Here is a 56603-nt window from a genome sequence, read left to right on the forward strand (position 1 = left end):
CGAAGCGAGCTTCATATGCATTTTCTCCCTGAGTGAAAAACCTCGACGCTAACAAATCCCTGTGACAGTTACCGCCCGAGCACGACCGCTTGCGTCGTGATCGCGCCAACCGCATACGCCTGAGCGCCAAAGCCTTATTCCAAAAACGACAGTTGCCATTCCATCTTGTTATTAATTCATTAGATATCAAGCTGTTAGGCTTTCCGGTTCGCAATCGCAGGCTCACGCGATTGGCAGCCTCTTACGGAGCTTCAATGAATCTGCCCCTGATTCTCAACTTACTGGTGTTCGTGGCCCTTTTACTGGGCCTGGCACAAACCCGCCGCACAAATTGGAGCCTGGCCAAAAAGGTGCTGTTCGCCTTGGCCTTGGGCGTGGCCTTTGGTGTCGCTTTGCACAGCATCTACGGCGCCGGTAATCCGGTGCTCAAGGCCTCCATCGGTTGGTTCGACCTGGTAGGCAACGGTTATGTGCAATTGCTGCAAATGATCGTGATCCCGCTGGTATTTGCCTCGATCCTCAGCGCTGTGGCACGCCTGCACAACGCTGCATCACTGGGCAAGATCAGCTTTCTGACCATTGGCACCCTGCTGTTCACTACCGCCATTGCGGCATTGATCGGTATCGGCCTGACGAACCTGTTTGGCCTCACCGCCGAGGGTCTGGTGGCCGGCACCCAGGAAATGGCGCGCCTGCAAGTGATCCAGAGCGATTACGCAGGTAAGGTCGCCGACCTGAATATCCCGCAGTTGCTACTGTCGTTCGTGCCGTCCAACCCGTTCGCCGACCTGGCGCGGGCAAAGCCGACGTCAATCATCAGCGTGGTGATCTTCGCCGCATTCCTGGGGGTTGCCGCGCTGCAACTGCTCAAGGATGACGTGGAAAAAGGCCAGAAAGTGCTCAACGCCATCGACACCCTGCAAGCCTGGGTGATGCGTCTGGTGCGCCTGGTGATGAAGCTCACGCCTTACGGTGTGCTGGCGCTGATGACCAAGGTGGTCGCCGGCTCCAACCTGCAAGACATCATCAAGCTCGGCAGTTTTGTGGTGGTGTCGTACCTGGCCCTGGGCCTGATGTTTGTGGTGCACGGGCTGCTGCTGTCGCTGGCCGGGATCAACCCGCTGCGGTTCTTCCGCAAGGTGTGGCCGGTGCTGACGTTTGCGTTTACCAGCCGCTCCAGCGCGGCGGCGATCCCACTGAGCATCGAAGCGCAGACGCGCCGCTTGGGCATCCCGCAATCCATCGCCGGTTTCGCCGCCTCGTTTGGTGCGACCATCGGCCAGAACGGTTGCGCCGGGCTCTACCCTGCGATGTTGGCCGTGATGGTAGCGCCAACCGTGGGCATCAACCCGCTGGACCCGCTGTGGATCGCGACCCTGGTGGCGATTGTGACCTTGAGTTCGGCCGGTGTTGCCGGCGTGGGCGGCGGTGCGACCTTTGCGGCGCTGATCGTGCTGCCGGCCATGGGTTTGCCGGTGTCACTGGTGGCGCTGCTGATTTCGGTGGAGCCGCTGATCGACATGGGCCGTACGGCGCTGAACGTGAACGGTTCGATGACGGCCGGGGCGATTACCAGCCAGATCATGGGGCAGACGGATAAGGCGTTGTTGGAGGCCGATGAGCATGCTGAGTTAGCGCAGGCCTGATGGACCGCTATCGGGGGCAAGCCCCCTCCCACACTTGATCGGGTTCACACGGTCAAAATGTGGGAGGGGGCTTGCTCCCGATGCTTTTAAGCCTTTTCCCAAACTTCAAAGTTGTACGCCGGCTTGTCGCCCTCAGCCGCGTTCTCGACATTCGACACCAGCTTCCACTGGTTCAAATCAAACTCCGGAAACCACGCATCCCCGTCCGGGCTCAACGCCACCCGCGTCAAATACAGGCGATTCGCCTGCTCCAGCCCCTGCGCATACAACTGCGCGCCGCCGATCAGCATCAGCTCATCCACGCCCTGTTCCAGCGCCCATTCCTCAGCGCGCTCGACCGCAGCCTCCAGCGACGGAAAAACTTCCGCACCTTCAAGCACCAGATCGGTCTGACGGCTGACCACCAGATTCAAGCGCCCCGGCAATGGTCGGCCCAGGGAATCCCAGGTCTTGCGCCCCATGATGATCGGCTTGCCGAGGGTGGTGGCCTTGAAATATTTGAAATCCCCCGGCAAATGCCAGGGCATGCTGTTGTCGACGCCGATCACGCGGTTTTCACCGAGGGCTGCGATCAGGCTTAAAGGGAGAGTTTTTTTCATGGCGACGAGAATACCAGAGCCCCCTGCCACGCGCAGCGTGCACTAAACAGCCTCACAGGGGTTATGCTCCAGGCTCACAAACACAACAGGACAACGCGTGACTCCTCTGCACACACTCTGGCTGACAGAAACCGTGCGCCTGCGCGAAGAACACGCAGGCCCGCTGGAAGACCTGGAAGCCAACCGCCTGGCCCGCACGGCCGGGGGCGACTTGCCGACGCGCATTCAACGGCGCGCCTTGCACCTGGCCGAGCGTGACGGGCTGACCGGCGCCCTCACCCGCTGGCTGCAAGGTGCACGCCTTGCGCTGGTGCTGTTGGCAATCGTCGCGGTGATCAGCGGCGCTGGCCTGGCCTTTGCCGCGCTAGGTAACGGCCAGGCCCCGGTGAATGTGTTCTGGGCGCTCGGCAGCTTGCTCGGGTTGAATCTGATTCTGCTGATCAGTTGGGCACTTGGTTTGCTGTTTGCCGGCGAACACGGCGCCAGCCTGGGCCGCTTGTGGTTGTGGCTCAGTGAAAAACTCGCCCGTGATGCCAAGGCTGCACAGCTGGCCCCGGCGCTTTTACTGCTGCTGCAACGGCAAAAACTCAACCGCTGGGCCGTGGGTGTGCTGGTTAACAGCCTGTGGTTGCTGGCGTTGCTCAGCGCCATGGTGATTCTGCTTACGCTACTCGCCACCCGTCGCTACGGCTTTGTGTGGGAAACCACCATTCTTGGCGCCGATACCTTTGTTGCCGCGACTCAAGCGCTGGGCACCCTGCCCGCCCTGCTGGGGTTCAACGTGCCGACCGTCGAGATGATCCGCGCCAGCGGCGATACTGCCCTGAATATCGAAAGTGCCCGCCAGGCCTGGGCTGCCTGGTTGGTGGGCGTGCTGCTGGTGTATGGCGTGCTGCCTCGCTTGATCCTCGCCCTGTTGTGCCTGTGGCGCTGGAAACGCGGGCGCGCCGCCCTGCGCCTGGACCTCAACCTGCCCGGCTACAGCCAATTGCGCGAACGCCTGATGCCGAGCAGCGAGCGTCTCGGGGTCAACGATGCCGCGCCCGAGCAGTTGCACCACGTCAGCGGCGGCGTCAGTGAATTGGAAAGCGACGGCGCCCTGTTGGTGGCCATCGAACTGGACGACCAGCACGCCTGGCCGCCCAAGCTGCCCGCCAGCGTGAAGAACGCGGGCATCCTCGACAGCCGTGAGTCGCGCAACAAACTGCTGGAACAACTCACGCGCTTCCCGCCCGCCCGCCTGGCTATCGCCTGCGACCCACGTCGCTCGCCGGATCGCGGCAGCCTGGCGCTGATCGCCGAACTCGCCCGCAGCGCCAGCGAAACCCGCGTGTGGCTGCTGCAAGCGCCAACCGGCCAGGCGCTGGACGCCGAACGCCTGGGCGACTGGCACGCCGCCCTGCAACAGCTGGAGCTGCCCTACGCCGACTGCGCGCCGCTGAACTGGCTGGAGACCGGACATGACTAAACCGCTGAAACTCGCCGTGGTCGGCCATACCAATGTCGGCAAGACCTCGCTGCTGCGCACCCTGACCCGTGACGTAGGCTTCGGTGAAGTCTCCCACCGCCCCAGCACCACGCGGCATGTCGAAGGTGCGCGCTTGTCGGTGGACGGCGAAGCCTTGCTGGAGCTGTACGACACCCCCGGCCTGGAAGATGCCATCGCCCTGCTCGATTACCTCGAACGCCTGGATCGCCCCGGCGAACGTCTCGATGGCCCGGCCCGCCTGGCTCGCTTTCTCGAAGGCAGCGAGGCCCGCCAGCGTTTCGAGCAGGAAGCCAAGGTGCTGCGCCAACTGCTGGCCTCGGACGCCGGCCTGTATGTGATCGACGCCCGCGAGCCGGTGCTGGCCAAATATCGCGACGAGTTGCAAGTGCTGGCCAGCTGCGGCAAGCCGTTGCTGCCGGTGCTCAACTTCGTCAGTAGCAGCGACCACCGCGAACCGGACTGGCGCGAAGCCCTGGCCCGCCTCGGCCTGCATGCGCTGGTGCGTTTTGACAGCGTTGCACCGCCGCAAGACGGCGAGCGGCGGCTGTATGAAAGCCTGGCCCTGCTGCTGGAAACCGCCCGACCGCAGTTGGAGCGTTTGATACTTGACCAAGAGGCCCAGCGCCAGACGCGCCAGCAAAGCGCCGCACGCTTGATCGCCGAGCTGTTGATCGACTGCGCCGCGTGCCGTCGTAGTGTGGTCACCGAAGATGAGCAGCAAGCCATCGGCGATTTGCGCAAGGCGGTGCGCCAGCGCGAACAAAAGTGTGTAGAAGCGTTGCTCAAACTGTACGGCTTCCGCCCCCAAGATGCCGCCGCCAGCGACTTGCCGCTACTGGACGGCCGCTGGGGCGACGACCTGTTCAACCCCGAAACCCTCAAGCAACTCGGTGTGCGCGTCGGCGGAGGAATCGCCGCAGGCGCAGCCGCCGGTGCCGGAGTGGATCTATTGGTGGGCGGCTTGACCCTCGGCGCCGCCGCCCTGGCTGGCGCGATTGCCGGTGGCGCCCTGCAAACCGCCCGCAGCTATGGCAGCCGCCTGCTGGGCAAGATCAAAGGTCACCGCGAGCTGACCGTCGACGACAGCGTGCTGCGCCTGCTCGCCCTGCGCCAACGTCAGTTGCTCAAGGCTCTGAGCCTGCGCGGCCACGCGGCGATGCACAGCATCAAGGTCGACACACCCCAGGACAAAACCTGGCGCGAGGGCAAATTGCCGGGCGCGCTGCACAAAGCCCGCGCTCATCCGCAATGGTCGTCCCTCAATTTCACGCCCAAACTGAATCAAGCTGAGCGCCAGGAGCAAGTTGAACAGCTGGCTGAAGCCCTCTGGGAGTTGGCGGATTAATGCCCATTTGAATATCAGTAATAACGTGGCTGACGACTCAACGATTATCCGGTCAGCAACGAACCTACGCGCGCCGAAAATTACTGCCAGTTAAACCTCAAATAGAAGCTGATCATGTTCTGTAGGGCATTTCGATCCTCTGTGTCGAACTCATCAAGGGCGATCACCTCCTCGCCCAGCTCCATATTCCCCTTCGTGACAGTTTCACTCGCGGTAAAGCTAAACATCAGTGTGTCTTTCCCGTTCATGGGTTTCTCATTCTGATAAAAATCCAATCGGACTTCGATAGGCTTTGTGGCCGTGTCGAAGCGGCTGACATACATATTTATCGAGCGAAACGGTGCAGAGGGCCGGCCAAGCCAGTTGACTTTCAATACATTGTTAGCAAATTGCTTCAACAGTGACCTGTCCTGCTCGCCCGAGACGCCATTGCCATTTATGTCTCCGGTGATTTGATAGTCGACCAGGCCATTAGCGGTGACATCAACGGCTGTCGCAGTGCGCACAAGCTCATCGGGTAGCGACGGGCTGCGCTGAATAAAAAACAGGTTCACGGTATCCGCTTGAGCATTCCCGCTCTGATCCTTCACAACAACTTTCAAATAACGCATCAGCTCTTTCTCTGTAAAAACCCAGACATTTAGACAGCTCTACCGTAGGCCAGTCATTGCCGTTTAAGACGCTGGAATATCGACGACCTTGACCTCAAAGGTTTCAGGCTCGTGCCAGTTGAACTGCAGGTAGAGTTCGGCGAGTTGCTGGACCAATTGCTGGTCAACGTCATTGATCAAACCATCATGGTTTATATCGAAATGGATGTTCCACTCCAGCGTCCCATCATTGTCGAAGTCATACGCGGCGTGCCACGCGACCTGGGTGTTCGACTTGCCGCCCCCTGCCTCTTTATGTAGATGCAGCCGCACAGTGTCGGGCGTGCCGTCTTTATAAAAATCTTCGGAAAAAATCTTCATGTAGCGCGTCAAAGCGGGCCCGCGGTTATACCAATTCAGCTTCAAATACGTATTGGCGAACCGGTCGAGTACCCTTTTATCGAGAAGGTTTTCCTTACCGTCATGGGTGACATCACCGCGACTGTAATCAACTCTGCCGTCTGCGGTGAAATCATAGGCCACGGCCTCATCGACCAATTTGTCCGTTTCGCTCGGGCTGCCCTGATAAAACTGAAGCCGTACCAGGTTGGCGCGACCAATGCCCACCAGGTCATGTGCAGTGACTTTTAAATAACGCATGGAACCTCCTGCCTTGACCAAGAGCGACAGGTATTCAGATCAAACCACGCTAACTTCAAGAACGCGGTGCAGAGCGAGCGGATCAGTTCTTTATCTGCATTGTCGGCCACCCCATTGCGGTCGACATCACCGTTAGTAAACGACTCCAATACCCCATCGCTGTCACCGTCATAACCGGCCGCCGTGTAGACCAGCGACGCTTTGCCACCCGCTACCGTGCTCTCGTGGAAATCCAGCTTGAGCGCATTCGGGCGCCCGGTTTTACCGAAATGATCGGCATAAAGGGTCAGCGTGCGCTGCCGATGGTTAGCCGCGTTGAACCAGTTGAGCTTCAAAAAGCTGGTGGCGAGTGCCTCGATCTGGTGTTTATCCATGTCCAGCGCTTCAGGTGCGACATCACCCAGTTGCAATTCAACAAAGGCACCATCCGTGCCGGTAACCACACCGATGACTTCGTACATCAGCTCATCGGGGCAGTCGGAATGATGTTGGTAAAACTGCAAAATGACGGTATCAGCGGAGCCCTTGCAGTCCTTGCCCTGGGCGGAGGCTTTCAAGTAGCGCATCAGTGTTGCTCCTTAAAGTAAGAAGCAAGCACCTTAATGACGCGCGCCCCTCGCCTCCAGATGGCGAATCTGCGTTGGTCGTAGGGTGTGTCTACACCGCCAGTAGCCGCGCAGCCTTGGCCTTGAGCAGCTGCAAATCCAAAACGGGCACGTGCATTTGCTTGGCCTGCTCATCCCAATGACGCATGCGCAAACTCACGGCGCACAGCGGGTCTTGTTCGAAAGCCCGGGCCTGCTCGGCGCTCATCACGCCGCCCTGGTAAGCCAGGGTACGGCGGCTGGCTTCGCTCAGGCGCGCGTAGTAGTCAGGCTGGCTGAAGGTCAGGTAGCGCTTGGCTTGTACGTGATATTCCACCAGTTTGGCCATGCGTTCACTGAAGCCTGCGCGACGCAAATAATCCGCCCCCAACCGTTCATGGCTGACCACGCCAAAGCCGCCCATGTTTTCGCCGCCCTCGCCGCAAAGGTGCCCGATATCGTGGAAAAACGCCGCCAACACCACTTCATCATCAAAGCCTTCAGCCATCGCCAGTTGCGCGGCTTGGGACATATGCTCAATCTGCGACACCGGCTCGCCGATGTAATCCGCCGCGCCGTGCTGCTCGTACAAGCCGAACACTTGGGCAATCGCCTGTTCCGGGCTCATCACGCTACGCCCCACAATGCAGTGATATTTCGCTCCGCCATCGCCGGGCCCACGCTCATGCCCACGCCGGTATGCATCAACGCGGCGCTCACCCCAGGTGCCACACGCAGGAACGAAAACGGCGCTGGCCCACGCGAGCCATACACACCCTGCCAGCGTTCCACCACCTGGATCTTGCAACCCAGGGTCTGTTCGGCCAGCTCGATCATCCAGTCATCGATCTGCTCGGCGTTGAACGGCGAAGCATCGCTGCCGTAATCGTGGGAATCGCCGATGATCAGGTCGCCATGGGGCGTCGGGCTGATCAGCAGGTGAATGCCGTGCTCATGCAAATGCGGTGCTTCACGCAGGATTTGTGCTTGCACGGGCACAGCTTCCGGTAGGTCGGCGAAGGCACCGTAGTGCACACAGCTCAGGCCGGTCAGCAAGGCGTGTTGCAGGTTGAGATTGAGCGCTGGCCGAGCACGCAGCATTTGCAGGCGACAAATACTCGGGTTGAGTTTGGCCATCGCATCGGCCAGCAGGGTTTGGTAATCGTGGCCGGAGCAGACGATGATTTGTTCGCCGCGAAAGGTGCCTGCCGTGGTGTTTACAAGGCCCGGCTCGACGTCGCGCACCAAGGTGGAAAAGTGAAACTCCACGTTCAGTTCATTACGAAGGTAGTGGACCAGCGCCGGGATCGCTTCGCGTGAATACAGTTGCTGATCGTCGTGGCCATGCAGCGCGGCGCGATGATGACGGAACTGGCCGGCGTACAAATCCTTCATCGCCGCGCCTTGCAGCAGCTCGACGTTGTAGCCGTGCTCGATGGCGCGCCCGGCGCAGAAAGCTTCCAGCAGATGCTCTTCGGCTTCGGTGCGGGCGAACAGGTATGAACCGTTGCGCTTGAGTTGCAGGCCGGCGACCTGGGCCCAGTGGCTCCAGATGCCGCGGCTTTCCCTGGCCAGGTCGAGCATCGGGCCAGGGGGTTGGCCGGTAACCAGGGCCTGGCCGAAATTGCGCACCGAAGCGCCCAGCGGTGTGGCGCTGCGTTCGAAGACCTTGACCTTGAGGCCGCGTTTGGCGGCGGCATAGGCGTGGGAGAGGCCGAGGATGCCGGCGCCGACAATGAGTAGGTCGCAGTGTTGTGTCATGGAGTGATGTCCTGTACTCGAGACCGCTATCGCAGGCAAGCCAGCTCCCACAGGGAAACGCATTCCAATGTGGGAGCTGGCTTGCCTGCGATGAGGCCAGTAGCCCTAACGAAAAACTTACTGACCGGCCACCTTCTCGGACTTGCCGTCATACCGCTTACGCCACTCAGCCAAAATGCTGTCGCGGTTCTTCGACGCCCAGGCAAAGTCGTTCTTGATCAAGCGCTGCTCATAATCGGCCGGCAATTCAGTCTGTGGCTTGGCAATACCCGGCTGCGCCAGCACCGCGAAGTTGTCTTTGTACAAGTCCATCGCAGCGGGGCTTGCCGAGAAGTCGGCGAGTTTTTTCGCCGCATCGGCATGGGCCGTGCCCTTGATGATGGCAGTCGCTTCAATATCCCAACCCAGGCCTTCCTTGGGCAGGATGATGTCCAGTGGCGCGCCCTGGCGCTTCAACTGCACGGCGGGGTATTCAAACGAAATCCCGATCGGGAACTCACCCGAGGCCGCCAACTTGCACGGCTTGGAGCCGGAGTGAACGTACTGGCCGATGTTTTGGTGCAGGTCGTCCATGTACTGCCAGCCTTGCTTCTCGCCGTAGGTCTGCAACCAGGCGCTTACATCCAGAAAGCCCGTGCCTGAAGACGCGGGGTTGGGCATGACGATCTTGCCCTTGTACTCAGGCTTGGTGAGGTCTTGCCAGCTCACCGGCTTGGTCAGCCCCTGTTTTTCGGCCTCGACGGTGTTGAAGCAGATGGTGGCGGCCCAGATATCCATGCCGACCCAAGCCGGTGGGTTGGCCGGGTCACGGTAGTTTTTGCCGATCTTGTCCAAATCCTTCGGTGCGTAGGTATCCAACATGCCCTGCTGATCGAGAATCGCCAGGCTGGACGCCGCCAGGCCCCACACGGCGTCGGCTTGCGGGCGGTCTTTCTCGGCCAACAGCTTGGCGGTAATGATGCCGGTGGAGTCGCGCACCCACTTGATCTCGATGTCTGGGTTGGCCTTTTCGAACGCCTGCTTGTAGGTCTTCAATTGCTCGGCTTCGAGGGCCGTGTACACGGTGAGGTCGGTCTTGGCGAAGGCATTCAGGCTGAATGCAGACAGTACGGCAGCGACCAGCGCCAGGGGCTTGAACATGGAACACCTCCTATCGGGATTATTGGCCGGGCGCGCTTTGGCGCCAGGCTTGGGAGCGGCGCAACGCGCCACGTGAAGCCCACGCCAGCAGCAGCGAGACGCCGGCTGAAGTGAACAGGATCAGGGTGGACATGGCCGCCGCGCCGCCCACGTTGCCGGCGTCGTCCATGTTCAACACGGCGACGGCGGCGAGGATGGTGTCGGGGCTGTAGAGGAAGATCGCGGCAGAGACGGTGGTCATCGCCGACACAAACAGATAGCGCACGATGTCCAGCAGCGCCGGCAGGCAAATTGGCACCGTCACTTTCAGGTAATGGCGGTAGAGCGGCGCCTTGAGCGACAGCGCAGCGGCTTCGAACTCGGCGTCCAATTGACGAAGTGCCGTGGTGGCGGTCATCTGGGCGGTGGTCAAATAGTGCGCAATGGTGCACACCACCAGCAAGGTCATGGTCCCGTAAAACACATGCAGCGGGTTGCCGTTGAGGTTGAAAAAGAACACGTAGCCCAGGCCCAGCACCAACCCCGGCACGGCCATCGGCACGAAGCTGAGCATGCGCAGGGCCAGGTTCAGGCCTTTTTGGCCCTTGGTCTTTTCCATCAGATAGGCACCGGTGAAGATCAGCACGCTGCCGATCAACGCCGTACACAGGGCCATGGTCAAGCTGTTGCGATAGGCCAACCAGCCGCCGCCAGCCGTGTCTTCGAACTGGTAATGGTTGAGGGACAGCGACAGGTTGTACGGCCAGAATTTCACCAGCGATGAGTACACCGCCATGCCGAACACCAGCAGCAATATGGCGCAGATCAGTAGGACGATGGCCAGGTAGCAACCATCCCTTAAGCGCGATGGCACCGGCTGGAATACCTGGGCGCGGCCGCTCATGGAGTCGCCATGACGGCGACGCAGCCAGGCATCCACACCAAAGCTGAACAGCGCCGGCAGCAGCAACACCATGCCGATCAACGCACCGCGACCGAACTGTTGTTGACCGACCACCGCCTTGTAGGCTTCCAGCGCCAGCACCTGATAATCCCCGCCGACCACTACAGGCACACCGAAGTCAGTAATGGTCAGGGTGAACACCAAACAAAATGCCGCGAACACCGCCTGGCGCGTGGCCGGCCAGGTGATGCTGCGAAACGCCCGGGCGGGGCTGGCGCCCATGCTCGATGCAGCGTCGAACAAGCGCGCATCCGCCAGGGACAGGGCCGACAGCAGAATCATCAGGGCGTGTGGGAAGGTGTAGATCACTTCGCCCAACACGATGCCCCAGAAACCGTAGATATTCTCCGAGAGCAAACCGCGCAACAGGCCCTGGTTGCCAAACAGGTACACCAATGCAATGCCCGGCAACATCGACGGCGCCATCAGCGGCAGCAGCGACAGCCCGCGCCAAATCGCCTTGCCAGGGATCAGCGTGCGTTGCAGGGCGTAGGCAAACAGATAGGCCAGCGGTACGACGATGGCGGCAACGCTGAGGGAAACCTTCAGGCTATTGCCCAGCAGCCAGTGAAAGTTGGCGCTGGCCAGCAGCTCCCGTGCAGCGACCAGGCCGCCACCCTGCCCGGCATCACTGCTGAACCCGCGCCAGAAGATCGCCAGCAGCGGCAGCAGTACGGCGATGCCCAGCAGGCACAGCCAGAGCAGTTTGCCGCCGACCACAAAGAGTCGGTCACCCAGCTCGGCGCGGGACACCTGACGCGCTGCGGGCAATGTCATGACAGCGGCCATCTCAGGCAAACACCTGCAGGCTGCGCGGCGGCAAGGCGACCCAGATGTCTTGGGCACCCAGGCGCGGCATGGCCTCCGGGGCCACCTCGGCCAGCAGCGGATGACCGGGCAGTTGCTCAAGCTCAAAGCTCATGCGGCAGCGGTTGCCGAGAAAGGTGATCTCACGCACCTTGGCCGGGAACAGGTTTTCTTCATGCACCGGCGGGTTAATGCTGATGGCTTCCGGGCGGCAGAACAGGCGACCTGATTTAGCCACCCCGGCATCATCGGCCAAACGCATGTTCATCCCGCCGACCTGGGCGTGGCTGGCGCTGTTGCGGCTGAACGGCAACCAGTTGCCCTGGCCGACAAACTCCGCCACGAACGGGGTGGCCGGGCGGTCGTAGATCTCCTGGGGCGTGGCGTATTGCTCGACCTTGCCGTTGTTCATCACGGCAATTCGGTCAGCCATCAACATGGCTTCGTCCTGGTTGTGCGTCACCATTAATGTGGTGATGCCCAGGCGCCGTTGCAGTTGGCGCAACTCGGTGCACAGATGCTCACGTACGCGGGCGTCGAGGGCCGACATGGGTTCGTCCAGCAGCAGTAACGAAGGCGCAGGGGCCAGGGCTCGGGCCAGAGCGACGCGTTGTTGTTGGCCGCCGGAGAGTTGACCGGGGTATTTCTTTTCACTGCCCACCAAGCCCACCAGCTCCAGCATCTGGCCGACACGCTTGCGCACTTCATCGCGGCCACTGCCGGTGAGGCCGTAGCCGATGTTGGCTTCTACCGTGAGGTTGGGGAACAGCGCGTAGGACTGGAACAAAATGCCGTAGTCCCGCGCCTGTGGCGGCAGCCGGGAAACATCGCGATCGCCCAGGTAAAGTTCGCCGCTGTCCTGACGTTCAAGGCCGGCGATGCAGCGCAACAAGGTGGTCTTGCCGCAGCCGGACGGGCCCAGCAGGCACACCAACTCGCCGGCGGCGACGTCCAGGGAGACGTTGTCCAGCGCGGTAAAGGCGCCGAAGCGTTTCTGCACATTGCGCACCTTCATCGGCGCACCGGGTTGGGTCAGGGTAGTGTTCATGGGGGCACCTCATCGAACTGATGAAGGCCATGCTAGGGAGGGAATGCGTCGCGGGTGTGGCAGGAAGGCAAAAGGGCGTGATAGTGGTATTGGTGGATTTTGGTTGGGGCCTTAGAGGTGTGGTGTCTAGGCCGTTGCTATCGGGGGCAAGCCCCCTCCCACACTGGATTGGGTTCACACGGTCAAAATGTGGGAGGGGGCTTGCCCCCGATGAGGCCAGAAAAGCCACCCACCCCTTCAGATCGGCGACATTTCCTGCGCCAACCCCAGAAACGCCGCCGGCAACCGAGCGCCCTTTCTTTCCTTGAGGCAATAAAGATACTCCGCAATCTGCGGCGCATTCTCGATGGTCAACACCCTTAACTGCGGGTCATGGGGCACTTCCTGACGCGCAATAATACTGATACCGATATTGCGCAACACCGCCTCACGAATCGACTCGCGGCTACCGATTTCCAGCAGCGGCCCATAACTCACATTGGCGCCCTGCAACATCTCTTCGGTCAGCCGCCGCGTGGTCGAGCCGGCTTCGCGCATCAACAAGGTATGCCCAGCCAACGCACTGAGCGGCACGTGGTCGAGCTTGGCCAAGGGATGGTTGCGATGCACCGCCAGCACCAGCGGGTCGGTGCCCAGCACGCGGCGGATCAGGCGCGGGTCTTCCAGCAGTTGGGAGGATGCAGCAACGTCGACGCGGTAATCATCCAGCGCTTCGAGCACCTGCTGGGAGTTCCCGATTTCTACCGAGACGTCCACCTGCGGCAACCGCTCACGAAACGCTTTGACCAGATCGAGGATGTAATACGGCGCCGTCGCGGCAATCCTCAATGCGCCCTGGACCTGGCCGTTGTTGCGCAAGAAAAACTCGATATCCGCTTCCTGCTGCAACAGCGCCTTGACCATCGGCAGCAGGCGCGCGCCCTCGTCACTGACGGTGAGGCGGCGCCCGCCACGGTAGAACAGCTCAACGCCGTATTGGCTTTCAAGATTACGAATCTGGGTGGTCACCGTGGGCTGGCTCAGGCCGAGTTTCTTCGCCGCCTGGGTGATGCTGCCCAGGCGGGCGACCATGAAAAAAGCTTTCAACTCGGCACTCAGCACACCCGTCTCTCTTCGTCTATTTGCGCAACAGGCGCAGGCCATTGAACACCACCAGCAGGCTCACGCCCATGTCGGCAAACACCGCCATCCACATAGTGGCCATACCCAGGAAGGTGATAGCAAGGAAGACCGCTTTGGTCACCAACGCCAGGGCGATGTTCTGCTTGAGGATACTCGACGTTTGTCGCGACAACCGAATGAATGCCGGAATCTTGCGCAAATCATCGTCCATCAACGCCACGTCGGCGGTCTCGATGGCGGTGTCGGTGCCGGCAGCGGCCATGGCAAAGCCGATCTCGGCGCGGGCCAGGGCGGGGGCGTCGTTGATGCCGTCGCCGACCATGCCGACGCGGTGGCCTTGGCTGTAGAGGCCCTCGATGGCTTGCAGCTTGTCGGTGGGCAGTAGGTCACCCCGAGCCTGATCGATGCCAACCTGAGCCGCAATCGCCTGGGCGGTGTGGGTATTGTCGCCGGTAAGCATCAGCGTCTTGATGCCCAGCTCGTGCAGTTGTGAGATGGCTTCGCGGCTGCTGTCCTTGACGGTATCGGCCACGGCGAACAACGCCAGTGGGCCGGATGTGTCGAGCAGCAACACCACAGACTTGCCTTGTTTCTCCAGGGCGAAGAGTTTTTCTTCCAGTTCCGGCGAGCACAGGCCCAGGTCTTCCACCAGGCGGTGGTTGCCCAGGTGATAGGTTTGGCCGTTGATATCACCACGCACCCCGCGACCGGCCAGGGCTTCGAAGTTATCCACAACATGGGTTGGCAGGTTTTTATCCACAGCCGCATTGGCGATGGCCAAGGACACCGGGTGATCGGAACGCGCGGCCAAACTGGCAGCCAACGCCGCTGCACTGTCTTCGACGTTGGGGAACAGTGCCAGGTAATCGGTTTGCACCGGCTTGCCGTGGGTGATGGTGCCGGTCTTGTCCAGGGCCAGGTAGTCGAGCTTGTAGCCGCCCTCCAGGTACACACCGCCCTTGATCAGGATGCCTTTGCGCGCCGCTGCCGCCAGGCCGCTGACGATGGTGACCGGGGTAGAAATCACCAGCGCGCAAGGGCAGGCCACAACCAGCAACACCAGGGCGCGATAGATCCAGTCGAACCACACGCCAGCCATGAACAGCGGCGGGATCAACGCCACGCCCAAGGCAAACAGGAATACAGCAGGGGTGTAGATTTTTGAAAAGCTATCGACAAATCGCTGGGTCGGCGCTCGGGAACCTTGGGCCTGCTCCACCGCATGAATGATGCGCGCCAGAGTTGAGTTGTTTGCCGCTGCGGTGACTTTGTACTCCAGCGAGCCGGCCTGATTGATGGTCCCGGCGAAGACTTTATCACCCACGGTCTTTTCAATCGGCAGGCTCTCGCCCGTGATGGGCGCCTGGTCGATGGTGGATTGCCCAGCGGTGACTTCACCGTCCAGGCCGATGCGCTCACCGGGCTTTACCCGCACGATGGCGCCAAGTTCGATGTTTTTAACCTCTGTTTCAACCCACGAACCATCAGCCTGCCTGACGGTCGCCTGCTCGGGCGCCATCTGCATCAGGCCGCTGATAGCGTTGCGCGCACGGTCCAGAGATTTGGCCTCGATCAATTCGGCCAACGTAAACAGGAACATCACCATCGCCGCTTCCGGCCACTGACCAATCAGCACCGCGCCAGTGACCGCGATGCTCATCAAGGCGTTGATGTTCAAGTTGAGGTTTTTCAGGGCAATCCAGCCCTTTTTATAGGTGGTCAGACCGCCACTGAAAATCGAGATGAGCGCCACCACGGCAATCACCCAGGTTGGTGCTACGCCACTGAAATGCAGCACTTCGGCACCCAAGGCGCCCACACCGGACAACGCCAGTGGCCACCAATGCTTCTTGGCGGGTGGCGCTGCGGCCGGGGAACCTTCTTCGATGGGATCGGCCTGCATGCCGATGGATTTAATCGCCTCGATGATCGGCGCGGTGCTTGGCAAGTCGTGAGTGACGCCAAGGATGCGGTTGATCAGGTTGAATTCCAGTTGCTGCACGCCAGCAAGCTTGCCCAGTTTGTTCTGGATCAGGGTTTGCTCGGTGGGGCAGTCCATGGCTTCGATGCGAAAGGTGCTCAAGCGCGCGCCGGCGGTGGGCGCCTCGCTCAGTATCACCACCGCCGGGGACGGGGTGCCGGAACAGCACGCGCCGGCATGATCGTGATTATGCACAGGCTTCAGTTTTTGCTGGGTATGAATGGAGTCGTTCATAGTGTCGCGTCCGTAAAGGTGCCTGTTGCCAAGTAAAGACCCTGTAGCCACTATAGGGTCAAGCACCCATTTGGAGATTGCTGCGATGAAGATCGGCGAACTGGCCAAACTGACTGACTGCGCGGTGGAAACCATCCGGTATTACGAGAAGGAAGGCCTGCTGCCACCCCCGGCACGCACCGAGGCCAATTACCGCGTGTATACCCAGGCGCATACCGAGCGGCTGATCTTTATCCGCAACTGCCGCAGTTTGGACATGACACTGGAGGAAATCCGCAGCCTGCTGGGGTTGCGCGACAGCCCGCAAGATCAGTGCGAAAGCGTGAATGCGTTGATCGACGAGCATATCCACCATGTGAAAGCGCGGATCGATGGCCTGTTGGCGTTGCAGGAGCAATTGATTGACCTGCGCCAGCTCTGTGGTGGTGGGCCGGAATGCGGGATTTTGCAGCGGTTGGAGGTTAGCGGCAGTGTGGCGGCCAGTGAGGCAGAGCCGTCGCATGTGGGCAGGAGCCACGGCCACTAATCTTGGGTGAAAACCGAATCAAACTGTGGGAGCTGGCTTGCCTGCGATGGCGGTGGGTCAGCTGGATATATATCAACTGACAGACCGCTATCGGGGGCAAGCCCCCTCCCACATTTTGATCGAGGTGGCCTCTAGATCGCCACGTCAGCCTTGATGCTCGGATCAGCGTCATAGCCGACGATTTCGAAATCTTCGAACTTGTAGTCATAGATCGACGCAGGCTTACGCTTTATCACCAACTCCGGCAGCTTCTTCGGCGTGCGCGCCAGCTGGGTCTGGATCTGTTCCATATGGTTGCTATACGCATGGGTATCGCCAGTGGTAACGATGATCTCGTGAGGGATCAGGTCGCACTGCTGCGCCAGCATATGGGTAAGCAACGCAAGCGCCGCGGTGTTATACGGCAGGCCCAAAAACACATCAGAGCTGCGGATATACAACTGCATCGACAGGTGACCGTCATGCACGAACGCCTGGTACAGCAGGTGGCACGGCGGCAGGGCTTGCTTGCCGTTGCGGGCGTTTTCCTGGGGGCTCTTGGTTTCGTCGGGCAGGTACTCGACGTTCCAGCCGTGGAACAGGATGCGGCGGCTGTTGGGGTTGGTCTTCAACGTCTCGACCATGTAGTCGATCTGGTTGATCTTGCCGCCGTCCTTGGTCGGCCAGGCGGTCCACTGCTCGCCGTACACCGGGCCCAGGTCACCGTCTTCGGTGGCCCATTCGTCCCAGATTTTTACGCCGTTTTCATTCAGCCACTTGATGTTGGTGTTGCCGCTCAACATCCAGATCAGCTCGTTGGCGATGCTTTTGAAGTGAAGCTTCTTGGTGGTCAGCAGCGGGAAGCCGTCGGCCAAGTTATGCCGATACTGACGGGCAAACACGGCCTTGGTGCCGGTGCCGGTGCGATCGCCCTTGGTCAAGCCATTGGTCACGACGTCGTTCAGTAGTTCGAGATATTGCTTCATTGGTTTACCCGTATCGTTTGAAGCCGAGATCCGCAGACCTCGGCATTCGAATTTAAAGCGCGGTGTTCTTCAAAGGTTGCGGGCGATTGTACGCCCACCACAGCAAGCCCAAGCCACCGAGGATCATCGGCAGGCTGAGGATCTGCCCCATCGTCACCCAACCAAACGCCAGGTAGCCCAGCTGCGCATCCGGCACGCGCACGAACTCGACGATAAAGCGGAAGATGCCGTAGAACAGCGCGAACATGCCCGACACCGCCATGGTGGGGCGTGGCTTGCGCGAGAAGATGTAGAGGATAAGGAACAGCGCCACGCCTTCCAACGCGAATTGGTAGAGCTGCGACGGATGGCGCGGCAATTGCGCCGGGTCGCTGAACGGCGGGAAGATCATGGCCCACGGCACGTCGGTCGGCTTGCCCCACAACTCGGCGTTGATGAAGTTGCCGATACGCCCGGCGCCCAGGCCGATTGGCACCATGGGTGCAATAAAGTCCATCAGTTGGAAGAACGACTTGCCATTGCGACGGCCGAACCACCAGGCGGCGATCATCACGCCGATAAACCCGCCGTGGAACGCCATGCCGCCCTTCCAGACTTCGAAGATCAGCGTTGGGTTGGCGATGTACGCCGACAGATCGTAGAACAACACATACCCCAGGCGCCCGCCGACGATCACCCCCATCGACAACCAGAAAATCAGGTCGGAGAGTTTCTCTTTGGTCCAGGTCGGGTCGAAACGGTTCAAGCGACGGGACGCCAGGAACCAGGCACCGCCGATGCCAATCAGGTACATCAACCCGTACCAGTGGATTTTCAGCGGACCGATGGCCAGGGCCACCGGGTCGATCTGCGGGTAAGGCAGCATTGCGACTCCTCGTTAAATCATTCGTGATAGCGACCGGACCATGCCCGGCCGTGATTAAGCCTGCATTACAACAAAAAGTTTATGCCGACACAGAACAGCAGCCCGGCGAACAAGCGCTTGAGCAACCGCGGCGACAACCGATGCGCCAGGCGCGCGCCGAAGCGGGCGAACACCATGCTGGTCAGGGCAATGCCCAGCAGCGCCGGCAAATACACGAACCCTAGACTATGAGCGGGCAGCAGCGGGTCATGCCAGCCCAGAATCATGAAACTTAATGTACTGGCCACGGCAATCGGCAAGCCACAGGCCGAAGACGTAGCGACCGCCTGCTGCATCGGCACACTGCGCCAGGTCAGGAACGGCACCGTCAGCGAGCCGCCGCCAATGCCGAAAATCGCCGAGGCCCAGCCAATCACCGTACCCGCCAGGGTCAACCCGACCTTGCCCGGCACTGTGCGACTGGCCTTGGGCTTGACCTCCAGGGCCAGTTGCACGGCGATCACCAGGGCAAACACACCGATGATTTTCTGCAAGTTGGGGCCAGAAATCGCCTCAGCGGTCAGCGCGCCGAAGCCTGCGCCGATCAGGATACCCACGGTCATCCACACAAAAATCGGCCAACGCACCGCGCCACGCCGATGGTGCTCGCGCACGGCATTGACGGAGGTAAAAATGATGGTCGCCAGGGACGTGCCCACAGCCAGGTGAGTCAGCACCTGCGGGTCGAAGCCCTGCAAGGTGAAGCTGAACACCAGCACCGGCACGATGATGATCCCGCCGCCCACGCCGAATAGCCCGGCGAGCACGCCTGCACAGGCGCCCAGCGCCAAATACAGCAGAAATTCCATGGGAGCCCCCGATTCAAGTCCGGCATGTTAACGGATGGAAGGCATGCGACCCAACTGGATACTGTGCAAGGCCTGCCGGTAGAGTGGGCAAAACCACAAAAGGGAATCGCCTGATGTGCCTGATTGTTTTTGCCTGGCGGCCGGGCCATGCCCAACCGCTGATCGTCGCGGCCAACCGTGATGAGTTCTACGCTCGCCCCAGCCTGCCGCTGGCCCAGTGGCTGGATGCGCCCGAGGTCTATGCCGGTCGCGATCAGGAAGCGGGCGGCACCTGGTTGGGGGTGAACGCCGACGGGCGCTTCGCCGCCTTGACCAATATCCGCGACCCGCACCAGCCACCGGCACGCAAGTCACGCGGTGAACTGGTGGCGCGTTTTCTCAATGGAACCCTGCCGATTGACGACTATTTGGCCGACGTTAATGGCCGTTCGATTGAATATGCCGGGTTTAATCTGCTGGTGGGCACAAGAGATGAGTTGTGGCACTACAACGCTAACCACACGGAGCCGACACGCCTGAAGGCTGGGGTGTATGGGTTGTCGAATGCCGGGCTGGATACGCCGTGGCCCAAGTTGCTCAAGGCTAAGGCGGCGTTGGATGCGGTGTTGAATGATCCACAGCCCGAGGCATTGCTGGAGATCTTGAGTGACCCGCAGACCGCGCCGTTTGCAGAGCTTCCCGATACCGGCGTGGGTTTGGCGACGGAGAGCCTGTTATCCAGCGTGTTTATCGCCAGCCCCAGTTATGGGACGCGGGCGAGTACGGCGCTGATTGTGAATGCCGACGGGTCGCGCAGGATGGTGGAGCGTAGTTTTGGGCCGCATGGTGGGCGGCTTGGCGAAGTGGAACTGACGATTTAGCGGTGCCTGATCGACCGCTATCGTGGGCAAGCCCGGCTCCCACAGGGGAATGCATTCCAAGTGTGGGAACTGGCTTGCCTGCGATGAAGGCGACGCGGTCTAAAGGGTTTTGGCAGAGGCCGGGTTGATCATCCGCGTCAGCCCCAGATTCTTCAGCGCCAATTGCAACGAGCTGTGGATAACTTGCGGGTTGTCGATGGTCATCAACTGCGCCAGCAAATCCTTGGCCATGCCCAGGTTTACCTGACGCAGCATCCACTTCACTTTTGGCAAGTTGGTAGCGTTCATCGACAGACTGTCAAAGCCCATCGCCATCAACAGCACCGCCGCTGCCGGGTCGCCGGCCATTTCGCCGCAGATACTTACCGGCTTGCCTTCGGCATGGGCGTCACGCACCACGTGTTGCAAGGCTTGCAGCACCGCCGGGTGCAGGTAGTCATAGAGGTCGGCCACCCGTGGGTTGTTGCGGTCCACGGCCAGCAGGTATTGGGTCAGGTCGTTGGAGCCCACCGACAGGAAGTCCACCTGCCGTGCCAGCTCTTTGGCCTGGTACACCGCCGCCGGGATTTCGATCATCACGCCAATCGGCGGCATCGGTACGTCGGCGCCTTCGTCGCGCACTTCGCCCCAGGCGCGGTGGATCAAATGCAGCGCTTCTTCCAGCTCATGGGTGCCCGAGATCATCGGCAGCAGGATGCGCAGGTTGTTCAGACCCTCGCTGGCCTTGAGCATGGCACGGGTCTGCACCAGGAAAATTTCGGGATGGTCGAGCGTCACGCGAATGCCGCGCCAGCCCAGGAAGGGGTTGTCTTCCTTGATCGGGAAATACGACAGTGACTTGTCGCCGCCGATATCCAGGCTGCGCATGGTCACCGGTAACGGGTGGAAGGCCTGCAGTTGCTCGCGATAAATCGCCAGCTGCTCCTTCTCGCTCGGGAAACGCTGGTTGATCATGAACGGCACTTCGGTACGGTACAGCCCCACGCCTTCGGCGCCACGCTGTTGCGCACGGGCCACGTCGGCCAGCAGGCCGGTGTTGACCAGCAGCGGCACGCGGTGGCCGTCGGTGGTCACGCACGGCAGTTCACGCAGTGAATCCAGGCCCAGCGCCAGTTGCTTCTCTTCTTCAACCACTTCGGCGTATTGCTTGCGCAACACGTCGCTTGGGTTGGTGAACACTTCACCGCGATGGCCATCGACGATCATGTCGATGCCATCGACCTTGGCGTACGGCAGGTCCACCAGGCCCATCACCGTCGGGATGCCCATGGCACGGGCCAGGATCGCAACGTGGGAGTTACCCGAACCGAGCACCGAGACCAGGCCCACCAGCTTGCCTTCTGGCACTTCGCCAAGCTGGGTAGCCGTCAGCTCTTCACTGACCAGAATGGTGTTGTCGGGGAAGACCATGTTGGTGGTGCGGTCTTCCTGCAAGTAGGCCAACAGACGGCGACCCAGGTCGCGCACATCCGAGGCGCGCTCGCGCAGGTAGTCGTCGTCCATCATTTCGAAGCGGTTGACGTGATCGGTGACCACTTGGCGCAATGCGCCCTGTGCCCACTGGCCGGTCTTGATCACGGTCTTGACTTCGTTACCCAGGGACGCGTCGTCGAGCATCATCTGGTACACGTCGAACAGCGCACGCTCTTCGGGGCGCAGTTGCGTGGCCAGCTTGTTCGACAGGTTGCGCATGTCGGCGCGCACGCCTTCCAGGGCGGTCTTGAACAGTTTGATTTCAGCGTCAATGTCTTTGACGGTTTTGTCCGGCACCACGTCCAGGTCTGCCGGGGGCAGCATGACCACCGCCGTACCGACCGCCGCACCTGGCGAACCCGGCACGCCGACGAACTTGGCTTCCTGGATGCCCTTGCCCTCGCGACCCAGGCCGCGAATCGAGCCGGTGGCTTCGGCGTGGGCGATAACGCCCGCGAGCTGCGCGCTCATGGTCACGAGGAACGCTTCTTCACCCTCGTCGAACTGGCGGCGCTCTTTCTGCTGGATGACCAACACGCCGACGACGCGGCGGTGGTGAATGATCGGCGCACCGAGGAACGAGGCGTAGCGCTCTTCGCCGGTTTCGGCAAAGTAGCGATAACGCGGGTGATCGGCCGCGTTTTCAAGGTTGAGGGGTTCTTCACGCGTCCCCACCAGGCCCACCAGACCTTCATTGGGCGCCATGCTGACCTTGCCGATCGAGCGCTTGTTCAAGCCCTCGGTGGCCATCAGCACAAAACGGTTGGTCTCGGGGTCCAGCAGGTAAACCGAGCAGACCTGACTGCCCATGGCTTCCTTGACGCGCAACACAATAATCCCCAACGCCGCCTTGAGATCCTTGGCGGAGTTAACTTCCTGGACGATCTTGCGCAGCGTATTGAGCATGGCTCGGGGTCGAACTCCGTCGTCAGTCGCGCGCTAAAAGGCGCGGGGCAAGCTCTTTGAGCGCGCGACGATACACTTCGCGCTTGAATGTCACCACCTGGCCCAACGGGTACCAATAGCTGACCCAGCGCCAGCCATCGAACTCCGGTTTACCGGTCAAATCCATCCGCACCCGCTGCTCGTTGGAGATCAGGCGCAGGAGAAACCATTTCTGCTTCTGGCCGATACACAGCGGTTGGCTGTGGGTACGCACCAGGCGTTGCGGCAAACGATAGCGCAACCAGCCACGGGTACAGGCCAGAATCTGCACATCTTCGCGCTCAAGGCCGACTTCTTCGTTCAACTCACGGTACAAGGCGTCTTCAGGGGTTTCATCGGGGTTGATTCCGCCTTGAGGAAACTGCCAGGCATCTTGGTTGATTCGGCGAGCCCATAGCACCTGTCCGGCATCATTCGTAAGAATAATCCCGACATTAGGACGGAAACCATCGGGGTCGATCACGGCAACAACCTCGCAAACGCATGTCGCCGCATTGTTCCACAAAGGTTGTTCCAGCGGCAACGAGGGTTCTTACCTTATGTGCACTCTTGTGAAAAGACCGTATTCTGGACGCCTTTTTACAGACTTTTCAGCGAGTAACTGCAATGCGCCTGGCTTTATTCGACTTGGACAACACCCTCCTCGGCGGTGACAGCGATCACGCCTGGGGCGATTACCTCTGTGAACGCGGGATCCTCGACCCGATTGCCTACAAGGCTCGCAACGACGAGTTCTACCAGGACTACCTGGCCGGCAAGCTGGATAACGCCGCCTACCTGAACTTCAGCCTGGAAATCCTCGGCCGCACCGAGATGGCCCAACTGGACGAGTGGCACCGTGATTTTATGCGCGACTGCATCGAGCCGCTGATGTTGCCGCTGGCCGTGGAGCTATTGGAGAAACACCGCGCCGCCGGCGACAAGCTGGTGATCATCACCGCCACCAACCGTTTCGTCACCGCGCCGATTGCCGAGCGCCTGGGCGTGGAAACCCTGATCGCTACCGAATGTGAAATGGAAAACGGCCGCTACACCGGGCGCAGCACGGATGTGCCGTGCTTCCGTGAGGGCAAGGTGACGCGTTTGAATCGGTGGCTGGAAGAGACGGGGTATAGCCTGGAAGACAGCTATTTCTATAGCGATTCGATGAATGACTTGCCGCTGTTGGAGCAGGTGACGCATGCAGTGGCGGTAGACCCGGACCCGAATTTGCGGGCTGAGGCTGAGAAGCGTGGGTGGCCGGTGATTACACTGCGCAGCTGATAAAGCTATCGGGGGCAAGCCCCCTCCCACATTTTGACCTTGTGAACCCGATCAGGTGTGGGAGGGGGCTTGCCCCCGATGCAGGCGACGCGGTCCCAAGCCTTAAACCGGCTTGGCACCCATGAGCCCCGCAATCGCCACAAACCCCACCAGGCTGACCACCGCCAACACCAGCGTGAAATTCAGGCTACCGCCCTCGCCCTTGCGCAACCGATTAAGCCGCGCCACCAACCAAAACCACGCCAGCGCCGCCACGGTATAAAGGATGCTGGAACCCAAAATCCAGGTCTGCCCCAGTGGCCAGCCAACCAAGTGCACCAGCCACCAGCCGGTAAACGGCATGCTCACCACGCAAATGCCCATCAACAACCACACGAACACCCACGGGCGCTGAACCGTCACGGCCGGCCCGACACTGCGTTTGCGCCAGGCCAACAGCGCCAGGCCCAGGCCGCTGAGCAGTAGCACCACAGTGGCCGCGATGTGGATAACTTTCAGGGTGATCAGGGTTTCCATGTCTCGTCTTCCTTAGAGGCCGCACCCCAAGCGTAGTCGCTCAACCGAGGAACAGCTTGTAGGCCGGGTTATCGCTTTCATCCCAGTACGGGTAGCCAATGGCTTCCAGCGCGGCCGGCACCAGGTGACGCTCGTCAGCCGGCACTTGCAGGCCAGCGACGACACGGCCATCTGCCGCACCGTGGTTGCGGTAGTGGAACATCGAGATGTTCCAGCGCCCGCCCAGTTTGTGCAGGAAGTTGAACAAGGCCCCCGGACGCTCCGGAAACTCGAAGCGGAACACCACTTCATTGCTGACGTGCGCCGCATGGCCACCGACCATATGGCGGATGTGCAGCTTGGCCAGTTCGTTTTCGGTCAGGTCCAGCACCGGGAAGCCCTGATCGGTCAGGCTGCTAATCAGCGCGCTGCGCGGGTCGGTATCGGGATGGGTCTGCACACCCACAAAGATGTGCGCCTCGCTGCCGGAGTGAAAGCGGTAGTTGAATTCGGTGATCTGGCGCTTGCCCACGGCCTCGCAAAACGCCTTGAAACTGCCCGGTTTCTCGGGGATGGTCACGGCGATGATGGCTTCGCGGCCTTCACCCAACTCGGCGCGCTCGGCCACATGGCGCAGGCGGTCGAAGTTGACGTTGGCGCCGGAGTCGATGGCCACCAGGGTTTGCCCGGTGACGCCACGGGTCTCCACGTATTTCTTGATACCGGCCACACCCAGCGCGCCCGCAGGCTCGGTGATGGAGCGGGTGTCGTCGTAGATGTCCTTGATCGCCGCACAGATTTCATCGGTGCTCACGGTGATCACTTCATCGACATAGTCTTTGCAGATATCGAAAGTGTGCTGGCCGATCTGCGCCACCGCCACACCATCGGCAAACAGCCCAACCGTCGGCAACACCACGCGCTCGCCCGCAGCCATGGCGGCTTGCAAGCAGTTGGAGTCGTCTGGCTCGACGCCGATGATCTTGATCTCCGGGCGCAGGTATTTCACATACGCCGCGATACCGGCGATCAGCCCGCCGCCGCCCACCGGAACGAAAATCGCATCCAAAGGCCCTGGGTGCTGGCGCAAAATCTCCATCGCCACGGTGCCCTGCCCGGCAATGGTGTGTGGATCATCGTAGGGGTGAATGTAGACGTAGCCTTTTTCGTCGACCAGCTTGAGCGAATAGGCCAGGGCTTCCGGGAAGGAATCGCCATGCAGCACTACTTTGCCACCACGGGAGCGTACGCCTTCGACCTTGATCTCCGGCGTCGTTTTGGGCATCACGATGGTGGCTTTCACCCCCAGCACCTTGGCTGCCAGGGCGAGGCCTTGAGCGTGGTTGCCCGCCGAGGCCGTAACCACGCCGCGTGCACGCTCCTCGCTGCTCAATTGGGTCAGCTTGTTGTAGGCGCCGCGAATCTTGAACGAGAACACCGGCTGCAAGTCTTCACGCTTGAGCCAGACCTTGTTACCCAGCCGCTCGGAGAGCTGACGGGCGGTCTGCAACGGAGTTTCTACGGCAACGTCGTAAACGCGCGAGGTGAGGATCTTTTTGACGTACTGTTCAAGCATCGGCGGGAATCACTGGGCGAGTTGGGCAGGGCCAAGGAGTCTAACCCAGCGTTTGGGCGGGCGACCACACGAATACAGAGGTTTTGTTGGGTTATACTCGCCGCCCTCGATAACTCCCCGCCCGTTCCGGAGCCCGCATGACCCAGGATCAACTCAAACAGGCAGTGGCCCAAGCCGCCGTCGATTTAATCCTTCCAAAACTCGACGACAAGAGCATCGTCGGTGTCGGCACCGGCTCCACTGCCAACTGCTTTATCGATGCACTGGCCCAGCACAAAGGCGCATTTGACGGCGCCGTGGCCAGTTCCGAAGCCACCGCTGCGCGCCTCAAAGGCCATGGCATTCCGGTGTACGAGCTCAACACCGTGAGCGACCTGGAGTTCTACGTTGACGGCGCTGATGAAAGCGACGCGCACCTGAACCTGATCAAAGGCGGCGGCGCAGCCCTGACCCGCGAGAAGATCGTCGCGGCCGTGGCCAAAACGTTCATCTGCATCGCCGACGCCAGCAAGCTGGTGCCGGTACTCGGCGCATTCCCGCTGCCGGTGGAAGTGATCCCGATGGCCCGCAGCCACGTGGCCCGCGAGCTGGTGAAACTGGGCGGCGACCCGGTTTACCGTGAGGGTGTGTTGACCGATAACGGCAACATCATTCTGGATGTGTTCAATATGCAGATCACTAATCCGGTGGAGCTTGAGACGCAGATCAATGCCATCGTGGGTGTAGTCACTAATGGCTTGTTTGCCGCCCGTCCGGCTGATGTGTTGCTGCTGGGCACCTCTGAAGGCGTGAAAACCCTCAAGGCCTAAGCCAATCCGCTGTGCTTTATGTGGGAGCTGGCTTGCCTGCGATAGCATCACCCCGATGTTACTGACAGACCGAGGTGCTTGCATCGCAGGCAAGCCAGCTCCCACAGTTGGCCGGCGGCGGCTTCAGGATTCTGGTTTCTTGAAGACATAGAACAGGTTCGGCTCGCTGGTCAGGTACAAGTTACCGTCATCATCCATCGCAATACCCTCCGCCTGCGGCACTCGCTGCTTCAAGCCATGACGCCCCTTGAGCAACGACAAACTGCTCAACGGCCGGCCATTAATATCCAACTCCAACACCAAAAACGACTCATCTGACAGCGCCAGCAAATGGCCGCTACGCTCATCGTATTGCAGGCTCGACAGGTCCCGCACAAACAACCCGGCATCGCGCTTGGGGTTGTTGATCACGTGCACCGAGTAGGTTTTTTCCGGCTTGAAATGGGGAAAGCCGTGCACCTCGTAGATCAGCATCGGGTCGCGCTCTTTGGCCACGAACAAGCGCTTGCCCACCGAGTCATAGGCCAGGCCTTCAAACCCTTTGTTACCACCGACATGCAGCCCCAGGGTCATCTGCTCCGCATCGCCAGCATCGAGGAATTTGGTGTCGTCGTTCACATGCACTTTGATCAGCCGCTGCTGACGCTCATCACTGATCACGTAGATGTTGTCACTGATGAACTCCACGGCCTCGGCATCGCCAAACCCCACCAGCGGAATGCGCCGCAGAATATCGCCCTCAAGCGACAACTCGATCAGCTCGGGGTTTTGATTGGTGACAGTAAACAGGCTCTTACGCACCGGGTCGTAAGTCAGGGCCGAGACGTCGTCGTGTAACCCCTCGATGACTTTGGCTTCCAGCGCCACCCGGTAATCGGCCAGGCCGATGGAGCGCTCATCCGTCGGCTGGTGCCAAACCTGGAAGTTAAACCAGCCGCGCTCGAACAGGCGAAAGTGTTGCGTAACGGCCCCGGCGCTGATCAGAGCGATCAGCGCAAGCACAAGTAGAACGGGTTTGGGGCGAACAAGTCGGCGCATCGGGCGAGGCTCAAAGTCAAAAGTGGCGAATGAATATCACGCCTGTCTGAATTTAAACTTAAACGCACCCGGATGTCTGGCGAATGCCGCTGATAGAGAAATATCCGACGTAAACGTTCTGTTATTTCTGCTTTTCGAAACGATAGAACAGGTTTGGCTCACTGACCATGTACAGGGTGCCATTCTCATCCATCGTCACCCCTTCAGCCCGCGGGATGGTGTCTTTGAGGCCATTGAAGCCGCCGAGCAGGGTCATGAAGCTGACTTGCTCGCCCTTTTCGTCCAGCTCCAGCAGCAAGTGGGAGTCGGCAGACAGCGCCAGCAGGTGACCGGTGCGCGGGTCGACCGCCAGGGCCGAGAGGTTGCGCATGTCCAATTCTTTGCTGTTGAGCTTTTGCTTGTCGCCTACGAGGGTCTGGCTGCCATCGCTTTTCCAAGTGAACAGCGCCGGTGGGCGCTCCTCGCCGAGGATGATCTGCTGGTTGCGCTTGTCCCAGGTGATGCCTTCAAAGGCTTTATTCTGGTTCTTGGAAGGGCCCAGGTCGTAGCTGGGGAAGTCAGCCTTGTTCAATTGCTGAGTGTCGGCGCCGACCTTGACGATGGTCAGGCTGTGCTGGCGCTCATCGACCACGGCCATCAAGCCATTCTCCATAACGGTCAAGCCTTCGGGATTATCCCAACCGTTCAGTGGCATTTTGCGCAGCACATCGCCCTGCAGGCTCAACTCGACCAAGAAGGGGTTTTTACCCATGACGGAAAATAGGGTTTTGGTCAGCGGATTGTAGGAGACGTCCGAGGCTTCATCCTTCTCCATTCCCGGCAACACTTTGGCGTCAATGACGACCTGGTAATCGGGCAGCCACACACTCTCTTGACGTTCGGCGGGGCTTTCAAAGCGCTCCAACACCCACAGCACACCGCGATCATCCCAGTGCATGGCCCAGGAAACGCCATAGGCAATCACCCCGACCAGCAACAGCCAGGAATACCAGCGCAGGGCGAAGCGGGAACGCGGCTTGGGGGTGACGGTAGGGAGTGGCATGGCCATGGGGCGCGTTTTCCGGGAAGTCAGCGTTAGGTGATAGCACAGGATCAAGAGACCTGCGCGCAGGAGGCTGAGGATTATCCGGACGGGGTGTGAAAAAAATGCAAAGCGCCGGATCTTATGAGTCAACACAAACCAAAGTGGGAGGGGGCTTGCCCCCGATAGCGGTGGATCAGTCAGCACATATGGCACTGATACACCGTCATCGGGGGCAAGCCCCCTCCCACATTTTTCACCGCGTTTCGTCAGTACTTAACGAACAACGCTCTCAAAGCTATTCACACCCGCCAACTCCAACACCAACTCATCACCCACATTCAGCGGGCCTACGCCGGCCGGAGTACCGGTGAGGATCACATCTCCCGCCTGCAACGAGAAGCAACCGGCCATGTACTGGATCATCGGGATGATCGGGTTGAGCATGATCGCGCTGTTGCCGTCCTGGCGCACTTCACCATTGATGGTCAGGCGGATGCCGATGTCGGTCACGTCCGGGAAGGTGCTGCTCACCACGAACGGTGCGATCACCGCCGCGCCGTCGAACGACTTGGCGATTTCCCACGGCAGGCCCTTGGCTTTGAGCTCGGCCTGCTTGTCGCGCAGGGTCAGGTCCAAGGCCGGGGCGAAGCCGGAGATGGCGTCCAGCACTTCTTCACGGCTGGGCTTGGTCGACAATGGCTTGCCGATCAATACCGCGATTTCCGCTTCGTAATGCACCGAGCCGCGTTCGGTCGGGATGGCAAAACCGCCTTCCAACGCCACTACACAGCTGCCCGGCTTGATGAACAGCAGCGGCTCGGTCGGCACCGGGTTGTCCAGTTCCTTGGCGTGTTCGGCGTAGTTACGCCCAATGCACACCACTTTGCCTACCGGAAAGTGAATATTGGTGCCGTCGACATACTTGTGCTGATAGCTCATGAAACGACTCCTTCAGGGGGCAATTAAACAGCGAAGATCTTGCCTGGGTTCATGATCCCGTTCGGGTCGAACACCGCTTTCACTGCTTTCATGTATTCAATTTCAACCGGCGAGCGGCTGTAGGTCAGGTAATCGCGCTTGGTCATGCCCACGCCGTGTTCGGCAGAGATCGAACCGTTGTACTTCTCGACGGTTTCAAACACCCACTTGTTCACGGTGGCGCACTTGGCGAAGAACTCGTCCTTGCTCAGGTTTTCTGGCTTGAGGATGTTCAGGTGCAGGTTGCCGTCGCCGATATGGCCGAACCAAACGATTTCGAAGTCGGGGTAGTGTTCGCCGACGATCGCGTCAATTTCTTTCAAGAACGCTGGCACTTTGGAGACGGTGACCGAGATATCGTTCTTGTATGGGGTCCAGTGGGAAATGGTCTCGGAGATGTACTCGCGCAGTTTCCACAGATTGTGCAGTTGGGTTTCGCTTTGGCTCATCACGCCGTCCAGCACCCAACCTTGCTCCACGCAGTGCTCGAAGGTTTCCAGCGCATGGTTGGCGACTTCTTCGGTGGTGGCTTCAAATTCCAGCAGGGCGTAGAACGGGCACTCGGTTTCGAACGGCGCCGGCACATCGCCACGACCCAGCACTTTGGCCAGGGCCTTGTCGGAGAAGAATTCGAAGGCGGTCAGGTCCAGCTTGCTCTGGAACGCATGCAGCACCGGCATGATCGAGTCGAAATCGGTGGTGCCGAGCACCATGGCGGTGAGGTTTTTCGGTGCACGGTCCAGACGCATGGTGGCTTCAACCACAAAGCCCAAGGTGCCTTCAGCGCCGATAAACAGCTGGCGCATGTCGTAGCCGGTGGCGTTCTTGATCAGGTCGCGGTTCAGCTCCAGCACATCACCCTTGCCGGTGACGACCTTCATACCGGCCACCCAGTTGCGGGTCATGCCGTAGCGAATCACCTTGATCCCGCCGGCATTGGTGCCGATATTGCCGCCAATTTGGCTGGAACCGGACGAAGCAAAATCCACCGGGTAGTACAGGCCTTTTTCTTCAGCGACGTTCTGCAATTGCTTGGTGACCACGCCCGGCTGGCACACGGCGGTGCGGTCGGTGAGGTTCACGTCGAGGATCTGGTTCATATAGTCGAACGACACGACCACTTCGCCATTGGACGCCACGGCAGCCGCCGACAGGCCGGTACGCCCGCCCGATGGCACCAGCGCCACCTTGTGCGCATTGGCCCAACGCACGATGGCCTGTACCTGCTCGATGGTCTTGGGGAAGACGATGGCGGTCGGCGCGGGTGCAAAGTGCTTGGTCCAATCCTTGCCGTAAGCCTCCAGGGAGTCGGCGTCGGTCAGCACTTTGCCGGGCTCAACCAGGGTCTTTAGCTCATCAATCAGGGCAGGATGGGTCATCGACAGAACTCTCGAACAATTCATGGTCATCCTGAGAACGCTTCACGTCGCAGGAATAGGTGTTTAGCGGGGTGCGTATGCTAGCATACCGCCCCCGCAGGACAGAGCCCAAGGGCGTTTCTGCGGTGACGGCTTTCCTGCCGTCCGGGTCAGCTCTGTGCTGCTCGATTCCCTGCCATTTTTCTCCGGGATACAGGTTTACGCAGATGAGCAAGACTTCTCTCGATAAGAGCAAGATCAAGTTCCTTCTTCTGGAAGGCGTCCACCCATCGGCTGTCGACGTTCTGAAAGCCGCCGGGTACACCAGCATTGAGTACATCACCAGTTCTCTGCCGGAAGCCCAACTCAAGGAAAAGATCGCCGACGCGCACTTCATCGGCATTCGCTCCCGCACTCAGCTGACCGAAGAGATCTTCGATCACGCCAAGAAACTTGTGGCGGTCGGTTGTTTCTGCATCGGCACCAACCAGGTCGACCTCAACGCAGCGCGCGAGCGCGGCATCGCGGTGTTCAACGCACCGTACTCCAACACCCGTTCCGTTGCGGAGCTGGTGCTGGCCGAGGCCATCCTGCTGTTGCGCGGCATTCCTGAGAAGAACGCTTCCTGCCACCGTGGCGGCTGGATCAAGAGCGCAGCCAACTCCTTCGAAATCCGCGGCAAGAAGCTGGGTATCGTCGGTTACGGCTCCATCGGCACGCAATTGTCGGTTCTGGCTGAAGGCCTGGGCATGCAGGTGTTCTTCTACGACACCCTGACCAAGCTGCCATTGGGCAACGCCACTCAAGTGGCCAGCCTGACCGAGCTGCTGGGCATGTCCGACATCGTGACCCTGCACGTTCCGGAAACCGCTGAGACCCAGTGGATGATCGGCGAGAAGGAGATCCGCGCCATCAAGAAAGGCGGCATCCTGATCAACGCTGCCCGTGGCACCGTGGTCAAGCTGGACGCCCTGGCCGACGCGATCAAGGACAAGCACCTGATCGGCGCCGCCATCGACGTGTTCCCGGTGGAGCCGCGCTCCAACGACGATATCTTCGAAAGCCCGCTGCGTGGCCTGGACAACGTGATCCTGACCCCACACATCGGTGGTTCCACCGCTGAAGCCCAAGCCAACATCGGCCTGGAAGTGTCGGAGAAACTGGTCAAGTACAGCGATAACGGTACTTCGGTATCGTCGGTGAACTTCCCGGAAGTGGCCCTGCCGGCTCACCCTGGCAAGCACCGTCTGCTGCACATCCACCAGAACATCCCTGGCGTGATGATGGAGATCAACAAGGTCTTCGCCGAAAACGGCATCAACATCTCCGGTCAGTTCCTGCAGACCAACGAGAAGGTCGGCTACGTGGTGATCGACGTCGACGCCGAGTACTCGGACCTGGCGCAAGAGAAGCTGCAACACATCAAAGGCACGATCCGTAGCCGCGTGTTGTTCTAAGGTTTCAACCGCACCATGAAAAAGGGAGCCCCTCGGGGCTCCCTTTTTTGCATCTGAACAAATCTTACTTGACGTTAACCGTGATGACTTTCGAGGCTACAGTGGGTTCGAACTGGCGGTGCACGTTGTCACCCGCTACCAGTTGCAAAGTGTGCTTACCTGGAGAAAGAGTCAGCTCGGTTTCGGTTTGCGCCTTGCCAAAGTGGATCGACGTAGCGTCGGCCGGGATGGCTTCGTCGGCCTTGAGCGACTGCACGTCGCGGTCTACCAGCAGGTGATGGTGACCAGCGCCATGCACTTGCTTGTCGATGGGCTCCAGGTCCAGGCCCTTGACGCCGAATTTGACGGTGAAGGTCTTGTCGACGGTTGCGCCGTCTTTGGGCGAGACGATAAACACTTCGGCGCCTTGAGGCGCAGGGGTACGCGGCAGGTCGGCGGCAGTCGCCAACATCGAAGCACCCAGCAGCAGGCTGGCAATCGTTGCACGGGACAAAAGGGCTTTCATTCGTTTCTCCAATTTTCCAAGAAATCTGTAGGGTTATGACAACTTCACGACAAATTGCTGTCCAAGGCACTCAACACCATAGCAAAGCGATGCTGAACGGCGCCTCGCACATAAAAATTCTCTAGGAGTGACCATGCGCTTTTCGCCTGGCCTGTTACTTGTGCTTCCCCTTCTGAGCCCCTTGGCTCATGCCGAATTGATCGACGATGTGAATGATCGCGGTGAACTGCGCATCGCCCTTGAGGCCAACACCCCGCCCTACAACTTCAAGGAGGGCGACAAACTCACCGGCTTCGAAGTGGAACTGGGTGAGCAACTGGCCCAGGAAATGGAGGTGCGGCCCTCGTTTATCACCACCGACGACGCCGACTTGCTGCCGGGGGTGGAAAGCGGCAAGTACGACGTGGCCATCAACCACATCGCTATGACTGCCGAGTTGCAGGATCGGTTCGATTTCAGTGCGGCGTATAACGAGAAGCCGCAATTAGCGATTCCGTTCCAGAAGGGTAACCCGGCGTTCAAGGCGAGCCTGGACAAGGCGCTGGAGCGGGTGAAGGCGGATGGGCGATTGAAGGCGCTGGCGCAGAAGTGGCTTGAAGGTGAAACACCGGTAGCCCAGGCACAGTAAATCCAAATGTGGGAGGGGGCTTGCCCCCGATTGCGGTGTGTCAGTCACACATGTATTGACTGACACACTGCTATCGGGGGCAAGCCCCCTCCCACATTTTTGATTTATGTATGGCTTGGGAGTTGGGCCAGGGCGGCTGCCGCCTCAGGCAACTCCAGCTCACTGAACACCTGCACCCCATGGCGCTTTAAAAACGCAGCTGTCACCCCTTCACCCGTGACCTTTACGCCAGAGAACGTCCCGTCATACGTCAGCAAATTCCCACACGACGGACTATTAGCCTTAAGCACAGCGATGCGAATACCGTGACGCTGCACCAACGCCAACGCCTGTTGCGCGCCATCCATGAACGCCGCACTGAAATCTTCGCCCTCGGCCGTGAGCACCTGGGCCCGCCCTTCCCACACATCCACGCCCTGCCCGCCGGGAATCTCCGCAGGCGGGCGCGGCGTCGGCAAACCGCCGGAGACCTCCGGGCAGATCGCAACCACGCGCCCTTCGGCCTGCCACGCCGCCAATTGATCGAATGGCCCACTGGCGCCACCGTCGTAGCGTACCTTGTGGCCGAGCAAACAGCGGCTGATCAGGATCTTTTCCATGGTTAAAAAGGCTCGTTGCCCCGCCGGCGAAACCAGCCGGTCAGGGACAGGCGTTCGCGCGTAGCGGGCATGACTTCGTGGGGGACTTCCCCGGACAGGAACACCACCAGGCTACCGCCAGTGGGCACCACATCGTATTCGACGCCGCCCTTGAGGTACATGCGCAACTGCCCGCCGTGTTCGGGCAGCCAGGCGTCGTTCAAATAGATCACCGCCGAGACCATACGCCGGTCATCGTCGCGAAATCGGTCCAGGTGCTTGAGGTAAAACGCCCCCGGCGGGTACATCGCGAAGTGGCTTTCGAAATCTTCCAGGCCCAGGAAGAGGCCGCGGTTCATGGCCAGGCGCAGGCTGTCCATCAATGCCATGTAGGTGTCGCAAACCGCTGCGTCGCCCGCTTCGAGCCACTGGATATGGTCACCGCGAATGCCCTCGCGAATCTCCTGGGCCGGGCCTCGCCCCACCGCTGCCGGAGCCAGCTCACCTTCGGCTGCACGTTTACGGCACTCAGCCGCCAGTTCCAGGGTCAGAGCCTGGGGCAGGAAGCCGTCTTGGCGCGACCAGCCCTTTTCGGCGAGGTCGTCGACAATACGTTGCAACAGCGGGTGTTCGAGGGGTATTTGCATGGCGCGCATAGTATCCATACGCCTGTAAATCCGACAGCGCCGTTGAGCGTCTGAACACACTTTAGTCAGGTGACCGATAGGACTTCTCGACAAATCCTACGCCCGACACGGACAATAGTGGCCGACTGACAGGAGTCCCTAATGCGTCGTTTGTTTTTATCCTTGCTGATGTTCTGCGTTTTGCCCGCCTGGGCAGACGGCCATGACCAGTTGTACAAGGTCGCCGGCTGGGCCGAACAACGTGCGCATTTCAATGACGCCCTCAGCGCGGCCCAACTACGCTACCGCAATAGCCTGCCGCCAGCGGTGTACCAGGCGCTGGTGGACAACAGCAATAAACGCTTTGCTGCCCAGGCTGTGGACCAGCGGGCCGAGGCGCAATTGCGCAAGAACCTGGCGGACCCCAAGCCTGCCTTGGCGTTTTTCCAGTCGCCATTGGGTCGCAAGATCGTGGCCGCCGAGTTGCTGGCCACCCGCCGCGACCAGTTGGCAAAGAACGCCCAAGGCTTGCCCAAGATCGAAGCCGACGCCACCCGCAGCCTGATCATCGGTCACTTGGCTCAAGCGCTGCCTGCACGTGAAGCCGGTGCGGAAGTGAGCCTGGCGATTGCCGGCGTGGCGGCTGACAGCTTGAGCCAGATGATTCCCGGCCTGCTGGGCGGCGGGCAGGCGCAGGGCATGTTGAATGGGCAGCGCGAGCGGTTGATGCAGCAGATTGATAAGGATCTGAACAACACCTTGTTGTATGTCTATCGGGATTTGTCTGACCCGGAGTTGGAAGAATTCGCGACGTTTGCTGAATCCGCTGAAGGCAAGACGTATTACCAAGCGGCCCTTGCGGCCATTCGCGCAGGCCTCGCGGTCGGCCAGAGCACTTCAAGCCTGATGCAGTAAAAAATGTGGGAGGGGGCTTGCTCCCGATTGCAGTGTGTCAGTCAGCACATCTGATACTGACACTCCGCTATCGGGAGCAAGCCCCCTCCCACATTTTGGATTGGGTTACTTCAGGTGATCCGTGAGAAAGCTGAAGTACTGCTCACGAATCTCCGGAATCTCATTGGCCAAGTGATGCCTGCCCCGCTTGAGCATCAACACCTCAGGCTGATCGAACTTGCCCCGCAGCACCTGCAAGTTGTGCTGCCAGTCCACTGTCATATCCTCCTCCCCCTGCACGATCACTGGCCGCCGTGAGCTGCGCGGTGCCGCTTCGATGCGCTTGATCCAGCGGGCCAGCGCGCCCACCCAGGCGGTGGGCAATTGGCGCGGCTGTAGCGGGTCGGCTTCCAGGAACGGGCGAAACGCAGGGTCGTTGGTGTTATCACTGAACCGCCGCGCAATGCCTTTGACGAACGGGCGCAGCAGGTAATAGCTGACCTGGGACCAGCCCCACGCCCGCGGCCGCACCAACGGCGACAACAGGAACACCTTGCCCTGGGCCGGGCTGTCGGCGCCAGGGCTGAGCAGATGATCTACCACCACTGCGCCGCCGGTGCTTTGCCCGAACAGGTGCCAGGGCTGGGGCAATTGCAGCGTCGAGGCCTCGGCGAACAGCGCCTTCACCACGTGCTGGTACACCGCAAAATCATCGATGCTGGCACGTGCGCCGCTGGATAACCCATGGCCCGGCAGATCGCAGGCGATCACCACAAAACCCTGGCCCAGTGCCCACTCCACCACATGGCGGTACAACCCCATGTGGTCGTAGAAGCCATGGAACATAAACATCGTCGCCACCGGCGTGGCTGGCCACCAGACCTGCGCCACCACCTCAAACCCCTCCACCTCGAAGCGCCCCAGGCGACTCACCGCCTGGTCCAGCCCGTAAAAGCGCTGATACACCCGCGCCTCGGCTGAAAGCGGTTGCGCATCCACTAAGGGCCGCAAACTCTCGCGCAGGTGATCGGGGTCAAAGGTGACGGGCATAAAGGCTTCCAGACTTACGGTGAAGATGAATATCGAGCTGCGATATTCATCTGTCAGGACAAGCATGGCAAGCTACGCGACCTTCGAGGATTGATCTGAATGCGACAGCCCTTCCGTTCTGCCCTGTTCGCCAGCCTGATCCTGGTCATCTGCGCGGGCGTGTTGTGGGCGGCGTATGACTGGTTCCAGGGCCGCTACCTGCGGGCCTTCAGCGAACACACCGCGGTGTTTTCCGGCGACCCCTTGAGGTTGCCTGCCGACCTGGCCGGCCCCGGGCCGATCCGCCTGGTGCACTTCTGGGACCCGGCCTGCCCGTGCAATGTCGGTAACCAACAGCACCTGGGTGAGTTGGTCGAGCACTACGCGCCCCAGGGCGTTGAGTTCTACGCCCTGCAAAAACCCGGCAGCCACGGTCAGTTACCCGATAACCTGCGCAAAATGAAAACCCTCACCGCCCTGCCCGGCGCCGACCAAATACCGGCGAGCCCGGCCGTAGGCATCTGGGACCGCTCGGGCAAGCTCGCGTATTTCGGGCCGTACAGCGAAGGGCTGACGTGCAACTCCAGTAACAGTTTTATCGAGCCCATTCTCAAGGCGCTTGAAGACGGGCGCGATGTACAGGCCACCCACACCCTGGCGGTAGGCTGCTATTGTTCGTGGCCAACCGGCTCATAGCCCACTCTGCCAAGGAAACTTCATGAAGCGCGTCTTGCAGGTTCTCGCGGCTCTGGTGGTACTGCTCGCCCTCGGCGCAGGCTGGTACGTCTACAGCAAGCAACCGACCCGCCAGGGCACGGTGACGCTGGCCAACCTGCAAGGCTCGGTCACGGTGCGCTACGACGACCGTGGCGTGCCGCACATTCGCGCCGAGAACGAGACCGACCTGTATCGCGCCCTAGGCTTTGTGCATGCCCAGGACCGACTGTTCCAGATGGAGATCATGCGTCGCCTGGCCCGTGGTGAGCTGGCCGAGGTGCTGGGCCCCAAGGTGCTGGAGACCGATAAGCTGTTCCGCAGCTTGCGCATCCGTGACCGTGCCGCCACGTACGTCGCGCAACTGGGCCATGAGTCGCCGCACTGGAAGGCCCTGCAAGCCTATCTGGACGGCATCAACCAATATCAGGACAGCCACGCCAGCCCCATGGAGTTCGACGTACTGGGCATCCCCAAGCGACCGTTTACCGCTGAGGACACCATCAGCGTCGCCGGGTACATGGCCTACAGCTTTGCCGCCGCGTTTCGTACCGAGCCGTTGCTGACTTACGTACGCGACCAACTGGGCAGCGATTACCTGAAAGTCTTCGACCTCGACTGGCAGCCCAAGGGCGCCCTCAACCTGGCCGCCAGCGATTGGCAGACCCTCGGCGCCATCGCGGCCCTAAGCGAGCAGGCCCTGGCCGAAAATGGCTTGCCGCAGTTCGAAGGCAGCAACGCCTGGGCCATCAGCGGCAGCCGTACCCAGAGCGGCAAGCCGTTGCTGGCGGGCGACCCGCATATCCGCTTCTCGGTGCCGTCGGTGTGGTACGAGGCGCAGCTGTCGGCGCCGGGCTTTGAGCTGTATGGCTATCACAACGCGCTGGTGCCGGTGGCATTCCTGGGCCACAACCTGGATTTCGGCTGGAGCCTGACCATGTTCCAGAACGATGACCTCGACCTGATCGCCGAGAAGGTCAACCCAGACAACCCCAACCAGGTCTGGTACCACGACCAATGGGTCGACATGACCAGCACCGAGCAACAGATCAAGGTCAAGGGCCAGGCGCCGGTCAGCCTCACCCTGCGCCAATCGCCCAACGGCCCGATTATCAATGACATACTCGGCGAGAACGCAGGCAAGACGCCGATTGCGATGTGGTGGGCGTTCCTCGATACGCAGAACCCGATCCTCGAAGGCTTCTACCAGCTCAACCGTGCCGATACCCTGGCCAAAGCCCGTGCAGCGGCGGCCAAGGTGTCGGCGCCAGGCTTGAACATTGTGTGGGCCAACGCCAAGGGTGATATCGGCTGGTGGGCGGCGGCGCAGTTGCCGATCCGCCCGGCCGGGGTCAACGCCGGGTTTATCCTTGATGGCAGCACTGCCCAGGCCGATAAATTGGGGTTTTACCCGTTCAGCGCCAACCCTCAGGAAGAGAACCCGGCGCGTGGCTACGTGGTGTCGGCCAACGCCCAGCCTGTATCGCCCACTGGCATGGAGATCCCCGGTTATTACAACCTCGCCGACCGTGGCCAGCAGTTGAATACCCAGTTGAGCGACAAGAGCGTGAAGTGGAACGTGAACAACAGCCAGGCCTTGCAGCTCGGCACCACCACCGCGTTCGGCCCGCGCCTGCTGGCACCGCTGTTGCCGGTGCTGCGTGAGGTGGTCAAGGACCCGGCGCAGCTCAAACTGGTGGAGCAATTGGCCGCCTGGAAAGGCGACTACCCGCTGGGATCCACCAGTGCCACGCTGTTCAACCAGTTCCTGTTCAACCTCACCGATGCAGCGTTCCGCCCCAAACTGGGCGACGGCATGTTCAAGACCCTGCTCAGCACCCGCGTGATCGACGCCGCCCTGCCACGCCTGGCCGCCACACCGGATTCGCCCTGGTGGGCTGGCAAGCGCAGCGAAATCGTCAAGCTTGCGTGGGACAACAGCCTCGCGCACCTCAAGGCCACGTTCGGCGAAGACCCAAGCCAATGGCAATGGGGCAACGCACACACCCTGACCCACGGCCACCCGCTGGGCATGCAAAAGCCGTTGGACAAGGTGTTCAACGTCGGCCCGTTCCCGGCACCGGGCAGCCATGAAGTACCGAATAACCAGTCCGCCATGATCGGCCCGGCGCCGTGGCCGGTGACTTATGGGCCGTCGACCCGACGCTTGATCGACTTTGCCGATGCGGCCCATGCGCTGACCATCAACCCGGTGGGGCAAAGCGGGGTGCCGTTTGATCGGCACTATGGGGACCAGGCAGAGACGTATATCGAGGGTGGGTATGAGCAGGCGCACTTCAGTGATGAGGAAGTGACGGCGAATACGCGGGGCACCCTGAAGCTGCTGCCAGCCCGATAATCATCTGCAAACCCAATCAGTGTGGGAGCTGGCTTGCCTGCGATAGCGGTGTATCAGTGACTGATTTGTTTACTGATACACCGCTATCGCAGGCAAGCCAGCTCCCACATTTGATTTGTGTACACAGTCAGATAGGGGCAGCGAAGTTGAGTCGAAACTGCTGCGGCGTCACACCCAGCCTACGGTTGAACACACTGCGCATGTGCTGTGCGTCGCGAAAGCCGCACTGATAGGCCACGGTCTTGAGTGGGACGGGGCTGCTTTCGAGCATCACCCGCGCAGCGTCTACCCGCGCTCGCTCGACGAATTCAGCCGGGGTGATGCGCGCCTCACGGGCAAACACCCGCGAGAAGTTGCGCGCACTCATATTGGCCGCCTTGGCCAGGTCGGCAATGGTCAAATCCCCCGTCAGGTTCGCCAACACGTACAACTGCACCAGTGCCACCGCCGAGGTGGTTTCGGCGTGAGGCGTGAGAAACGGGCTGAACTGCGACTGCCCACCCGAACGCTGGGTAAACACCACCAGACGCTTGGCCACGCTCAGCGCCACTTCCGGGCCGTGGTCCTGGGCCAACAGGTACAGCGACAGGTCGATGCCCGCCGTCACCCCGGCCGAGGTGTAGAGGTTGCCGTCCTGCACATAGAGGCGGTCGGCCTCGACCTGGGCCGTAGGGCACAGGCGTGCCAGGTCGGCGGCGTCGTTCCAGTGGGTGGTGACGGTTTTGCCATCCAGCAACCCGGCGCGGGCGAGCATGAAGGCGCCGTTGCAGATTGAGCCGAAGCGCTGGGCTCTTTGGGTTGCGCCGCGTAGCCAGTCATCGAATTGAGCGCCGAAATCTTCGAAAGGCAACTGCGGGCCGCCAGCGACCAATAGCAGGTCGTAGGCTTGCAGGGCTTCGCTGTAATGCCGATGGGCCTGCAATGACAGGCCGTTGGAGGCAGCCATGTTGCCGTGCACCAGACCCAGCACTTCAAGTTGGTAGTGGTCTTCACGCGCCAGAAACCGATTGGCCTCGCAGAACACATCTAGGGGGCCGGTCACGTCCAGCGACTGGACACCGGGGAAGATCAGGATCGCGACGGTTTTGCCCATGCTCACAGACACCTATGTCTTACTGAATAAATACAGAACCTTGTGGGAGCTGGCTTGTCGGGTCGCCGTATCGCTGCGATGCAGACACCTCGGTCTGTCAGGTATACCGAGGTGATGCTATCGCAGGCAAGCCAGCTCCCACATTTGACCGAGTACACCCTTGGCGCGATGTACAACCACATTGGCCGGGATCGCGCCCTCGCCGCGATAGCCCCTGCACAGGCACGCGACCAGACTGGGATCTTTCCAGAGGAGCACCCACCATGACCACCACCATCGCCGGCATCCCGATCCCCGACAGCGCCCTGGCCAAGGCCACCACCGAATACATCCGCGACGTCGAATCCGACCTGCTCTACCACCACTCCCGCCGGGTTTTCCTGTTCGGCGCGTTGAGCGGTGAGCGCAAGCAACTGGCCTATAACCCGGAGCTGCTGTACGTCGGCGCAATGTTCCATGACCTGGGCCTGGTAGCCGGTCATCGCAGTGACAACGAACGTTTCGAAGTGGACGGCGCCAACGCGGCGGCGGCCTTCCTCAAGCCTTACGGGCTGAGCGATGACGATATCGAACAGGTGTGGCTGTCCATCGCCCTGCACACCACGCCGGGCGTGCCCCAGCATCTGCGCCCGACCGTTGCTTTGGTTACCGCAGGCGTTGAGATGGACGTGCTGGGCATGGACTACGCGGCGTTTTCCAGCGTGCAGCGCGAAGCGGTGGTGCATGCGCATCCACGGGGTGAAGGGTTCAAGGAATGCATCATCTGCGCATTTGCCGACGGCTTGCGCCATCGCCCGCAGACCACGTTTGGGAATGTGAAGACCGATGTGCTGGTGGATCAGGAGCCGGGGTTCAGGCCGATGAATTTTGTGGAGGTCATCCGCAAGTCGCCCTGGACCGCGTAGTTTTGGACTTGAAATGCAATCCAATGTGGGAGGGGGCTTGCCCCCGATAGCGGTGTATCAGTGTCAGGTGTACTGACTGACACACTGCTATCGGGGGCAAGCCCCCTCCCACATTTGGACCCAGTTCCGGCCTTTAGACCGGCGCAGGCGCCCGGCGCTTATCCGGCTGCTGCCAACCATCCGCCGCCGCTTCTTCAATCGCTTGCTGAATGGCTTTCTTGCGGTGCTCTTCAGCACGACGGCTGAAGAACCACACCAGGAAGGTCACCAACGATACAGCCAACAAAATCAAGCTAGCCACGGCGTTGATCTCGGGTTTAACCCCAAGGCGCACCGCCGAGAACACTTCCATCGGCAAGGTGGTGGAGCCCGGGCCGGATACGAAGCTGGCCAGTACCAGGTCATCCAGCGACAGCGCAAACGACATCATGCCGCCCGCCGCCAACGATGGCGCGATCATCGGGATGGTGATCAGGAAGAACACCTTCCAGGGCCGCGCGCCCAAATCCATCGCCGCTTCTTCGATCGACAGGTCCAACTCACGCAAACGCGCCGATACGACTACCGCCACATACGCCGCACAGAACGTGGTGTGGGCGATCCAGATGGTGACGATGCCACGCTCCTGCGGCCAGCCGATCATCTGCGCCATGGCGACAAACAGCAGCAACAGCGACAGACCGGTGATCACCTCTGGCATCACCAACGGCGCGGTCACCAGGCCGCCGAACAGCGTGCGGCCCTTGAATTGGCTGATGCGGGTCAGCACAAAGGCCGCCAACGTACCCAGCGCCACCGCCGCCACCGCCGTGTAGCAGGCGATTTCCAGGGAGCGCGCCACCGAGCCCATCAACTGGGTGTTGTCCAGCAGGCCCACGTACCACTTGATCGACCAACCGCCCCACACCGTCACCAGTTTGGATTCGTTGAACGAGTAGATCACCAGGATCAGCATCGGCAGGTAGATAAACACCAACCCCGCCACCAGCATGAAGCTTGAGAAACTGACGCGCTTCATATCTTGCCCTCCATCTCTTTGGCTTGGCTGCGGTTGAACAGGATGATCGGCACGATCAGGATCGCCAGCATCACCACCGCCAGGGCAGATGCCACCGGCCAGTCACGGTTGTTGAAGAATTCTTGCCACAACACTTTACCGATCATCAGCGTTTCCGGGCCGCCCAGCAGTTCCGGGATCACGAACTCGCCCACCACCGGGATAAACACCAGCATGCAGCCGGCGATGATGCCGTTCTTGGACAGTGGCACGGTGATTTTCCAGAAGCTGTTGAAGGTGCTCGACCCCAGGTCAGAAGCGGCTTCCAGCAGGCTCTGATCATGCTTCACCAGGTTGGCGTACAGCGGCAGGATCATGAACGGCAGGTACGAATAGACCACGCCGATATACACCGCGATGTTGGTGTTGAGGATCTGCAGCGGTTCGTTGATCAGCCCCATGGACATCAGGAAGCCATTGAGTAAGCCGTTGTTGCTGAGGATGCCCATCCACGCATACACGCGGATCAGGATCGCGGTCCAGGTCGGCATCATGATCAGCAGCACCAGCACGGTCTGCATCTCTTTGCGCGCGGTAGCAATGGCGTACGCCATCGGGTAGCCGATCAGCAGGCACAGCAGCGTGCTGAAAAAAGCCATCTTCAGCGAACCCAGGTACGCGGCGATGTACAGCTCGTCACCCGCCAGCAAGCTGTAGTTAGCCAGGTTCAACACCACCTGCAACTTCTGCTCAACGTAGGTGTAGATCTCGGTGTACGGCGGGATCGCCACGTCGGCTTCGGCAAAGCTGATTTTCAGCACGATAAAAAACGGCAGTGCAAAGAACAGGAACAGCCACAGGAACGGAATCCCGATGACCACCTGCTTGCCACTGGGAACGAGGCGGTTCAAGCGCCGCTTGAGCTTTTTTGTGTTCATGAGCGAAGTACCACGCCGCTGTCGTCTTCCCACCACACGTACACCTGGTCACCCCAGGTTGGGCGCTGACCACGGCGCTCGGCGTTGGCGACGAAGGACTGCACCAGCTTGCCGCTCGGCAGCTCGACGTAGAACACCGAGTGGCCGCCCAGGTAAGCAATGTCGTGCACCTTGCCGCTGGACCAGTTGTGCTCGCAAGTCGGCATCTCGGTGGTCACCAGCAGCTTTTCCGGGCGGATGGCGTAGGTCACCGACTTGTCTTCCACCGAGGTGGCGATGCCGTAGCCCACGTAGATGTCGCGATCCAGGTCCGGGCACTTGAGCACCGCGTGGCCTTCGGCGTCGTCCACCACCTGGGTGTCGAAGATGTTGACGTTGCCGATGAACTCGCACACCAGGCGGCTGGTGGGGGTTTCGTAGATGTCGATCGGGCTGCCGATCTGGGCGATCCAGCCCAGGTGCATGATCGCGATGCGCTCGGCCATGGTCATGGCCTCTTCCTGGTCGTGGGTCACCATCACGCAGGTCACGCCAACGCGCTCGATGATCTCTACCAGTTCCAGCTGCATCTGCGAACGCAGTTTCTTGTCGAGGGCGCCCATAGGCTCATCGAGCAGCAGCAGTTTCGGGCGCTTGGCCAGCGAGCGGGCCAGGGCCACACGCTGGCGCTGGCCACCGGACAACTGGTGCGGCTTGCGCTTGGCGTACTGGCTCATCTGTACCAGCTTGAGCATCTCGGCCACGCGGGCATCCACTTCGGCTTTTGGGATCTTGTCCTGTTGCAGGCCGAAGGCGATGTTTTGCGCCACGGTCATGTGCGGGAACAACGCGTAGGACTGGAACATCATGTTGATCGGCCGCTCGTAGGGCGGCATATCGGTGATGTCCACACCGTCGAGGTAGATGCGACCCTCGGTCGGGCGCTCGAAACCTGCGAGCATGCGCAGCAAGGTGGACTTGCCCGAACCCGAACCGCCGAGCAAGGCGAAGATCTCGCCTTTCTTGATTTCCAGGGACACATCGTCCACGGCAATCGTCTCGTCGAACTTCTTCGTGACCCGGTCGATTTTGACCAGCACCTTCTTCGGTGTCTGGTCCCCTTCGAGGGCTTTCTTATAGGCGCCGGAGGCAACTGCCATTTACGAAACTCCCAACAAAAATGTCTGTTCGCCCGAAGCAGGCGAACCTTGGATAGTTTGAGCTTTACTTGCCCGTCTTGACCTTGGTCCAGCTGCGGGTCATCAAGCGTTGCACTTTCGGGGGTAGCTCGAAGTTGACAAATGTCCGGTCGAGAACCGCCTGCGGTGGGTAAACCGCTTCGTCGGTGCGTATCGATTGCTCCATCAGCTTGTCCGCCCCAGGGTTAGGGTTGGCGTAACCGACGTAATCACTGACCTGGGCGATCACCTCAGGTTGCAGCAAATAGTTGATGAAGGCGTGGGCCTCTTTGACGTTGGTGGCGTCCTTGGGGATAGCCAGCACGTCAAACCACAGGTTGCCGCCTTCTTTCGGAATCGCGTAGGCGATGTTCACGCCTTTGCCAGCCTCGGCTGCACGCGCCTTGGCCTGGAACACATCGCCGGAAAACCCGGCGGCCACGCAGATGTTGCCGTTGGCCAGGTCGGAGATGTATTTGGAAGAATGGAAATAGGTCACGTAGGGCCGCACTTTGAGCAGCTTCTCTTCGGCCTTCTTGTAGTCGTCCGGGTTGGTGCTGTTAGGGTCAAGGCCCATGTAGTTGAGCACCGCCGGCAGCATTTCGTCCGCCGAGTCCATGAACGACACGCCGCAGGTGGCGAGTTTTTTCATGTTCTCAGGCTCGAACAGCACGGCCCAGGAGTCGATATGGTCGACGCCCAGCACTTCCTTCACCTTGTCGACGTTGTAACCAATGCCGTTGGTGCCCCACAGGTACGGCACGGCGTATTGGTTGCCCGGGTCGTTCTTTTCCAGGCGTTTGAGCAGTGCCGGGTCGAGGTTGGCATAGTTAGTCAGCAACGACTTGTCCAGCTTTTGGAACGCCCCGGCCTTGATCTGCTTGCCCAGGAAGTGGTTGGACGGCACAACCACGTCATAGCCCGTACGCCCGGCCAGCAACTTGCCTTCCAGGGTTTCGTTGGAATCAAACACGTCATACACCGGCTTGATGCCGCTGGCCTTTTCGAAGTTGGCCAGAGTGTCGGTGCCGATGTAATCCGACCAGTTATAAATATGCACCGTCGGTGCGGCCTGCACGCTCAACGTCAGCGTGACACCTGCACCCACCAGCATGGCTTTGCGAAATAAAGAAATTGGCAAGTGGAGGTCCTCTTAAATAGTTGGGCCTGAAAGTTGTTGCCCGGCAACAAAACCGGCGCGCAACTTACCCTCGATAAACCGATCCGGCAAAACTTTCTGTCATTTAATGTGTGGGAAGGGGGCACCAGCCCCCTTCCACAGGTTTTAAGGCTTATTTGCCCGATTTGATCTTGGTCCAGCTGCGTGTCATTTCACGCTGGGTCGCAGCCGGCAAATCCGCAATCGCGTAGAGCTTGGCTTGCACGTCTGCTGGCGGGTAGATGCCTGGGTCGCTGGTGATGTCTTTGTCGACCAGAGCGGTAGCTTTCTCGTTACCGTTCGGGAAACGCACGCTGTTGGTGATCGACGCCATGACTTCTGGTTTGAGCAGGTAGTTCATGAACGCGTACGCAGCGTCGACGTTTTCGGCATCTTTAGGGATGGCGACCATGTCGAAGAAGCTACCAGCGCCTTCTTTCGGAATGTCATAGGCGACCTTGACCTTGCCACCGGCTTCAGCCGCGCGGGACTTGGCCTGCTGGATGTCACCCGAGTAACCCACGGCGACACAGATGTTGCCGTTGGCGAGGTCCGAGATGTACTTGGACGAGTGGAAGTAGCCAATCGAAGGACGGATCTTGAGGAACAGCGCCTCAGCTTGCTTGAGGTCGTCTTTCTTCTGGCTGTCGGTCGGCAGACCGAGGTAATGCAGGGCGATCGGCAACATTTCGGTTGGCGAATCGAGGAAGCTCACGCCGCAGCTTTTGAGCTTGGCGATGTTTTCAGGCTTGAGCAGCACGTCCCACGAATCGATCTTGTCCACGCCCAGCGCAGCCTTGACCTTCTCCGGGTTGTAGCCGATACCGATGGAGCCCCACATGTACGGGAAGGCGTGTTTGTTGTCCGGGTCGCTGACCGACACGGCCTTGAGCAGGGATTTGTTCAGGTTGCCGTAGTTAGGCAGCTTGGACTGGTCCAGCTCCTGGTAGACACCGGCCTTGATCTGCTTGGCGAGGAAGTTGTTCGACGGCACGACCACGTCGTAACCGGACTTGCCTGCCAGCAACTTGGCTTCCAGGGTTTCGTTGCTGTCGAAAACGTCGTACACCACTTTGATGCCCGACTCTTTTTCAAAGTTGGCGATGGTGTCCGGTGCAATGTAGTCGGACCAGTTGTAGACGTGCAGTACTTTGCCGTCTGCCTGGGCCGCGCCCGCCATTGCGCCCATCAGGGACAAGGCGAGGAGAGTCTTGCCAGCGTTCTTCAAACCTAATGCCTTCATTTGGTGATGCTCCAATTTTTCTTTTTTGGGCCACGTTCTTACATTGATTCTGCGGCCCGTCTAAAGGGCAACAAAACAGGGCGACAGTCTGGCAAGTTCCGAGGCCGGCTTTCAACCAAAGCCTCATCTAAACTGCTCAGCGCGCAGCACCCGAAAGCCGCTGCGTGCTGAGCCTAGCACTTAGCCCTGCAATGCCGCCAAAGTCAGGTCCAGGCACTGGCGAGCCTTGGTCACCAGCTCGTCGATCTCCGCCTGGCTGATCACCAGCGGCGGCGAAATGATCATGGTGTCGCCCACGGCGCGCATGATCAGGCCATTCTCGAAGCAGAAGGTTCGGCAGATCATGCCGGCCCCGCGGCCTTCATAGCGCTTGCGCGTGGCCTTGTCCTGCACCAACTCAATGGCACCGAGCATGCCCACACCGCGCACTTCACCCACCAGCGGGTGATCAGCCAGTTCCCTCAGACGTTTCTGCAAATACGGTGCCGTTTCGTCGTGCACACGGTTAACGATTTTTTCATCACGCATGATCCGGATGTTTTCCAGGGCCACTGCGGCGGCCACCGGGTGACCGGAGTAGGTGAAACCGTGGTTGAAATCGCCGCCTTCGTTCAGCACCTCGACCACTTCGTCGCGCACGATCAGGCCACCCATGGGGATGTAGCCCGAGGTCAGGCCCTTGGCGATGGTCATCATGTGCGGCTTGAGGTCGTAGAAATCGCTACCGAACCACTCACCGGTACGGCCAAACCCGCAGATCACTTCGTCGGCGACAAACAGGATGTCGTACTTGGCGAGGATTTCCTTGATGCGCGGCCAGTAGCTGGCAGGCGGCACGATCACGCCGCCAGCACCCTGGATCGGCTCGGCAATAAACGCACCGACGTTGTCTACGCCCAGTTCGAGGATCTTCTCTTCCAACTGGTTGGCGGCCCAGATCCCGAACTCTTCAGGGCTCATGTCGCCGCCTTCGCCAAACCAGTACGGCTGCGCGATGTGGGTGATGCCCGGGATCGGCAAATCACCTTGTTCGTGCATATAAGTCATGCCGCCCAGGCTGGCGCCGGCCACGGTGGAGCCGTGGTAGCCATTCTTGCGGCTGATGATGGTTTTTTTGTTTGGCTGGCCCTTGATCGCCCAGTAGTGGCGGACCATGCGCAACATGGTGTCGTTGCCTTCGGAGCCAGACCCGGTGAAGAACACGTGGTTCATACCGGCGGGCGCGATGTCGGAAATGGCCTTGGCCAGCTCCAGCACCGGCGGGTGAGCGGTCTGGAAGAACAGGTTGTAGTACGGCAGTTCTTTCATTTGTTTGGCGGCGGCGTCAGCCAGTTCATCGCGACCGTAACCGATCGCCACGCACCACAGGCCGGCCATGCCGTCGAGGATCTTGTTGCCTTCGCTGTCCCACAGGTAAACGCCATGGGCTTTGGTAATGATGCGCGGGCCTTTCTCTTTCAATTGCTTGAAGTCGCTGAACGGCGCCAGGTGGTGATCACTGCTCAAGGCTTGCCATTCACGGGTTTGCGGGTTGTTGCTGGACATACCGATCTCCTAGACTTTTCAGTGAAGGGCGCGCCGTGTGAAGGGCGCGCCCGGCGCATCAGACGGCGAAGAGCAGGAATTCCCGCTCCCACGAACTGATCACGCGCTTGAAGTTTTCATGCTCGGCCCGCTTGACCGCGACGTAGCCTGTGATGAATTTCTGACCCAGGTATTTCTCGATGGTCTTGCTGTTTTCCATGCGTTCCAGGGCGTCTTCGATGGTCAACGGCAGGCGCAGGTTGCGTCGCTCGTAACCACGACCGACCACCGGTGCGCTCGGGTTATGGCCTTCGACCATGCCGATGTAGCCGCACAACAAGCTGGCGGCAATCGCCAGGTACGGGTTGGCGTCGGCGCCCGGCAGGCGGTTTTCGACGCGACGGTTCTGCGGGCCGGCATCCGGTACGCGCAGGCCGACGGTGCGGTTCTCTTCGCCCCATTCCACGTTCACCGGCGCCGAGGTGTCGGGCAGGAAGCGGCGGAACGAGTTCACGTTGGGGGCGAACAGCGGCAGCAATTCCGGGATGAATTTCTGCAAGCCGCCAATGTGGTTGAGGAACAGCTGGCTCATGGTCCCGTCTTCATTGGAGAAGACGTTCTTGCCGGTGTTGATGTCGATGATGCTCTGGTGCAGGTGCATCGCACTGCCGGGCTCGCCGGTCATCGGCTTGGCCATGAAGGTGGCGGCCACATTGTGCTTGAGCGCGGCTTCGCGCATGGTGCGTTTGAACACCAAAATCTGGTCAGCCAGGGACAGCGCATCGCCGTGACGGAAGTTGATTTCCATCTGCGCGGTGCCGTCTTCGTGGATCAGGGTATCGAGGTCCAGCTCCTGCAGTTCGCACCAGTCGTAGACGTCTTCGAACAACGGGTCGAATTCGTTGGCTGCTTCTATAGAGAAGGACTGGCGACCCGTCTCCGGGCGCCCGGAACGGCCAATCGGCGGTTGCAGCGGGAAGTCCGGGTCTTCGCAGCGTTTGGTCAGGTAGAACTCCATCTCCGGCGCCACGATAGGCTGCCAGCCTTTGTCGGAGTACAGCTTGAGGACTTTCTTGAGCACGTTGCGCGGCGACAGCTCTATCGGGTTGCCTTGCTTGTCGTAGGTGTCGTGGATCACCTGGGCGGTGGGCTCGATGGCCCAGGGCACCAGGAATACCGCGTTCTGGTCGGGGCGGCAGATCATGTCGATGTCGGCCGGGTCGAGCAATTCGTAGTAGATGTCGTCTTCGACATAGTCGCCGGTCACGGTCTGCAACAGAACGCTCTCGGGCAGGCGCATGCCTTTTTCGGCGATGAACTTGTTGGTCGGCGAAATCTTGCCCCGGGTGATACCGGTGAGGTCGCCAATCATGCATTCGACTTCTGTGATCTTGTGGTCTTTCAACCAATCGGTGAGCTGGTCGAGGTTGTTACTCATAAATGCCTCTGGGCTGGGTTTCCTGGCATCCATTAAAGGCCAGGCGTTGGTTGACGCAGCATCCGCGTCGTTTTTTCATTCAGGGTAGGAGCTTACCTGCCATTTGCTGCAGCGTTGCATTCCTCACGCCAAAGTTGTGCGCAATCTTGAGCAACACACTGGGCGAGCGCGGTTGAGCGGTAGATGAGGAGGCAAAAAAGAGGTCGGCCCGAGCGTCAAGAATATTGGCCGGGGCGCGGGCGATGCCGCAGGAGGAATGTACGGATGACACAGCCCGGCGCAAGCGGGCCAAGACGCCGTTGGGCGGCAGGTGACACATGAAGCACCCCGGTATTATTGCTGTTATGGGTTTGAATCGAGCTTAGCCTTGTTCATTTTTTTACACAACACCCCCGTAAAAAATACAACACGGCCCGCTCAAGCCTGCGAGTCCTACTGACTTCAAACTCAAAAAACCGCCCCAAAAAGCCCCAAAAATGCCTTCACGGCGCTTTTTTAGGGCAAAAAAGGCCTCGCTTGACTTCGGCATGCCGTTCGGGTTGACTGAAACCAGAAAAGATCAATGATTGATATTTTTAACAACAAAGGTGTTGCATCATGTCGGTACCCCCGCGTGCCGTTCAGCTTAACGAAGCGAACGCGTTCCTTAAGGATCATCCTGAGGTTCTGTACGTAGACCTTCTAATTGCGGATATGAATGGTGTGGTGCGCGGCAAGCGCATCGAACGCACCAGCCTCCACAAGGTTTACGAGAAGGGCATTAACCTGCCTGCCTCTTTATTTGCCCTGGATATCAACGGCTCGACGGTGGAAAGCACCGGCCTGGGTCTGGACATCGGTGATGCTGACCGAATCTGTTATCCGATCCCCGACACCCTGTGCAACGAGCCTTGGCAAAAGCGCCCTACCGCGCAACTGCTGATGACCATGCACGAACTTGAAGGTGAACCTTTCTTCGCCGATCCGCGTGAAGTGCTCCGCCAAGTTGTAAGCAAATTTGACGACCTCGGTCTGACCATCTGCGCTGCCTTCGAGCTTGAGTTCTACCTGATCGACCAGGAGAACGTGAACGGCCGCCCACAACCGCCCCGCTCGCCGATCTCCGGCAAACGCCCGCACTCGACACAGGTCTACCTGATCGACGACCTCGACGAATACGTCGACTGCCTCCAGGACATTCTGGAAGGTGCAAAAGAGCAAGGCATCCCGGCCGACGCCATCGTCAAGGAAAGTGCCCCGGCCCAGTTCGAAGTGAACCTGCACCACGTCGCCGACCCGATCAAGGCTTGCGACTACGCGGTACTGCTCAAGCGCCTGATCAAGAACATCGCCTACGACCATGAGATGGACACCACCTTCATGGCCAAGCCTTACCCAGGCCAGGCAGGCAACGGTTTGCACGTACACATCTCCATTCTGGACAAGGACGGCAAGAACATCTTTGCCAGTGAGGATCCCGAGCAGAACGCCGCATTGCGTCACGCGATCGGCGGTGTGCTGGAGACCCTACCTGCTCAAATGGCGTTCCTGTGCCCCAACGTCAACTCCTACCGTCGTTTCGGCGCACAGTTCTACGTGCCGAACTCGCCGTGCTGGGGCCTCGACAACCGCACCGTGGCGATTCGCGTACCGACCGGCTCATCCGATGCCGTACGTATCGAACACCGCGTGGCCGGCGCCGATGCCAACCCTTACCTGCTGATGGCTTCGGTATTGGCGGGCGTGCACCACGGCCTGACCAACAAGATCGAGCCTGGCGCACCGGTGGAAGGCAACAGCTACGAGCAAAACGAACAAAGCCTGCCGAACAACCTGCGTGATGCCCTGCGCGAGTTGGACGACAGCGAGGTGATGGCCAAGTACATCGATCCTAAGTACATCGATATCTTCGTCGCCTGTAAGGAAAGTGAGCTGGAAGAGTTTGAACATTCCATCTCTGACCTTGAGTACAACTGGTATCTGCATACCGTTTAATCGGTGGTTGCATTGAAAAAAGCTGCAGGTTTTATAGCCTGTGGCTTTTTTTTGGGTTTTTTCCGGTAGACCGAGTGGGCTTCATCGCAGGCAAGCCAGCTCCCACATTTTGATCTGTGAACACATTTAAGGGTGGGAGCTGGCTTGCCTGCGATGGGGCCCTGGCAGACAACACAGATTCCTGCTCATACAATGCCCCCTGCCTTGTAGGAGACTTCCATGACCACCCGCCCCGCCACCCCTCGCAAACCCCGCGCCCGCAGCCAGGCCCGGATCGACGCGATCCTCGACGCCGCCCGCACCCTGCTGGCCGCCGAAGGCGTGGCTGGTTTGTCGATCTACAGCGTGGCAGAGCGGGCGCAGATACCACCGTCGTCGGTGTATCACTTTTTCGCCAGCGTGCCGGCACTGCTCGAAGCGCTGACTGCCGACGTGCACGCCGCCTTCCGAGCGGCCATTCAGGCGCCTATCGAGCATGATTCACTCAAGCACTGGCGCGACCTTTCCTACATCGTCGAACAGCGCATGCTCACCATCTACGACCATGACGCCGCCGCTCGCCAGTTGATCCTGGCGCAGCACGGGCTGACTGAGGTGACGCAGGCTGACCGTCAGCATGATCTGGAATTAGGTGATTTGATGTTGGCCGTGTTCAGCCGTCACTTTGAAGTGCCGACACTGCCAAGCGATGTGGATGTGTTTGCGTTGGCGCTGGAACTGAGCGACCGCGTGTATGCACGCTCGGTGCATCAGCATGGGCTGATCACGCCGCGCATGGCGGAGGAAGGGATGCGGGTGTTTGATGCGTATGTGGGGCTGTATTTGCCGGCTTATCTGCCCAAGCGTTGAGTTTTGTGGAGGCTGGAAGGGCCTCATCGGGGGCAAGCCCCCTCCCACATTTTGAATGTATTCACAGTTCAAAGGTGGGAGGGGCGGTGCGACGATTCGACTTGCCCCCGATGGCGGCCTCAAGGGCAATCACAACTTGGCGATCGACACCTCAGTCGATTTAACGAAAGCAATCACCTCACTGCCAATCACCAACTCCAGCTCTTTAACCGAGCGAGTCGTGATCACCGAAGTCACAATGCCCGACGCCGTCTGCACGTCGATTTCCGACAGCACGTCGCCTTCGACGATTTCCTTGATGGTGCCTTTGAACTGGTTACGCACGTTGATGGCTTTAATAGTCATGTTGTTCTTCCTGTGTGGGACAAGTGAGTTATTGAGCCCAACGCAATTGCGTCGGCAGCGGTGAAACAGGTTCGGGTTCCGGCGGGGTGCCGGGCAGCGACAGCACGCGATTGAGTACTTCGGCTTCCAGCGCCGCCAAGCGGTGCGAGCCACGGGCCCGTGGGCGTGGCAGGTCAACGATCAGGTCCAGGCCGATTTCGCCGTCTTCGATCAAAATCACCCGGTCGGCAATCGCCACGGCTTCGCTGACGTCGTGGGTTACCAGCAACACGGTGAAACCGTGCTTCTGCCACAGGTTTTCGATCAGTTGCTGCATCTCGATGCGGGTCAGGGCATCCAGTGCACCCAACGGCTCATCCAGCAGCAGCAGGCGCGGCTGGTGGATCAGCGCACGGGCCAGGGCCACGCGTTGCTTCTGGCCACCAGACAATGCCGCCGGCCACTCATTGGCGCGTTCGGCCAGACCTACCGCTTCCAGGGCTTCCAACGCTTTGGGGCGCCAGTTGCCTTTAAGGCCCAGGCCCACGTTGTCGATGATCTTTTTCCACGGCAACAGGCGCGCTTCCTGGAACATCAACCGCGTGTCTTCAATCGCTTCGCTCAGCGGTGCAGAACCAGCCAGCAGCTCGCCGCCGCTGGCTTTGTCCAAACCGGCCAGCAGGCGCAGCAAGGTACTTTTGCCGCAACCACTGCGACCGACCACGGCCACGAACTGGCCTGCCGGGATGTGCAGGTCGATGTCCTTGAGCACTTCACGCGCGCCAAAAGCCTTGCGCAATTTGCGCACGGCCAGCGGTATACCTTTGCGCAGGCGTGGCGGTTGTTGAGCAGTCATGCCGCACCTCCTTTATTCACTTGATAAGCCGGGTGCCAGCGCAGCCACACACGTTCCAGGCCACGGGCCGCCAGGTCGGCGAGCTTGCCGAGGATGGCGTACATGACGATGGCCAGTACCACCACGTCGGTTTGCAGGAATTCACGGGCGTTCATCGCCAAGTACCCGATGCCGGAGCTGGCCGAGATGGTTTCTGCCACGATCAGCGTCAGCCACATAAAGCCCAAGGCAAAGCGCACGCCCACTAGGATCGACGGCAGCGCGCCCGGCAAGATCACCTGACGAAACAGGCTGAACCCAGACAAACCGTAGCTGCGCGACATCTCCACCAGCGCCGGGTCAACGTTGCGGATGCCGTGATACGTGTTGAGGTAGATCGGGAACAGCGTGCCGAGGGCGACCAGGAAAATCTTCGCCGTCTCGTCAATGCCGAACCACAGGATCACCAGCGGGATCAGCGCCAAGTGCGGCACGTTGCGGATCATCTGCACCGAGCTGTCCAGCAGGCGCTCGCCCCACTTCGACAAGCCGGTGATAAAGCCCAGGGCTAGACCGATGCTGCCACCGATCACAAAGCCCAGGCCCGCACGCCAGCCGCTAATAGCCAGGTGGGTCCAGATTTCGCCGCTGGCCACCAGATGCACCCCGGCGGCAATCACCGCGCTGGGCGCCGGCAGAATGCGTGTCGACAACCAACCCGCCGACACCGACAACTGCCACACCGCCAGCAATAAGATCGGCAGCACCCAAGGCGCCACGCGATGGCTCAATTTTTCATAGTTCATGGGCTGCCTCAGCTCGCCGACGCAGCTTTGGGAAGGATGTCGTTGGCGACCATTTCGCCGAACGGGCTCACGTATCCAGCGCCTTTAGGCAGCTCGGGACGTTCGATATCCAGGTGAGGGAACAGCAACTCGGCGACCCGATACGACTCTTCCAGGTGTGGGTAACCCGAGAAGATAAAGGTGTCGATACCCAGGTCGGCGTACTCCTTGACCCGCGCCGCAACGGTTGGGCCATCGCCGACCAGCGCAGTACCCGCCCCGCCACGCACCAGGCCTACACCGGCCCACAGGTTGGGGCTGACTTCGAGGTTATCGCGACTGCCACCGTGCAAGGCCGCCATGCGCTGCTGGCCCACCGAGTCAAAGCGCGACAGCGAAGCCTGGGCGCGGGCGATGGTGTCGTCGTCCACATGGGAGATCAGTTTGTCGGCGGCTTTCCACGCCTCTTCGTTGGTTTCGCGCACGATCACATGCAAGCGAATACCAAAGCGCAGGGTGCGCCCGAGCTTTTCAGCCTTGGCCCGCACCTGGGCAATTTTTTCTGCCACGGCGGCCGGTGGCTCGCCCCAGGTCAGCACCATTTCCACTTGCTCGGCGGCCAGGTCCTGGGCCGCGTCGGAGGAACCGCCGAAGTACAGCGGCGGACGCGGTTGCTGGATCGGCGGGTAGAGCAACTTGGCGCCTTTGACGCTGATGTGCTCGCCGTCGTAATCCACGGTTTCGCCTTCCAGCACGCGGCGCCAGATGCGGGTGAATTCCACCGAGGCCTGGTAGCGCTCTTCGTGGCTCAGGAACAAACCATCGCCGGCCAATTCTTCTGGGTCACCACCAGTTACCAGGTTGAACAACGCACGGCCACCGGACAGGCGGTCGAGGGTCGCGGCCTGGCGCGCTGCCACCGTCGGGGAAATGATCCCGGGGCGCAGGGCGACAAGGAATTTCAACCGCTGGGTCACCGGAATCAGCGACGCCGCCACCAGCCACGAGTCTTCGCAGGAGCGGCCGGTAGGGATCAACACCCCGCCGAAGCCCAGGCGATCAGCGGCCTGGGCCACTTGCTGCAAATAACCGTGATCAACGGCGCGAGCGCCTTCGGCGGTGCCAAGGTAATGGCCGTCGCCGTGGGTAGGCAGAAACCAGAAAATATTGAGGCTCATGGAGTTGTCTCCTGAAGAAGTCGGATTACGGCGCTTTGGCTACAGCGGCGGGTGGCGTCCAGATCACGTCCTTGATGCTCAAGGGTTTGGGGATCAATTTGAGTTGGTAGAAGCTGTCGGCGATTTTCTGTTGGGCGGCGACCACTTCCGGGGTCAGGAACAGCGCGCCGTAGCCCTGGCGTTTCACCGAGGTCAGGGTAATGTCAGCCGGCAGGCCCAGCAGCGGTGCAACTTGCTCGGTGACTTCCTGCGGGTTGGCCTTGGACCATTCGCCCACCGCGCGCACTTCTTCGATCAGCGCCTTGATCACTTCCGGGTGCTTTTCGGTGTACGGCTTGGTGGCCAGGTAGAACTGATGGTTGTCGGCGATGCCGGTGCCGTCACGCAGGGTGCGGGCTTGCAGCTGCTTCTCGGCGGCGGCCTGGTAAGGGTCCCAGATCAC

55 protein-coding genes (2 of these 55 running past the window's edge) are annotated in these 56603 nt (G+C 60.3%); 15 read left to right on the forward strand and 40 right to left on the reverse strand.

Translation table 11 applies throughout. The features are described from left to right. Nucleotides 1–15: the start of a haloacid dehalogenase-like hydrolase gene (locus tag ICY20_RS06965; protein ID WP_194937208.1), read on the reverse strand. 1044 nt of this gene lie to the left of the window's left edge; only the first 15 of its 1059 coding nucleotides appear in the window; its start codon is at nt 13–15; its stop codon lies beyond the left edge, outside the window. Between the two features lie 239 nt (nt 16–254). Between ICY20_RS06965 and ICY20_RS06970 the strand changes: the two genes are divergently transcribed. Then, nucleotides 255–1646 (forward strand): L-cystine transporter, encoded by a 1392-nt coding sequence (locus tag ICY20_RS06970; protein ID WP_194937209.1) that lies wholly within the window; start codon nt 255–257, stop codon nt 1644–1646. 86 nt (nt 1647–1732) lie between these two features. On the opposite strand, the gene ICY20_RS06975 is transcribed toward ICY20_RS06970, so the two are convergent. Then, a complete protein-coding gene (locus tag ICY20_RS06975) occupies nt 1733–2245 on the reverse strand; it encodes a dihydrofolate reductase (RefSeq protein WP_194937210.1) in 513 nt (170 codons plus the stop codon). Between the two features lie 97 nt (nt 2246–2342). Here ICY20_RS06975 and ICY20_RS06980 point away from each other — a divergent pair, with 97 nt between their 5' ends. Both ICY20_RS06980 and ICY20_RS06985 read left to right on the forward strand, forming a co-directional pair. Next, nucleotides 2343–3713 carry a DUF2868 domain-containing protein gene (locus ICY20_RS06980; protein ID WP_194937211.1) on the forward strand — a complete coding sequence of 457 codons (1371 nt, stop codon included), beginning with the start codon at nt 2343–2345 and terminating at the stop codon, nt 3711–3713. Then, entirely contained in the window at nt 3706–5079 is a 1374-nt protein-coding gene (locus ICY20_RS06985) for a DUF3482 domain-containing protein (RefSeq protein WP_159957912.1), read from the forward strand. Before ICY20_RS06980 ends, ICY20_RS06985 begins: the two co-directional genes overlap by 8 nt. 80 nt (nt 5080–5159) lie before the next feature. Here the strand turns inward: ICY20_RS06985 and ICY20_RS06990 are convergent, their stop codons facing one another. The 10 genes from ICY20_RS06990 to ICY20_RS07035 all read right to left on the reverse strand — a co-directional run bounded on the left by ICY20_RS06990 (nt 5160) and on the right by ICY20_RS07035 (nt 15949). After that, nucleotides 5160–5690, reverse strand: a complete 531-nt coding sequence (locus ICY20_RS06990; RefSeq protein ID WP_159957910.1) for a hypothetical protein — start codon at nt 5688–5690, stop codon at nt 5160–5162. A 63-nt stretch (nt 5691–5753) separates the two neighbouring features. Further along, nucleotides 5754–6329 (reverse strand): hypothetical protein, encoded by a 576-nt coding sequence (locus ICY20_RS06995; protein WP_159957908.1) that lies wholly within the window; start codon nt 6327–6329, stop codon nt 5754–5756. Continuing rightward, nucleotides 6317–6895, reverse strand: coding sequence for a hypothetical protein (locus ICY20_RS07000; RefSeq protein WP_194937212.1), 579 nt, complete (start codon nt 6893–6895; stop codon nt 6317–6319). Before ICY20_RS07000 ends, ICY20_RS06995 begins: the two co-directional genes overlap by 13 nt. 91 nt (nt 6896–6986) lie before the next feature. Continuing rightward, complete coding sequence (locus ICY20_RS07005; RefSeq protein ID WP_159957904.1) at nt 6987–7541, reverse strand: phosphonate degradation HD-domain oxygenase; 555 nt, start codon at nt 7539–7541, stop codon at nt 6987–6989. After that, nucleotides 7541–8674, reverse strand: coding sequence for a TIGR03364 family FAD-dependent oxidoreductase (locus ICY20_RS07010; RefSeq protein WP_194937213.1), 1134 nt, complete (start codon nt 8672–8674; stop codon nt 7541–7543). The genes ICY20_RS07005 and ICY20_RS07010 overlap by 1 nt, the downstream gene beginning before the upstream one ends. A 117-nt stretch (nt 8675–8791) precedes the next feature. After that, entirely contained in the window at nt 8792–9814 is a 1023-nt protein-coding gene (locus ICY20_RS07015) for a putative 2-aminoethylphosphonate ABC transporter substrate-binding protein (protein WP_159957900.1), read from the reverse strand. A gap of 19 nt (nt 9815–9833) precedes the next feature. After that, nucleotides 9834–11546, reverse strand: coding sequence for a putative 2-aminoethylphosphonate ABC transporter permease subunit (locus tag ICY20_RS07020; RefSeq protein WP_194937214.1), 1713 nt, complete (start codon nt 11544–11546; stop codon nt 9834–9836). Between the two features lies 1 nt (nt 11547). Further along, nucleotides 11548–12612, reverse strand: coding sequence for a putative 2-aminoethylphosphonate ABC transporter ATP-binding protein (locus tag ICY20_RS07025; protein ID WP_159957896.1), 1065 nt, complete (start codon nt 12610–12612; stop codon nt 11548–11550). 237 nt (nt 12613–12849) lie between these two features. After that, nucleotides 12850–13713 (reverse strand): LysR family transcriptional regulator, encoded by an 864-nt coding sequence (locus ICY20_RS07030; RefSeq protein WP_159957894.1) that lies wholly within the window; start codon nt 13711–13713, stop codon nt 12850–12852. A 16-nt stretch (nt 13714–13729) separates the two neighbouring features. After that, nucleotides 13730–15949: a heavy metal translocating P-type ATPase gene (locus tag ICY20_RS07035; RefSeq protein WP_194937215.1), complete on the reverse strand. Its 2220-nt coding sequence runs from the start codon at nt 15947–15949 to the stop codon at nt 13730–13732. Nucleotides 15950–16034: 85 nt separating this feature from the next. Here ICY20_RS07035 and cadR point away from each other — a divergent pair, with 85 nt between their 5' ends. Then, nucleotides 16035–16475 carry a Cd(II)/Pb(II)-responsive transcriptional regulator gene (gene cadR, locus ICY20_RS07040; RefSeq protein WP_159957890.1) on the forward strand — a complete coding sequence of 147 codons (441 nt, stop codon included), beginning with the start codon at nt 16035–16037 and terminating at the stop codon, nt 16473–16475. Nucleotides 16476–16606: 131 nt separating this feature from the next. On the opposite strand, the gene ICY20_RS07045 is transcribed toward cadR, so the two are convergent. The 3 genes from ICY20_RS07045 to ICY20_RS07055 all read right to left on the reverse strand — a co-directional run bounded on the left by ICY20_RS07045 (nt 16607) and on the right by ICY20_RS07055 (nt 19153). After that, a complete protein-coding gene (locus ICY20_RS07045; RefSeq protein ID WP_071485350.1) occupies nt 16607–17440 on the reverse strand; it encodes a thymidylate synthase in 834 nt (277 codons plus the stop codon). Nucleotides 17441–17492: 52 nt separating this feature from the next. After that, nucleotides 17493–18305, reverse strand: a complete 813-nt coding sequence (gene lgt / locus ICY20_RS07050; protein ID WP_159957888.1) for a prolipoprotein diacylglyceryl transferase — start codon at nt 18303–18305, stop codon at nt 17493–17495. Nucleotides 18306–18370: 65 nt separating this feature from the next. Further along, on the reverse strand, nt 18371–19153 hold the full coding sequence (locus tag ICY20_RS07055) for a sulfite exporter TauE/SafE family protein (RefSeq protein ID WP_159957885.1): 783 nt from the start codon (nt 19151–19153) through the stop codon (nt 18371–18373). 113 nt (nt 19154–19266) lie between these two features. On the opposite strand from ICY20_RS07055, the gene ICY20_RS07060 reads away from it, so the two are divergent. After that, the gene (locus ICY20_RS07060; RefSeq protein ID WP_159957883.1) at nt 19267–20013 is read left to right on the forward strand and encodes an NRDE family protein; all 747 of its coding nucleotides are present in this window, start codon (nt 19267–19269) and stop codon (nt 20011–20013) included. 99 nt (nt 20014–20112) lie between these two features. On the opposite strand, the gene ptsP is transcribed toward ICY20_RS07060, so the two are convergent. Continuing rightward, on the reverse strand, nt 20113–22392 hold the full coding sequence (gene ptsP / locus ICY20_RS07065; protein ID WP_159957881.1) for a phosphoenolpyruvate--protein phosphotransferase: 2280 nt from the start codon (nt 22390–22392) through the stop codon (nt 20113–20115). A gap of 22 nt (nt 22393–22414) precedes the next feature. After that, the gene (locus tag ICY20_RS07070) at nt 22415–22894 is read right to left on the reverse strand and encodes an RNA pyrophosphohydrolase (RefSeq protein WP_003176750.1); all 480 of its coding nucleotides are present in this window, start codon (nt 22892–22894) and stop codon (nt 22415–22417) included. A gap of 143 nt (nt 22895–23037) precedes the next feature. Here ICY20_RS07070 and ICY20_RS07075 point away from each other — a divergent pair, with 143 nt between their 5' ends. After that, complete coding sequence (locus tag ICY20_RS07075) at nt 23038–23694, forward strand: histidinol-phosphatase (protein WP_159957879.1); 657 nt, start codon at nt 23038–23040, stop codon at nt 23692–23694. 102 nt (nt 23695–23796) lie between these two features. Here ICY20_RS07075 and ICY20_RS07080 read toward each other — a convergent pair whose 3' ends face one another. Further along, the gene (locus ICY20_RS07080) at nt 23797–24210 is read right to left on the reverse strand and encodes a DUF2269 family protein (RefSeq protein ID WP_159957877.1); all 414 of its coding nucleotides are present in this window, start codon (nt 24208–24210) and stop codon (nt 23797–23799) included. A 40-nt stretch (nt 24211–24250) separates the two neighbouring features. Continuing rightward, nucleotides 24251–25765: a threonine ammonia-lyase, biosynthetic gene (gene ilvA, locus ICY20_RS07085; RefSeq protein ID WP_159957875.1), complete on the reverse strand. Its 1515-nt coding sequence runs from the start codon at nt 25763–25765 to the stop codon at nt 24251–24253. Between the two features lie 137 nt (nt 25766–25902). On the opposite strand from ilvA, the gene rpiA reads away from it, so the two are divergent. Further along, entirely contained in the window at nt 25903–26574 is a 672-nt protein-coding gene (rpiA, locus tag ICY20_RS07090) for a ribose-5-phosphate isomerase RpiA (RefSeq protein WP_017253881.1), read from the forward strand. Nucleotides 26575–26697: 123 nt separating this feature from the next. Here the strand turns inward: rpiA and ICY20_RS07095 are convergent, their stop codons facing one another. From ICY20_RS07095 to ICY20_RS07110, 4 genes are all read right to left on the reverse strand, one after another. Beyond that, nucleotides 26698–27612 carry an SdiA-regulated domain-containing protein gene (locus tag ICY20_RS07095; RefSeq protein WP_159957873.1) on the reverse strand — a complete coding sequence of 305 codons (915 nt, stop codon included), beginning with the start codon at nt 27610–27612 and terminating at the stop codon, nt 26698–26700. A 121-nt stretch (nt 27613–27733) separates the two neighbouring features. Further along, nucleotides 27734–28660: an SdiA-regulated domain-containing protein gene (locus tag ICY20_RS07100; RefSeq protein ID WP_159957871.1), complete on the reverse strand. Its 927-nt coding sequence runs from the start codon at nt 28658–28660 to the stop codon at nt 27734–27736. A 249-nt stretch (nt 28661–28909) separates the two neighbouring features. Next, complete coding sequence (locus ICY20_RS07105) at nt 28910–29575, reverse strand: fumarylacetoacetate hydrolase family protein (protein WP_122488720.1); 666 nt, start codon at nt 29573–29575, stop codon at nt 28910–28912. A 23-nt stretch (nt 29576–29598) separates the two neighbouring features. After that, a complete protein-coding gene (locus ICY20_RS07110; protein WP_194937216.1) occupies nt 29599–30993 on the reverse strand; it encodes an FAD-binding oxidoreductase in 1395 nt (464 codons plus the stop codon). 206 nt (nt 30994–31199) lie between these two features. Between ICY20_RS07110 and serA the strand changes: the two genes are divergently transcribed. Beyond that, entirely contained in the window at nt 31200–32429 is a 1230-nt protein-coding gene (serA, locus tag ICY20_RS07115) for a phosphoglycerate dehydrogenase (RefSeq protein ID WP_159957869.1), read from the forward strand. Nucleotides 32430–32493: 64 nt separating this feature from the next. Here the strand turns inward: serA and ICY20_RS07120 are convergent, their stop codons facing one another. Continuing rightward, a complete protein-coding gene (locus ICY20_RS07120) occupies nt 32494–32934 on the reverse strand; it encodes a DUF4399 domain-containing protein (RefSeq protein ID WP_159957867.1) in 441 nt (146 codons plus the stop codon). 133 nt (nt 32935–33067) lie between these two features. Between ICY20_RS07120 and ICY20_RS07125 the strand changes: the two genes are divergently transcribed. Then, nucleotides 33068–33562, forward strand: coding sequence for a transporter substrate-binding domain-containing protein (locus tag ICY20_RS07125; RefSeq protein ID WP_159957865.1), 495 nt, complete (start codon nt 33068–33070; stop codon nt 33560–33562). 104 nt (nt 33563–33666) lie between these two features. Here the strand turns inward: ICY20_RS07125 and ICY20_RS07130 are convergent, their stop codons facing one another. Next, a complete protein-coding gene (locus ICY20_RS07130) occupies nt 33667–34161 on the reverse strand; it encodes a DUF523 domain-containing protein (RefSeq protein WP_159957863.1) in 495 nt (164 codons plus the stop codon). A gap of 2 nt (nt 34162–34163) precedes the next feature. Next, nucleotides 34164–34796 (reverse strand): 2OG-Fe(II) oxygenase, encoded by a 633-nt coding sequence (locus ICY20_RS07135; protein ID WP_159958099.1) that lies wholly within the window; start codon nt 34794–34796, stop codon nt 34164–34166. Nucleotides 34797–34928: 132 nt separating this feature from the next. Between ICY20_RS07135 and ICY20_RS07140 the strand changes: the two genes are divergently transcribed. After that, nucleotides 34929–35681 carry a DUF2059 domain-containing protein gene (locus ICY20_RS07140; protein WP_194937217.1) on the forward strand — a complete coding sequence of 251 codons (753 nt, stop codon included), beginning with the start codon at nt 34929–34931 and terminating at the stop codon, nt 35679–35681. Between the two features lie 105 nt (nt 35682–35786). Here the strand turns inward: ICY20_RS07140 and ICY20_RS07145 are convergent, their stop codons facing one another. Continuing rightward, nucleotides 35787–36710, reverse strand: coding sequence for a phospholipase BipL (locus tag ICY20_RS07145; RefSeq protein ID WP_194937320.1), 924 nt, complete (start codon nt 36708–36710; stop codon nt 35787–35789). A gap of 99 nt (nt 36711–36809) precedes the next feature. Between ICY20_RS07145 and ICY20_RS07150 the strand changes: the two genes are divergently transcribed. Then, nucleotides 36810–37385, forward strand: a complete 576-nt coding sequence (locus tag ICY20_RS07150) for a DUF6436 domain-containing protein (protein WP_159956157.1) — start codon at nt 36810–36812, stop codon at nt 37383–37385. 22 nt (nt 37386–37407) lie between these two features. Further along, the gene (locus ICY20_RS07155; RefSeq protein WP_194937218.1) at nt 37408–39762 is read left to right on the forward strand and encodes a penicillin acylase family protein; all 2355 of its coding nucleotides are present in this window, start codon (nt 37408–37410) and stop codon (nt 39760–39762) included. 127 nt (nt 39763–39889) lie between these two features. On the opposite strand, the gene ICY20_RS07160 is transcribed toward ICY20_RS07155, so the two are convergent. Next, a complete protein-coding gene (locus ICY20_RS07160; RefSeq protein WP_194937219.1) occupies nt 39890–40855 on the reverse strand; it encodes a GlxA family transcriptional regulator in 966 nt (321 codons plus the stop codon). Between the two features lie 263 nt (nt 40856–41118). Between ICY20_RS07160 and ICY20_RS07165 the strand changes: the two genes are divergently transcribed. Beyond that, nucleotides 41119–41760: an HD domain-containing protein gene (locus tag ICY20_RS07165; protein WP_159956163.1), complete on the forward strand. Its 642-nt coding sequence runs from the start codon at nt 41119–41121 to the stop codon at nt 41758–41760. 133 nt (nt 41761–41893) lie between these two features. Here ICY20_RS07165 and ICY20_RS07170 read toward each other — a convergent pair whose 3' ends face one another. The 7 genes from ICY20_RS07170 to ICY20_RS07200 all read right to left on the reverse strand — a co-directional run bounded on the left by ICY20_RS07170 (nt 41894) and on the right by ICY20_RS07200 (nt 50216). Then, nucleotides 41894–42778: an ABC transporter permease subunit gene (locus tag ICY20_RS07170; RefSeq protein WP_159937711.1), complete on the reverse strand. Its 885-nt coding sequence runs from the start codon at nt 42776–42778 to the stop codon at nt 41894–41896. Then, complete coding sequence (locus tag ICY20_RS07175) at nt 42775–43695, reverse strand: ABC transporter permease subunit (protein ID WP_032884234.1); 921 nt, start codon at nt 43693–43695, stop codon at nt 42775–42777. The genes ICY20_RS07170 and ICY20_RS07175 overlap by 4 nt, the downstream gene beginning before the upstream one ends. After that, entirely contained in the window at nt 43692–44834 is a 1143-nt protein-coding gene (locus ICY20_RS07180; RefSeq protein ID WP_003195240.1) for an ABC transporter ATP-binding protein, read from the reverse strand. Before ICY20_RS07180 ends, ICY20_RS07175 begins: the two co-directional genes overlap by 4 nt. 64 nt (nt 44835–44898) lie before the next feature. Continuing rightward, nucleotides 44899–45993 (reverse strand): polyamine ABC transporter substrate-binding protein, encoded by a 1095-nt coding sequence (locus ICY20_RS07185; RefSeq protein ID WP_159956165.1) that lies wholly within the window; start codon nt 45991–45993, stop codon nt 44899–44901. 151 nt (nt 45994–46144) lie between these two features. Further along, nucleotides 46145–47239: a polyamine ABC transporter substrate-binding protein gene (locus ICY20_RS07190; RefSeq protein ID WP_159956519.1), complete on the reverse strand. Its 1095-nt coding sequence runs from the start codon at nt 47237–47239 to the stop codon at nt 46145–46147. Between the two features lie 195 nt (nt 47240–47434). Next, nucleotides 47435–48799 carry an aspartate aminotransferase family protein gene (locus ICY20_RS07195; RefSeq protein ID WP_159956167.1) on the reverse strand — a complete coding sequence of 455 codons (1365 nt, stop codon included), beginning with the start codon at nt 48797–48799 and terminating at the stop codon, nt 47435–47437. Nucleotides 48800–48857: 58 nt separating this feature from the next. Then, nucleotides 48858–50216: a glutamine synthetase family protein gene (locus tag ICY20_RS07200; RefSeq protein ID WP_159956169.1), complete on the reverse strand. Its 1359-nt coding sequence runs from the start codon at nt 50214–50216 to the stop codon at nt 48858–48860. Nucleotides 50217–50813: 597 nt separating this feature from the next. Between ICY20_RS07200 and ICY20_RS07205 the strand changes: the two genes are divergently transcribed. Together ICY20_RS07205 and ICY20_RS07210 are read left to right on the forward strand one after the other, a co-directional pair. Then, complete coding sequence (locus ICY20_RS07205) at nt 50814–52190, forward strand: glutamine synthetase family protein (RefSeq protein WP_003213894.1); 1377 nt, start codon at nt 50814–50816, stop codon at nt 52188–52190. A 219-nt stretch (nt 52191–52409) separates the two neighbouring features. Next, nucleotides 52410–53039 carry a TetR/AcrR family transcriptional regulator gene (locus ICY20_RS07210; RefSeq protein ID WP_194937220.1) on the forward strand — a complete coding sequence of 210 codons (630 nt, stop codon included), beginning with the start codon at nt 52410–52412 and terminating at the stop codon, nt 53037–53039. A gap of 129 nt (nt 53040–53168) precedes the next feature. Here the strand turns inward: ICY20_RS07210 and ICY20_RS07215 are convergent, their stop codons facing one another. The 5 genes in view from ICY20_RS07215 to ICY20_RS07235 are tightly spaced (at most 28 nt apart) and all read right to left on the reverse strand, a layout consistent with a single transcriptional unit that may run on beyond the window. Further along, on the reverse strand, nt 53169–53384 hold the full coding sequence (locus ICY20_RS07215) for a TOBE domain-containing protein (protein ID WP_003213899.1): 216 nt from the start codon (nt 53382–53384) through the stop codon (nt 53169–53171). Nucleotides 53385–53412: 28 nt separating this feature from the next. Further along, nucleotides 53413–54219 carry an aliphatic sulfonates ABC transporter ATP-binding protein gene (ssuB, locus tag ICY20_RS07220; protein ID WP_159956173.1) on the reverse strand — a complete coding sequence of 269 codons (807 nt, stop codon included), beginning with the start codon at nt 54217–54219 and terminating at the stop codon, nt 53413–53415. Further along, nucleotides 54216–55004, reverse strand: a complete 789-nt coding sequence (gene ssuC / locus ICY20_RS07225; RefSeq protein ID WP_016978992.1) for an aliphatic sulfonate ABC transporter permease SsuC — start codon at nt 55002–55004, stop codon at nt 54216–54218. The genes ssuB and ssuC overlap by 4 nt, the downstream gene beginning before the upstream one ends. Nucleotides 55005–55012: 8 nt before the next feature. After that, entirely contained in the window at nt 55013–56161 is a 1149-nt protein-coding gene (ssuD, locus tag ICY20_RS07230; RefSeq protein ID WP_122488699.1) for an FMNH2-dependent alkanesulfonate monooxygenase, read from the reverse strand. 25 nt (nt 56162–56186) lie between these two features. Then, nucleotides 56187–56603 carry the 3' portion of a sulfonate ABC transporter substrate-binding protein gene (locus ICY20_RS07235; RefSeq protein ID WP_194937221.1) on the reverse strand. Its footprint extends 552 nt past the window's final position, so 417 of the gene's 969 nt are visible here — the last part of the coding sequence; its start codon lies beyond the right edge, outside the window — the gene reads right to left on this strand; it ends in the stop codon at nt 56187–56189.

Source organism: Pseudomonas pisciculturae, assembly GCF_015461805.1.
Taxonomy (GTDB): Bacteria; Pseudomonadota; Gammaproteobacteria; order Pseudomonadales; family Pseudomonadaceae; genus Aquipseudomonas; species Aquipseudomonas pisciculturae.

Coding starts and splice junctions, on each gene's coding strand:
- ICY20_RS06970 (WP_194937209.1), top strand. CDS start 255: ATGAATCTGCCCCTGATTCTCAACTTACTGGTGTTCGTGGCCCTTTTA.
- ICY20_RS06975 (WP_194937210.1), bottom strand. CDS start 2,245: ATGAAAAAAACTCTCCCTTTAAGCCTGATCGCAGCCCTCGGTGAAAAC.
- ICY20_RS06985 (WP_159957912.1), top strand. CDS start 3,706: ATGACTAAACCGCTGAAACTCGCCGTGGTCGGCCATACCAATGTCGGC.
- ICY20_RS06990 (WP_159957910.1), bottom strand. CDS start 5,690: ATGCGTTATTTGAAAGTTGTTGTGAAGGATCAGAGCGGGAATGCTCAA.
- ICY20_RS06995 (WP_159957908.1), bottom strand. CDS start 6,329: ATGCGTTATTTAAAAGTCACTGCACATGACCTGGTGGGCATTGGTCGC.
- ICY20_RS07000 (WP_194937212.1), bottom strand. CDS start 6,895: ATGCGCTACTTGAAAGCCTCCGCCCAGGGCAAGGACTGCAAGGGCTCC.
- ICY20_RS07005 (WP_159957904.1), bottom strand. CDS start 7,541: ATGAGCCCGGAACAGGCGATTGCCCAAGTGTTCGGCTTGTACGAGCAG.
- ICY20_RS07010 (WP_194937213.1), bottom strand. CDS start 8,674: ATGACACAACACTGCGACCTACTCATTGTCGGCGCCGGCATCCTCGGC.
- ICY20_RS07015 (WP_159957900.1), bottom strand. CDS start 9,814: ATGTTCAAGCCCCTGGCGCTGGTCGCTGCCGTACTGTCTGCATTCAGC.
- ICY20_RS07020 (WP_194937214.1), bottom strand. CDS start 11,546: ATGGCCGCTGTCATGACATTGCCCGCAGCGCGTCAGGTGTCCCGCGCC.
- ICY20_RS07025 (WP_159957896.1), bottom strand. CDS start 12,612: ATGAACACTACCCTGACCCAACCCGGTGCGCCGATGAAGGTGCGCAAT.
- ICY20_RS07035 (WP_194937215.1), bottom strand. CDS start 15,949: ATGAACGACTCCATTCATACCCAGCAAAAACTGAAGCCTGTGCATAAT.
- cadR (WP_159957890.1), top strand. CDS start 16,035: ATGAAGATCGGCGAACTGGCCAAACTGACTGACTGCGCGGTGGAAACC.
- ICY20_RS07045 (WP_071485350.1), bottom strand. CDS start 17,440: ATGAAGCAATATCTCGAACTACTGAACGACGTCGTGACCAATGGCTTG.
- lgt (WP_159957888.1), bottom strand. CDS start 18,305: ATGCTGCCTTACCCGCAGATCGACCCGGTGGCCCTGGCCATCGGTCCG.
- ICY20_RS07055 (WP_159957885.1), bottom strand. CDS start 19,153: ATGGAATTTCTGCTGTATTTGGCGCTGGGCGCCTGTGCAGGCGTGCTC.
- ICY20_RS07060 (WP_159957883.1), top strand. CDS start 19,267: ATGTGCCTGATTGTTTTTGCCTGGCGGCCGGGCCATGCCCAACCGCTG.
- ptsP (WP_159957881.1), bottom strand. CDS start 22,392: ATGCTCAATACGCTGCGCAAGATCGTCCAGGAAGTTAACTCCGCCAAG.
- ICY20_RS07075 (WP_159957879.1), top strand. CDS start 23,038: ATGCGCCTGGCTTTATTCGACTTGGACAACACCCTCCTCGGCGGTGAC.
- ICY20_RS07080 (WP_159957877.1), bottom strand. CDS start 24,210: ATGGAAACCCTGATCACCCTGAAAGTTATCCACATCGCGGCCACTGTG.
- ilvA (WP_159957875.1), bottom strand. CDS start 25,765: ATGCTTGAACAGTACGTCAAAAAGATCCTCACCTCGCGCGTTTACGAC.
- rpiA (WP_017253881.1), top strand. CDS start 25,903: ATGACCCAGGATCAACTCAAACAGGCAGTGGCCCAAGCCGCCGTCGAT.
- ICY20_RS07095 (WP_159957873.1), bottom strand. CDS start 27,612: ATGCGCCGACTTGTTCGCCCCAAACCCGTTCTACTTGTGCTTGCGCTG.
- ICY20_RS07100 (WP_159957871.1), bottom strand. CDS start 28,660: ATGGCCATGCCACTCCCTACCGTCACCCCCAAGCCGCGTTCCCGCTTC.
- ICY20_RS07105 (WP_122488720.1), bottom strand. CDS start 29,575: ATGAGCTATCAGCACAAGTATGTCGACGGCACCAATATTCACTTTCCG.
- ICY20_RS07110 (WP_194937216.1), bottom strand. CDS start 30,993: ATGACCCATCCTGCCCTGATTGATGAGCTAAAGACCCTGGTTGAGCCC.
- serA (WP_159957869.1), top strand. CDS start 31,200: ATGAGCAAGACTTCTCTCGATAAGAGCAAGATCAAGTTCCTTCTTCTG.
- ICY20_RS07120 (WP_159957867.1), bottom strand. CDS start 32,934: ATGAAAGCCCTTTTGTCCCGTGCAACGATTGCCAGCCTGCTGCTGGGT.
- ICY20_RS07125 (WP_159957865.1), top strand. CDS start 33,068: ATGCGCTTTTCGCCTGGCCTGTTACTTGTGCTTCCCCTTCTGAGCCCC.
- ICY20_RS07130 (WP_159957863.1), bottom strand. CDS start 34,161: ATGGAAAAGATCCTGATCAGCCGCTGTTTGCTCGGCCACAAGGTACGC.
- ICY20_RS07135 (WP_159958099.1), bottom strand. CDS start 34,796: ATGCGCGCCATGCAAATACCCCTCGAACACCCGCTGTTGCAACGTATT.
- ICY20_RS07140 (WP_194937217.1), top strand. CDS start 34,929: ATGCGTCGTTTGTTTTTATCCTTGCTGATGTTCTGCGTTTTGCCCGCC.
- ICY20_RS07145 (WP_194937320.1), bottom strand. CDS start 36,710: ATGCCCGTCACCTTTGACCCCGATCACCTGCGCGAGAGTTTGCGGCCC.
- ICY20_RS07150 (WP_159956157.1), top strand. CDS start 36,810: ATGCGACAGCCCTTCCGTTCTGCCCTGTTCGCCAGCCTGATCCTGGTC.
- ICY20_RS07155 (WP_194937218.1), top strand. CDS start 37,408: ATGAAGCGCGTCTTGCAGGTTCTCGCGGCTCTGGTGGTACTGCTCGCC.
- ICY20_RS07160 (WP_194937219.1), bottom strand. CDS start 40,855: ATGGGCAAAACCGTCGCGATCCTGATCTTCCCCGGTGTCCAGTCGCTG.
- ICY20_RS07165 (WP_159956163.1), top strand. CDS start 41,119: ATGACCACCACCATCGCCGGCATCCCGATCCCCGACAGCGCCCTGGCC.
- ICY20_RS07170 (WP_159937711.1), bottom strand. CDS start 42,778: ATGAAGCGCGTCAGTTTCTCAAGCTTCATGCTGGTGGCGGGGTTGGTG.
- ICY20_RS07175 (WP_032884234.1), bottom strand. CDS start 43,695: ATGAACACAAAAAAGCTCAAGCGGCGCTTGAACCGCCTCGTTCCCAGT.
- ICY20_RS07180 (WP_003195240.1), bottom strand. CDS start 44,834: ATGGCAGTTGCCTCCGGCGCCTATAAGAAAGCCCTCGAAGGGGACCAG.
- ICY20_RS07195 (WP_159956167.1), bottom strand. CDS start 48,799: ATGTCCAGCAACAACCCGCAAACCCGTGAATGGCAAGCCTTGAGCAGT.
- ICY20_RS07200 (WP_159956169.1), bottom strand. CDS start 50,216: ATGAGTAACAACCTCGACCAGCTCACCGATTGGTTGAAAGACCACAAG.
- ICY20_RS07205 (WP_003213894.1), top strand. CDS start 50,814: ATGTCGGTACCCCCGCGTGCCGTTCAGCTTAACGAAGCGAACGCGTTC.
- ICY20_RS07210 (WP_194937220.1), top strand. CDS start 52,410: ATGACCACCCGCCCCGCCACCCCTCGCAAACCCCGCGCCCGCAGCCAG.
- ICY20_RS07215 (WP_003213899.1), bottom strand. CDS start 53,384: ATGACTATTAAAGCCATCAACGTGCGTAACCAGTTCAAAGGCACCATC.
- ssuB (WP_159956173.1), bottom strand. CDS start 54,219: ATGACTGCTCAACAACCGCCACGCCTGCGCAAAGGTATACCGCTGGCC.
- ssuC (WP_016978992.1), bottom strand. CDS start 55,004: ATGAACTATGAAAAATTGAGCCATCGCGTGGCGCCTTGGGTGCTGCCG.
- ssuD (WP_122488699.1), bottom strand. CDS start 56,161: ATGAGCCTCAATATTTTCTGGTTTCTGCCTACCCACGGCGACGGCCAT.